Raw genomic sequence first — 57,671 nt, 5'->3', positions numbered from 1 at the left:
TGGTTTATCAATGTTACAGGCAGAAATGACTGGTCATCTACGTTAAGTAAAGCTAATAGATCTTATTTTTATCCATCGATCAGTACGTCCTTGGTTATTTCTGATATGATTGAAAAGACCGGAGGCAACAATCCTTCATGGCTAAATTTTGCTAAAGTCAGAGCATCATATGCTGAAACTGGTAGTAGCTTACCTCCATATAGCTTGTATAACACGTATTCGATAGGTAAAGACCCGAATGGTTATACAACAGCTTCTAAAAACGAAACACTTTACGATCCAAATCTAGTAAGCGAATTGTTAAAGTCATTTGAAGTAGGTTTTGATGTGAAATTATTCAATCGCTTATCATTAGATTTTGCATATTACAAAACTAATGCAACAAATCAATTGATTCGACTTTCAATGAACCCACTTTCTGGATACAAAAATTACATGGCTAATGCTGGTAATATTCAGAATAAAGGTATTGAAACTATGGTTGGGATTAATGTATTGAAAAATCCAGAAACGTTGATGTGGGATATTAATGTAAATTATTCAAAAAATCTTAATGAACTAATTGCATTAACAGATGAACTAAGACTTTATCCTTTAGGTGGATTTGACAATTTACAGGTTAATAGTACTGTTGGACAACGCTATGGAACTATATACGGAACTAAATACACAAGAGTAGAAGATGAAAATAGTCCTTATTATGGTCAAAAAATAATTAATGGAAACGGCCTTCCAACCGCAAGCGATGATAAATTCCTTTTAGGAGACCAAAGTGCCAGAGCGCTTATAGGCATAAACAACTCATTTGCTTATAAAAACATTGGTTTATCCTTTCTAATAGACGGACGTTTTGGAGGAAAATTCTTCTCAGGAACTAATTTAGCATTACAACGCGCTGGACTTGCAGCTGAAACAGTTGTTAACGGAGAGCGAGCACCATTCGTTGTAGAAGGAGTAGTAAGTGACGGAAGTGGTGGTTATACTGTAAATACGAAAGAAGTTACACACCAACAATATTGGAATCAAGTAACTAATACATCTGGAAATTTGGGTATCACAGAAGAAAACTTATATGATGCGACTAACATTCGTTTGAGAAATGTTCAATTAAGCTATCGCATTCCAGCTAGATTATTAAATACGTCTGTTGTAAAGAGTGCGAAATTCTCACTATCTGCAAACAATGTATGGATGATTAAAAGCCATGCAAATGGTGTAGATCCAGAATCTGTATATGCTATTAGCACTAATGCTGTGGGATTTGAGTATTTATCATTCCCAACATCACGCTCGTACTTTTTAAATATTTCTCTGGGCTTCTAAAATTTATTATAATGAAAACGAAATTCACAAAACTGACATTAGCAATTGCTTTAGCAGTGACATCATTTTCGAGCTGTTCGAAATTTGATGAAATAAACACCAACCCTACCCAAGCGAATGAAAATCAGGTTCAGGTAGAATATTTTATAAATAATTCAATCATCGGTGCACAACAAGATCCGCATATAGCAGAGAGAGCATTTGTATTATACTGGAAATCAGCAGGAAGACAACACCTTTCTGGTGGTCTTGCCACAGGAGGCTACAATGATGGCTGGACAAATGACTATTGGAATTATATATCAGGATGGTTAAATAATGCAAATACAGCAATTCAAATTGCTGATATGAAAGCTGAAAATGGAACCGCCCAACCTTATAATGGTAACCTAATTCAAGTAGCTAGAATTTGGAGAGTATACTTGATGAGTGAATTGTCTGACAATTTTGGCGCTATTCCTACTGAGGCATTTGCTGGTAAAAATCCAGAGTTTAAGTCGACTAAAGATGTATATTACTTTTTATTGGAGGAGTTAAAAGATGCTTCAAGTAAAATCGATGCTTCTATTGCACGTCCTGACAAACTCCAAAACCACGATCCTGCATACAAATATGATTGGGATAAATGGGTCAGTTATGCAAATTCTATGCGATTGAGATTAGCTATGCGTATAGCTGAAGTTGACCCAAATAAAGCGAAAACTGAATTTGAAAGTGCAGTAGCGACTAATAAATTAATCACAGCAACTGATCAAAATTTCAAAGTTGCAGAAAAACCAGGATGGGACGCATTAACAGGCGTCATGAGTAGAGAATGGAATGGGCAAGTTTTATCAACTACTTTAAATAACCTATATGTAGGTTTAGGAGGAGTAAAATCTGAAGAGCAATTAGAATCTAATTTGCATAGCGCCATCAAGCCAGAAAATTACATTGGCAAAAAAATGCTAGGGCATTATTCAACTAAAACTAATGATCCTACCGCTGGATATTTCTTTGATGGACTTCCTAATACAATTGACCCAAGAGCCTATAAAACATTTTTTATACCTGGGGATTTTAACAGTAATACATTCTCCAACTATCCATCATATGCGAGTGATGCTACAATTACAAAAGTTAGATTTCCTAAGGTGACTGGTTTTAATACAGATACATTAGATATAGATGTTAAAAACACTTGGAGTACAGCTGTTGCTGGTGATTTTGGCCCAATGGGTTCGGTCAATCCTATTCGCTCGTTGCAAATTGGTAAAATACCAGGTCTATCTAAGGCATATAGAACTAGTAATTCACACCGCATTTTCTTCGCAAATTGGGAAACTTACTTTTTACTTGCAGAGGCATCATTAAAAGGATGGAATACAGGCACGACCGCACAAGCTGCTTACGAAAATGGTATAAAAGCAAATTTCGAATACCATGGTGTGAGTGAATTTGTTACAGCGTATCTAAATTCTGAATCTTATAATAGAGTGGGAACATCAGTAAAATTCACACACACCACAGAGCCTGGAAACTCACGTACTATGAGTTATATAGATGGATATACTGGTACATCTGGAACAACAACTATACAATACCCAGTTAATACTATATATAAAAATGGTACTGTTCGTAATGATGCATTGACTAAAATTATTACGCAAAAATATATTGCCAATATGCCTTGGTTGCCACTTGAAGCATGGTCAGATCACCGTAGATTAGGTCTACCATTCTTTGAGAATCCTGCTGTCGAAAACCCATTACCTAATCTTCCAGCGTTAACAAGCAGTAACTTTATGACAAACCAGATTAAATTTTTCCCTCAACGTTTGAAATACCCTTCAAACCTAGAGAGTGCAGACAAAGCTGGTTATGATCAAGCTGTTAGTTTACTTGGAGGACCAGATGCGGTCTTAACGCCATTATGGTGGGCTAAACAAAACTAAAATTTACCTTTAAGAAAATGCGTTCTCATAAGGAACGCATTTTTTAGTATTATCTATTTTTTAGATTTTATATATTAACAATAATAAAAAATATATAATAACCATTTATGAAGAGACTCATTTATATTGCTACAACAATACTTCTATTTCTAAACACATTAACAAATGTAATTGCCCAATCTCCTAACCGTACTTCTTGGTTTGAAGAAGCGCGCTTTGGCATGTTTATACATTGGGGATTATATTCTGCTGCAGAAGGAATTTGGAAAGGTGAAAATTTAAGATATCTCAATAATTATGCGGAATGGATTCGCTACCGCAATCGTATATCAAAAGACGAATATGGCGAACTAGCTAAAAGATTTGTTTGGGACAAAATAAATCCTGAAGAATGGGTCATCCAAGCCAAAAAAGCTGGCATGAAGTACATCATTATGACTTCAAAACATCACGACGGTGTCGCTATTTGGGATACGAAAATTGGAAATTATTCCTTATCAAAGTTGGCTGGTGTAAATCGTGATGTCATCAAAGAGTTAGCTGACGCTTGTCGTAAACACAATATGAAGCTGGGGTTCTATTATTCTCATTGGATAGATTGGGAACATCCATACGCTTGGGATCACAATCTCGAACTGACTAAAAGTGTTTCTCAAGAACAATTTAACACCTATTGGCAGGAGAAAGCAATCCCACAATTGCGTGAATTGTTGACTAGTTATGGAGACATTGCGGTCATGTGGTTCGACATGTGGATTCCGTATGAGCAAACCATTTTCAAAAAAGAACAATTGCAACAAGCTGTGAATTTGATTCGAGAATTACAACCAAATTGTTTGATTAACTCTAGATTAGGCTTACCAACAGATGCGGAATTCGTAGACTTTCAAACGTTAGGCGACAATGTTTTCGCAAGCGAATATATCGATCATCCATGGGAAACTCCAGGCACGATTGCACATTCGTGGGGATACAGTTCATATGAGAAAGAATGGAAATCCACGAGTCAAATTTTTGAATCACTTATTTCCAATGTAAGTCTCAATGGTGGACTAACGTTGAACATTGGCCCGCGTGCTGACGGGCAGATACCACACGAAAGTCAGACTAGGCTAAATGATATCGGTAAATGGTTATCTAACTATGGAGAGGCTCTTTATGGCGCAAAAGGAACTCCTCTACGTGCCAAAAATTTTGATTGGGGGTATTTAACATTAAAAAAAGACAACAACAAATCTTCGATTTATGCGCATATTTTTAATTGGCCTTTGGATAAGAAGCTGCGATTAACGGGCATCAAATCTAATCCATCATCCATCTATTCGATGAATGGAGGTGAGTTGCAAAAATTAAACTTCGTCAAAAAAGGCTTGATACTACATATTGACTTACCTATTGATCCTACTGACAATTTTGTGTCTTTATTAAAACTTGAATTCAATCAAAATGTTGATTTTGACACAGATATAGTAGCGGAATCTTCCTTTGGCGGATTTGCCCTAAGCAGTAAAAATGTGTTTAATAAAAAGGATCATGAAATCTTACCTTACAATGGTAAAAAACCAAGTCATATTATATCTAAAGGTCAAGATCTAACTTGGCACATAGATATACCAGAAAGTGGTGAGTATTTTATCGATGTTTCGGCTCATAATTCCACTAAAACTACAATTCCGATTAAAATTATGATTGGAGACAAATCAATTGAAGGCTTAATAAAGCCAAATGGATTAATGGTTGTTGAACCAAACGAAAATAATTACACAGAAGAATTTGTGGATACTAGAATCGGCTCTCTTAAAATCACAAAACCAACTAAAATTAAAGTAGTTTTCCAGTCAGCAGCTGATCAAGCTTTATGGCTTAATAGAATTTGGATTAACAAATACTAAAAACATAAATAAAATGCGTTCTTATGTCGATCGCATTTTATTTATACTTGAAGCTGATTATCTATTTTAACACAAGTTTAAGTAAGATATATTCAACATCAATTACAATATATTAATTTCTAATTATTATATTTGCGATAAAAAACAACCAATTAAAATGAATTTAAACACAAATATCCTGAAAAATTTATTTTTCTTGGGTTCTACCTCTATTGGGGATCTAAGTACAGCTGTGGGAAAGAGTATTCCTATTACAACCAAAGGTATCAAAGATTTACTTAAAAAAGGATTCATACAAAACTTAGGGCTTACCGAATCAACAGGAGGCCGCAAAGCTTATCTTTATAAAGCAGATGAGACAAAGCTTGGAAATATTATAGCCATTTCTATCGAGCGTAAGCGTACACATATTGACATTTTCAATATTGATAAAAAGAAATTGATTAATACAATCAAACTTCCTATTAATATGGAGAATGAGGATGAATTAGTTACTTCACTAGTAAAAGAAGTACAGAAAATTAAAGATGAATTCACAAAGTCTGCCATATTAGGAATTGGGATCATTTGTCCTGGATTCGTAGATGCAGAAAAGCAAATCAACACATCACATGTGCCAGATTCCCCTATTTACAATGTAGCTAAAATAATAGAAGAAGAAAGCGGAATACCCACATATATTGAAAATGACTCAACTGCAATAGCTTTAATAGAAAAACATTTTGGTAAAGCTAAGAACGCATCTCATACTTTAGTAATCAATTTCACATGGGGTGTCGGATTAGGTATTCTTATTGACAACAAAATATTTAAAGGATATAAGGGATTTGCGGGTGAATTTAGTCATATTCCTTTGGCAGACAGCAATAGATTATGCCGATGTGGCAAAAAAGGTTGTTTGGAAGTCGAAGCGTCTTTACAATCCGCAATTGATTATATTAAAGAACGGTTGGCTGAAGGAGAAGAATCTATTCTTCAAGATGAATCACAAATTACATTTGATCAATTGGTACATGCCTACAATATTGGGGACCAATTAACAATTGAAGCACTCCGAAAAATTGGTCATATGCTAGGAAAAGGTATTGCGACCTTGATCCATATTCTTAATCCAGAACGAATTATACTAGCTGGTAAAGGCACTGTTTTCGGAGAAATTATATTGTCTGAAGTGCAATCTTCAATTCATCTGTATTGCATCCCGAGACTGTCTGACCAAACAACAATTGAAATATCGGAATTAGAGAATGTTTTGACATTAGCGGCAGCAAGCACAGTAATTCAGCAGATTCCTAAAATTAATCTTAATTAAGAAATAATAATCAACTCAGCAATCAATCAGTTGCAAAGTAAACTATTTACTACAGAACCTTATATAAATACATACTTAAATACTTATTATTCAAAGATAAAACTCCTATATTGCTTGCATAAATTATCGATAACTAAATAGAATCCCGATATTTTAATCTAAATATGTCGTTTTTGTATGAATAATGATTTTCTGAACAGTCATCGCACTGAGGGATTTTTGTGTTGCAATAGTAATGGAGCAGTATTTCATATTACTGACCAAGCACGAAAATTACTAGAATTAGATGATCTCAAATCGGACATTATTATACAGGATTTTATATTTTTGGACTCAAATACGCTTTTACCTATTCCTTTCGAAGAAACTGTAAAAGATGGTGCTAATTATATTATTGAAATACCTTCTGCAAAACATCAAAAATACATTTCTGCAACTTTCATTCAAGATGATAATGACAACTTAATAATATCACTCTATGACAATTCCATTCTAATTCGAAAACTAATTGAATTAAAAAAACAAGAATACAATCAACGCCTATTGGTGTCTTCCATCAACGATATTATATTCGAAGTAAACAAAGATGGAATATTTTTGAATTATTGGACCAATAAACCTAATCTTCTCATTCATCCACCAAGTTCATTTATTGGCAGACCTCTTACTGACATTCTTCCTCAAGAGATATCTTATAAAATTCTATCTCTTATTCGCTCCAGTATCAGAGAGAAGAAACAAAAAACATTCGAATATGCCTTACAATACCCCAAAGATGTTTTGAGATGGTATTCCCTAATTGTAAAAAATATTCCAGATCAAAGTGAAATTGTCGCACTAGTAATTACTGATATTACCAAGCAAAAAGAATATCAAGATAAATTGATTTTTTCGGAGCAAAGATTTTACCAAGCATTTCACTTTTCGGGAGTAGGCACAACCTTGACCTCTTTAGAAGGGTACCTTTTAGAAGGAAACAAAACTGTATCACAAATTTTAGGATACAGCAAGGAGGAGTTACAACAGATTCGATCCATAGATATAACACATTCAGAAGATAAGAATTATGATTTAACCGTCCGAAAAGAATTAATCGAAGGAAAGAAAAACTACCATACTTTTCTTAAAAGATATCTTCATAAAGACAATTATTATGTCTGGTGTTCAATTACAATATCATTAGTGCGCGACACCTCTGACCAACCGCAATATTTTATTGTTCAGCTGGTAGATATGACAGAGTTTATAAGAAATAATGAAGAATTAAAACTCAAAAAGAAGAAATTGGAAACAATCAAGGCACATTTGGAGTCTAAAATTGTTCAAAACGAAGAAGCTAATTATATTATCGCACACAACCTTTTGAGTCCAATTGCTAACATTAAAATGTTGGTGGACAATATAAAAGCATCCGAAGAAAATGGAATGAAGGATGCATTTTTAGATTTATTGAGCTCTAGTTGTAAAGAACTGGAAGAAACACTTGATGACTTAAAAGATATTGCATCTAAAATAAATAATTCGATTCAAAATGAAGAAAAAGAGACCTGCAACTTTAATGATATACTAAACAATATAATAGAGCTGAAGCAACCACTCATTACGAAAAAAAATGCGCGTATTAGAAGTAATTTTCAAGCAGTTGATATCAGAACACATAGATTAGCTCTGTTTACAATTATGGAAGAATTAATAGATAACGCTTTACAATTCTCAGAGCCTAGCCGTATACTAGATATTCAGTTGGATACTCATTATGATGAAGACAGTATTATTCTTACAGTCAAAGACAATGGTTTAGGCATGGATCTGAACAAAGTCAAGTCACAACTGTTTATGTTTAAGAAAATATTCCATCGTGGATTCAATACCAAAGGCTTAGGCTTGAATATTACAAAATATCAAGTAGACTCACTAGGTGGAAAAATAGACGTTGAAAGTATGCTTGGAGAAGGAACTACTTTTTACGTAAAATTCCCCAATACATAGTTTATGGCTACAAAATCAAAAAATGTTGTTCTCATTGACGATAATGCAATTTTCAGAATGGTGTTTGGAGCAATGTTAACACATAATGAAAATTTAGATCTTACAGTATGCAGCTATGAAAATGCACTCGACGCATTAGACGGTCTAAAATCAGATTATGATCAACAATTAGAATTGCCTGATTATCTTTTTGTAGATATTAACATGCCTTATATGACAGGATGGGAATTAATGGAGAAAATAAAAGAAAAAGAATACGCCTTTCTTCAAAATTGCAAAATATTTATTATCAGCTCTTCTCCGCTCGAATCTGATGTGCAAAGAATCCAGCAGTACCCATACATTAATGATTACATATTAAAACCTGTTAGTAAAGAAAAACTACTGCATTTATTAACCACTTTTTAATTTAGCATTAATCATTCTTGATTTTCGAGTTTTGATTTTAAGGCCAAAATCTCCATCCCAACAGCAGTGTCTCCCCCATCTGTAATAGCCGAAGAGTGAAAATATGTAGCTTTAGTTTGATTCAATATCCTTACAATATTAGTTGATCGTAAACCTCCACCAGGCATGATTTCAATTCTACTATTAGCCAATTGAACCAATTTAGTAAGATTATCTAATCCCAAATCCACATTACTTTCGCATCCAGAAGTAAGAATAGTTTTGAATCCACACGAGATCACTTCTTCAAGAGCTATCTGAAAATCAGCAACATCATCAAAAGCACGATGAAAAGTACATGGAAGTGGTGCCGCCAATTCAACTAATTCTTTATTTTGTGCTACATTAACGGAATTATCTGGGTTAAGAATTCCAAAAACTAAGCCATCCACGCCTAAGTTTTTTACGCGCAGTATAACGTGCTTCATTGACTCAAATTCCTCATTTGAATAAACAAAATTTCCACCGCGAGGTCGAATCATAACATTCAACTTTATGGTTAGTTTTTCGCGTAATTGGATAATATCATCATCCGATGGTGTTGTGCCTCCAACTTCCATTCCTGCACACAATTCTACACGATCTGCACCAAATTCCTGCGCAATAAGTGCTGAATTTATATTAAAACTTGCAATTTCTAGTTTAGCCATTATTTTTCAAATACGATTTTCCCTTAATCAATTCATTTCCCCTTGCATCATATTTAGCATAATTGAAACCACCGTGAATACAAAATGCACCATATTCTCCATGTTTATTGAGTGCAATAAAACCAACTTGAATATTGTCTAAGGATTTACTTCTATTTTGTGTGAATTTAATAATTCGTTTTACCGCTTCTTCACAAGCCTTTTGTGGCGCATGACCTTGACGCATAAGTTCAACAACCAAATGACTACCCACGGTACGAATAACTTCTTCACCATGACCAGTTGCTGTAGCTGCTCCAATTTCGTTATCGACATACAATCCTGCACCGATTATTGGCGAATCTCCTACTCGGCCATGCATCTTATACGCCATTCCGCTCGTAGTACATGCACCAGAAAGATTTCCATGTGCATCCAGCGCAATCATTCCAATCGTATCGTGGTTTTCAATATTAACAACAGGCTCATATTTGGCTGTTTTCAACCATTCTTTCCACTCCTTTTCTGATTCTACAGTCAGTAAATTCTCTTCTTTAAAACCATGTGATCTTGCAAATTGAAGCGCACCCTCTCCTACTAACATGACATGAGGAGTCTTTTCCATCACAGCTCTAGCCACCGAAATGGGGTGTATAATTTGTTGTAAAGCTGCTACAGAACCAATATTCGCATGCTCGTCCATGATACAAGCATCTAGCGTAACTTTACCATCTCGATCTGGACGTCCACCATAGCCGACACTTCGCTCCGAGGGATCAGCTTCCGTCAAACGCACACCTTGCTCGACAGCATCTAATGCACGACCTCCTTTCGATAAAATTTTCCAAGCTTCTTCATTGGCTTTCAAGCCAAAATCCCATGTTGATAACACGATGGGCTTATTCGATTTAGCTTTATGAACAAAAGATTCTGCCTTTAATAAAGATGAAGAAAGTCCTAATCCAATACTAGAAAGCCCAAGTTTTTGTATAAAATGTCTTCTTGATTTCATTACTTATATAAGCTCGAGAGATGTAAAATTACTTGTCTAAATATATCATTTTATAAGGTAAAAAGAATAGTAAAAATCCAAAGAATAACAAATAGTCCAATTTTAATTAGCATTTTTAGTTTAAATTTTTAATTCTTTATGAAAAGACTCTTATTCATATTCGTTGCATTTATTTTTACTACATGTTATGCACAAAATGACAGCACTAAAATACTTAACCTAATATCATATCTGGAGAGAGGAGAAACGTTATATTATTCCGTGACTAAAACAAGAATTGATTCGAGTAGTACCAAAGAACCCAAAACTACAGAAGCTGCCTTTAACTTCAAGATTACGGTAAAAGATTCTACAGATTCTAATTATGTCATCAGCTATTATCGAACTGCAGATGTATTTTCCAATCCAAAGTTGATTGAATTGCCAGAAGAAATGCAAAAAAAACTCATTGATCTTTCAACAATCAAATTCGATTATGAAACTGATGAAATGGGTACATTTAAAGGTATTTTAAATGAGCATATTTTAGCTGAAAAAATAGCCTCAGATTTTAAAGAACTGAAAGATATTTTTACAACTGAAAATTCTAATGAACAATTGAAGAATTTTATGGAAGAATTTGTTGGCTCTGTCGATCCCAACTCACTCATTGCCTTGTATGCACAAGATATACAAGCTTTACATTATGCACTTGGGGCTTCATTTAATCCTCAAGATACTATTCCTTTTGAAGAAGAAGTTATTGCACCTATATTTAATATTCCGCTAACCTTGAAAGGTATTTTATATTGTGAAGAATATGATGAGGAAAACGATTATTTTTCCCTAGTTGAAGAAAAAACAATGGAAGGCAACTTCGTAGATAAAATGCTTGAGTTCTTAAAAAAACATGAAAATAAAGAAAACCCTATCAAAGAAAATGAATTAAAAGATTTAAAAATGGATATTTATTTCCATAATACCTATCAATATAATTCTCATTATGGAGTTGCCACTTATATAGAACTTTATAAAGAAATTACAGTTGATGGAAAAGATGAAAATATGAAGAGAATAGATATTTATGAGATTTCTTTAGTGGAGGAATAAATCAATCAATTTTGAAGTGATGAAATTAGAAATTTAGTTTCCTACTTATTTCAGAAGGACGTGACATAATCGTCATATCGAACGCAGAGAGATATCTCACATTAAACAAAGAATAGCAATTACTTTAAGATTTCTCCTTTCGTCGAAATGACCGCAGGGAGCTTAGCAAAGCTAAATGACACATAAAACTAGAAAAAGCCGCTTTAAGCGGCTTTTTTAGTTTATTAATCTTGTATCATCCGAAGATTTCAACAAGTTTTGCTTTAGTTCATTTTCGGATTGTAGCAATTCTTGTTCTACGACTTTGCGCTTTTCACGACCATCACGTTGTATCTGTAATACCTGTTCGATCGTGCTGATAATATCGTTGTTTGCTTTTTTGATAGTTTCGATATCGACGATACCACGCTCTGTTTCACGTGCTACATTGATAGTCGATTCTTTGAGCATTTCAGAATTCTTACGTAACAATTCATTGGTTGCATCCGTTACCGCTTTCTGTGCCTCCAAAGCACGTTGTGCATGTGCAATACCCAATGTCAACACCATCTGATTTTTCCAAAGCGGCAATGTGTTCACAATACTGGATTGGATTTTTTCCATCAACGAAGAACTGTTACTTTGAATCATTCGAATCTGAGGTGCTGTTTGCAACACAACCATACGTGTCAATTTCAAATCATGCACTTTACGTTCAAAACGCACCACATGTTGCTCCATATCCTTGTACGCCTGAATCTTGTGCTGGTCGCCAGATTCTTCCGCCTCTTTTTTTAATTGTGGCAACGTAACGGAATGTACTTCTTGCAACTTCTCTTCTCCTGCTGCAATATGCAAAGAAAGCTCCTTGAAATAGTTCTGATTTTCTTGGAAAAGCCTATCAAAAATATTAACATCCTTTAGCAAATTTTTGTAGTGACCTTCTAACTTTAATTCAATTTGATGAATATTTTTCTCCACAGAAGCATATTCCGTACGCAAACGCTGAACTTTCTTCTTTAATGAATCAAAAAAAGGAATTAATGGCTTCTTGTTAATATTTTCATCAAAAGATTTAATATCAGAGCGTAAATTTAACAAAATCTCTTCCGCACCTCCCATATCTTTTGTACGAACCTGCTTTAAAATTTCATTCGAAAAATTACTCACTTTTGTCTGACTAGCTACACCATATTGTATGATATCAGTAGTAGATTGGAGATTGATATTATCTTTATATTGTTGGATTATAGCCTTTTCTTCGGGTGTAAAATTCACCTGCATCTCTTGACCCTTTTCCGGAGTATTATCGTCGTAAGTCGTTAAATCTATTGTACTCATACTTTAGTCTTTAAGTAGTTTTTTATTTTTAAGCGTTTGCAAATACACATCCGATTCTGCAGACACATCTAGCAAACGATATTTTATTAAATTAGTCACATCTTGCTCAATAGCCGACGATGCCTGTACCAACACTGATTCCAACTTGTTTTTGGATTCTAACGTAACAGCATTATTGAGTTTAGTTTGTTGCAAATCATAATATTCACGCAGCACATTGACCACTGTCCCATGTCTTACCAGAAATTTCTCAGCCTCCATAATATCGCGCTGCTCTAATAGATGAAACATACGAACAATCTTCTCAATATGTGCTTGCAGCGTTCTATTCTGTATAGCCTTCTGGAAGAACATCAATTTCGTCACAAAAGATTGCGGTGTTTCAACTTCAGCTTGCGCCAGTTCCAAACGACGTTGATGCGCAATAGTATTGACCCAAGTCAATTGTCTCACTTCTGATAATTCTAATCGTTGCAAATAGTCTTTGGATTGACCTAGAAGAAGTCCATTACCAACAATATAAGTTGTTATGTATCCAACTATTGTAGCCAACATACCCGAAGACATCGCACCCGCGAAATAATAAAATGAATAAAATAATCCAAGTTGAATAGCCAGTAATACCCACGCTAAAGCATACCAAGAACGAACTTTGCTCTTAGATGCTTGCGACAACATCACCAAAGGATGTATCGGCGGAACAAAAAATAAAATAGACAAAAATGTCCATTTTAATTGCCCAAATTCCCATCTTTTAGTTTTCTTCGTCGCAAAACCCATTCTTATAATTTATTATTATCACTTCTAATATAATCAATTTTCAAACTTTATCTGTTAATATACTATCACAGTTAGGATAATATCTTCAAATCCTATTCCAAGAATCAATATTTTACATAATAGCTACAATACAGCAAAAATTGTAATGATTTTCATGTCATTACGTCAGAAAACTAAAAAAGCTATCTCGGATGAGACAGCTTTTAAAAGTATTTAGTATACGGTTATTTTATTAGAATGGTAAATCGTCGTCATCAGCACCTGATGACGAAATATCTACTGGAGCTGGCATATCATTGTATGAAGGAGCAGCAGCAGCAGCTGTATTAGCTAATTTAGTTACTCTCCAAGCTACCAAAGAGTTGAAATAAGTCGTTACGCCTTGTGCATTTGTCCAAGGACGACCACGTAAATTGAAAGAAACTTCAACCTCTTCGCCAACAGCCAAATTATCAAAAATATTAACTCTATCTTGCGTCGCTTCAAAACGAATATATTCCACAAATTGTGGGTTTTCAGCGTATGCAACAATCATATCTCTCTTTTTAAAAGACTCAGTAACCTGTTGTACAGCACCTACTTCGTGAACTTTTCCTCTGATTTCCATATCATTAATTGTATTAAACCGTAAAATTACACATTTTTTCCATCCAAGATTAATTAACTTTGCACAAATATGAAAGAAGTTTTCAACACAGCAAGCAAAGTGATAATTACTTGTAACAAAAGATTATCACCATTCCTTCAAGAAGAAATTACAGAATTAGGTTTCGAAATAAAAAGAGCATTCAACACTGGTGTAGAGTTATTTGCTTCTATCAATGATTGTATTCGCTTGAACCTAAATTTGCGTACAGCGAGTCAAGTATTATATGAAATTGGTTCTTTTCGTGCGCATGATCCAAAAGAATTATATGACGCTTTAGTCAAAATCGAATGGGAAAATTACATTCCCTTTGATGGCTATTTCACGGTAACATCCAACGTACACAACGATACGATTACGACTCCTTTGTTCGCAAATGTAAAAGTAAAAGATGCAATTGTAGACAGAATAAAAGATAAAAAAGGTGTTCGTCCAGACTCGGGTCCTGACGCTCACAAAACAGTTATCCACCTGCATTGGATGGAAGACCGTGCTGAAATATTCTTGGATACTTCGGGTGAAACATTAGCAAAACACGGCTACCGCAAGCATCCGGGAAAAGCACCTATGCTAGAAGCCTTAGCGACATCAACTATTATGGCTACGAAATGGGATGGCAAATCACCATTTATAAACCCGATGTGTGGTTCGGGGACATTAGCCATCGAAGCTGCGCTTATTGCTCAAAAAAGAATGCCGGGATTGCAACGTATGAACTATGCCTTCATGCATATCATTGGTTATAATGAAGAAGTCTTTTTCGAAGAAAGAAGATTAATAAAAGAAAAGGCCAATAAACATAATATCCCTCAAATCATTGCTTCTGACCTTTCGGAGCAAGCTGTTGAAATTGCAAAAATGAATGCCCAAACAGCTGGTGTAGAGCATTTGATTCAATTTGAAGTTGGAGATTTTGCGGAGACAACCGTCCCCAAAGAACCTGGAGTCATCATGTTCAATCCTGAATATGGAGAGCGATTGGGTACACATACGAAATTGGAATTGACTTATAAGCGTATTGGTGATTTTATGAAGCAAGAGTGCAAAGGTTACCGTGGCTATGTATTTACAGGCAATCCAGACCTTGCCAAAAAAATTGGTTTAAAAGCTTCTAGGAGATTTGAGTTTTTTAATGGTAAATTAGACTGTAGATTATTACAATACGAACTTTACGACGGAACAAAAGAAAAATAACATGCAACAAACAATTGATCTTACCGTAGCATTTGTACAAGACAGACTCAAATTTGCCGAGGCAGGACATGATTGGTGGCACATTCAACGAGTGTGGAACAACACAAAATTGATTCTTCAAACTGAACAAGCCGATCATTTGGTTTGTGAATTGGCAGCATTATTACACGATATTGCAGATAGCAAATTTCATGATGGTGACGAAAGTATAGGTCCTCGTGTAGCTGGAGAATTTTTAGAATCCATAGGAATTAATGCTGACACCATAGATCATGTAAGACGAATTATTCATAATATGTCCTTCAAAGCATCATTAGGCGAGGTTAATTTCCATTCTAAAGAGTTAGAAATCGTACAAGATGCTGATCGATTGGATGCTATCGGGGCGATTGGAATCGCACGCGCTTTTAATTATGGGGGCTATAAAAATAGAGAGATGTATAATCCTAAAATTAAGCCAAAACTAAATATGACAAAAGAGGAATACAAAAACACTACCGCTCCGACTATAAACCACTTTTATGAAAAGTTGTTGTTATTGAAAGATAAGATGAATACGCCTACTGCCAAATCTCTAGCTGAGCAAAGACATCAGTATATGGAAGGTTTTTTGCAACAATTTTATGCAGAATGGGAAGGAAAGCGTTAATAATTACAGTTTATTAACATAAGATATTTAAATTAGGCAGTAATTATGAAAAACATTACTGCCTTTTTATTTACCTCACTTTTTCCAATACTTGTATTTTGTCAATCAGGTAGGGAGAAAGATTCTCTAGCCTTTGTTCAACAACAATGGAAAACGCAAAAAATTGCCAAAGGAATTGTTTGGAAAAGCGCATCTTCATCCACAATCTTCAACAGCAATCAAATTATTAATATCCTTGAAATCGACCTGAAGAAAAACCAAAAGAATTTAGGATTAAAAGCACTTTCAGACAGTCGAGAATTAACGTCCAAATTAGCGCAAGAAGCAAATGCTATTGTTGCCATAAATGGTGGTTTCTTTGACATGAAAAATGGTGGGGCTGTGGATTTTATAAAAGTTGAGAACCAAATCGTAAATCACACAATTGCTAAAAGCGCACGCGCTAATGCATATTTTGCCTTTGATAAAAAGTCTACAACTATTAGTTCCGATTCATCTTCGATTGCCAATTTGCCTAATATTATGCTAGCAGGACCTATGTTGTTAGCGGAGAGTAGCAGATCAGAACTCGCCAAAAATGCATTCAATGATAATCGTCATCCACGTACAGCTATTGGAACTAAGAACAATAAACTTATTTTAATTACGGTAGATGGTCGCAGAAGTGAGTCGCAAGGCATGAACCTGCATGAACTCACTCATATTCTCAAATGGTATGGTTGTGAAAATGCTATGAACCTAGACGGTGGTGGTAGCACTGCAATGTATATAAAAAGTGAACCAGAAAACGGCATTGTAAATTACCCCTCGGACAACAGTAAATTTGACCATCAAGGAGAAAGAAAAGTATCAAACATTATATATTTAACTAAATAACCCAACACCTTATTAATCATGAAAAAAATTGCATTACTCGTATTAATATTATCCGCATTGACTAGTTATACATATGCACAATCCACTAAAATAGTTGCTCATCGTGGGGTCTGGAAAAACACCAAAGTTCCTCAAAACTCAATAGCAGCATTAAAACATGCCATCGATCAAAAAGTATGGGGAACAGAATTTGATGTTGTTTTAACAAAGGATGATGTATTAGTGGTTAATCATGACAATGATTACCAAGGAACCGATGTTGCTACTAATGATTACGCAACATTAAGTCAAAAAAAACTAGCCAATGGAGAGAAATTACCAACTGCTGAAGAATATATGCGAGAAGGTTTGAAACAGAAAAAAACCCAAATGGTATTTGAGATTAAACCGAGTGCACTTGGAAAAGAACGTTCTGTTCGCGCAGCAGAGTTAGCTTACAATTTGGTAAAGAAACAGAAAGGTCTTAAACAAACAGTTTTTATTTCATTTAGTTATGATGCTTGTCTACATCTTAAAAAATTAGATAAAAAAGTACGTGTTCAATATCTTGGCAGTAACAAAAGTCCGATTGACCTATATAATGACGGGTTTAGTGAAATGGACTTTAACTATAATGTCTTTAAAAACAACCCAACATACATTCCTCAAGCAAAAGAACGTAAAATGAAAATCAATGTGTGGACAGTGAACAACGAAGCAGACATGAAATACTTTATTGATCAAAAGGTTGATTACATTACGACTGATGAACCAGAATTGTTGCAAAAACTTTTAAAGAAATAACCATGAAATCAATTATAACCTTAATTTTATTATTAACTACTTTCACATTATCCATTGCACAATCTTTTCATGCCGCTACATTCAACATTCGTCAGCGTAATCAAGTAGACACAGGTAATCTTTGGGTAGATCGAAAAGAGAAAGTCTGCAACTTAATCAAATACCACGACTTTGATGTCTTTGGCGTGCAAGAAGCATTTAAAGATCAAATGGATGATATGCAAAAATTGCTTCCAAAATATGCTTCTATTGGTGTAGGTCGTGATGATGGCAAAGAGAAAGGCGAATATTCAGCCATTTGGTACAAAAAAGAAAGATTTAAAATAATTAAAAGTGGAACTTTCTGGCTATCAGAAACAAATATCGAAACACCAAATAAAGGTTGGGATGCTGCATTACCACGCATTTGCACATGGGCAGTCTTAGAAGACAAAACTAATCAAAAGCAATTTATTCTTATGAATACACATTTTGATCATAGAGGAAAAATAGCTAGAAAAGAAAGTGCTAAATTGATGCTTGTTAAGGCTAAAGAACTAGCTTCTAATCTGCCTCTAGTTCTAATGGGAGATTTGAATGTTAATGAAAAAGACGAAGCATATTTCACTTTAGCAAATTCTCCATATATTCAGGATACGCACGAGTTAGCTTCGATTGTTTACGAGCCCAATTCCACATTTAATGGCTGGGGAAAAAACATCCAAGCAAAAGGAAGAATCGACCACATATTTGTTTCCAAACCATTTACAGTATTAAAATATGGTATATTGACCGATACTTATGAGGGTAAATATCCATCTGATCATTTTCCAGTAGCGGTTCATATGGAGTGGTAATAAGTTTTTGTATTTTTGCGTTTCAATACTTTCAAATATGAAATCAATAAAATATGTTGCTTTTGGTATTGCCGTTCTTCCTTTTTTGACAGGATGTGAGGCAATGAATCAAATAGCAAGCACTTTACCACAAAGTACACCAGGCTCAACGACTTCAACGAATGCTAATTCGGGTACGATTACCCAAGCAGAAGCTGCAACAGGAATCAAGCAAGCGTTGAATAATGGCTTACAAAATAGCATCAAAACATTGTCCGCAACTAATGGATTTTATGGTGATGCATTAGTAAAAGTAATGATGCCTCAAGAAGCACAAAAAATTGAACAAGTGTTACGTTCAGCAGGAATGGGCAAGCTAGTTGATAATTTTGTCATGAGCTTGAATAGAGCAGCAGAATCAGCTGTCAAAGAAGCTGCTCCTGTTTTTGTGAATTCACTTTCGCAAATGACCGTAACGGATGCTTTCAATATTTTATTGGGTTCACAACAAGATGCAGCAACAAGCTTTTTCAAAAGAACGACATCAGCTACATTGACTCAAAAGTTTAGCCCAATTGTAGAAACTGCATTAGGTAAAAACAATGTGAGTACATATTGGACGCAGTTAACTTCGGCGTATAATGCGCTTCCATTATCAAACAATAAAGTGCAAACTGATTTGAATGCATATGTTACTCAAAAAGCAATAGATGGGCTATTTGTAAAAATAGCAGGTGAGGAATTAAAAATTCGACAAAATATTGGGGGTTCTAGAAACTCAAGTGTTTTACAATCCGTATTTGGATGGGTTGACAAACAAAAATAAGATACTAGAGGGAAGTAAAAACTTCCCTCTTTTGTTTTATCATCTTGACAATAAACATACCCTAAAAAGTCCTTTCTTTAGTACATTTGTAATTCAAAAACGCAAAAATGGATAATTCATTTATAAATAATCTATCTAATCTTTCTGTTGCAGAACGCTTTATGCGTTATGTTCAGATTGATACACAATCCGATGCCGAATCGGTTACATTCCCTTCGACAGCTAAACAATTAAATTTGAGCAAACTGTTGGTTGAAGAATTGAAAGAAATTGGAGCTAAAGATGTAGAATTAGATGAAAACGGTTATGTCTACGCGACAATTCCTTCGAACACGACTAAGGAGGTCCCAACAATTTGTTTTTGTTCGCATGTAGATACATCACCTGATTGTTCGGGCACAGATGTAAAACCTATTGTGCACAGCAATTACCAAGGGCAAGATTTAGTTTTACCAGATGACAATTCTGTTGTTATTCGCTTTTCTGAACATAAAGATTTAGCTGAACAAATCGGTAATGATATTATCACGTCTTCGGGTACAACTTTATTGGGGGCTGATGATAAGGCTGGAGTAGCGGAGATTATGGAAGCAGCCAAATTATTAATTGCTCATCCAGAAATCAAGCACGGTGATATCAAAATCTTATTCACACCAGACGAGGAAATTGGTCGTGGTGTTGATTTTGTGAATTTAGAAAAAGTCGGCGCTCAATTTGCCTATACAATGGATGGCGAGAAAGCCGGAACTATTGAAGACGAAACGTTCTCAGCGGATATAGCGACCTTAACTATTCATGGCGTATCTGTACATCCAGGATTTGCAAAAGGCAAAATGCAATCGGCTATCAAGATTGCTTCAAAAATCATTGATTCTCTACCTACAGACCGTTTATCTCCTGAAAGTACTTCAGGAAAACAAGGTTTTGTTCACCCTACAAATATTTCAGGTACAGTAGAAAAAGCGACAATTGGTTTTATTGTACGCGACCACGATACAGCTAATTTGGCTAAACATGCACAAGAATTAGAAAGTATCGCTAAAGAAATCGTTGCTCAATATCCAGGTACAACATACACGCTAGAAACCAAAGAACAATACCGCAACATGAAAGAAGTACTAGACCAATATCCACAAATCATGGAAATTGGGCTAGAAGCTATCGAACGTGCAGGTATGAAAGCAGAACGTCGTAGCATTCGTGGTGGCACTGATGGTTCAAGATTGTCTTTTATGGGACTACCTTGTCCAAATGTATTTGCTGGAGGTCACGCATTCCATGGTAAAATGGAATGGGTAAGTAAACAAGATATGGAAAAAGCGGTAAAAACGATTCTTCATATCGCTGCACTTTGGGAAGAAAAAGCTTAACTCAATTAATAAAATATTATGTCAAACGAAGTTTTAAATGCAATTAAATACCGTAGAACGGTTAATCAAAATAGTTTTACGGAACAAGATATTTCGAAAGAAGATTTGTTAACTATCTTGGAAGCGGCAAATGCTGCTCCTACGCACAAACGCACACAACCTTGGCGTTTTGTGATTTTCCAAAAAGACGGTTTACAACGTTTAGGTTCTGAATTAGCACGTATTTACAAAAACATTACGCCTGCCGAGAAATACACAGAACTTACAGAACAAAACATGGCAAAAAAAGCTACGCAATCTAATGTAGCTATCGCAATTATTGTTAATTATACGGGCGACTTACCCGAATGGGAAGAATTAGCAGCAACAGCATGCGCTGTTCAAAACATTTGGTTGGCAGCACATTCACTAAACATTGGTGGATATTGGGCAACACCTGGAATGATTAATCATTTGGGTGAACTTTTACAATTAGAAGAAAACCAAAAATGTATTGGACTATTCTATTTAGGACACCACAAAGCGGAGCCTCGCGAACCAGTTCGCTCTCCAATAGAAGATAAAATCCGTTGGGAAGAATAAAACAAAAAAGGCTGTCAAATTTGGAGGACACTGAAAAAGTCCCTATATAAACAGGGATAAAAAGGAGTGGAAAATGATATTTTCTGCTCCTTTTTTCGTATCTTAAATTAGATTTTAACGGACCTCAGGATGCTTTCTACCCAACAAAAAATTCAGTTCAGTTCCTATTCAGGTTTGTACGACATCATTGTTCCAAAAGACAATTTACTTCGAAAAATCAATGATCTTATCGATTTCAGTTTTATCTATGAGGAGCTATGACTAAGTATTGCCATACTAATGGCCGCAACGCTGAAAGTCCAATCAAGATGTTCAAATACCTTCTTTTAAAAACGATCTACACCGTGTCGGATGTAGATGTCGTTGAGCGTTCCAGATATGATATGTCCTTTAAATACTTTCTTGAAATGGCTCCTGAGGAGGATGTGATCAATTCAAGTTCGCTTACTAAATTCCGTAAACTACGCTTAAAAGATATGGATCTATTGAACCTGTTAATCAATAAGACCGTATCGATTGCCCTTGAAAAGGGTATTATTAAGTCAAAGTCTATCATCGTAGATACGACCCATACTCATTCCAGATCTAACCCATATACAGCATTGGAAGTACTCAAGGAACGTTCCAAACTATTAAGAAAGGTGATATATCAGATCGATGAGCAATACAGGGAGAATCTGCCAGACCAGAATGAATCGGGCGACCTGGATCAAGAGCTTACCTATTGCAGGGAATTACAGAGAGTCCTTGACCAGGATCAATCTATCAGTGAAATACCGGCTGTTAAAGAGAAGTTGAACCTGTTAAAGGAAACTATTGACGACACAAAAGAATACTATCTGCTCTCTAAAGATGATGAAGCAAGGCTTGGATATAAATCTGTAGACAGTAGTTTCTTTGGTTATAAAACGCATCTTGCGATGAGCGAAGAACGCATTATCACAGCAGCAGTCGTTACTACAGGCGAAAAAGGTGATGGTCCGGAACTGCCGAGGTTATTGGCGATCAGCCAGCAGAATGGAATGGAAGTGGATACGATAATAGGTGATGCTGCATATTCTGGAAAAGACAACCTCCAACTGGCAAAAGAGCAGAACATTGATATCATTGCTAAATTGAATCCAGCAGTTAGCCAAGGATGTAGGAAACAGGGGGAACACTTCCACTACAATAAGGACGCAGGGATGTTTGTCTGTCCTGCAGGCCATCTAGCAATCAAAAAAGCTCGGGGAGGAAAAAAGAACGGAGTGAGTAATCAAGTTGACAGCTATTTCTTTGATGTAGAGAAATGTAAGGTTTGCCCTCTCAGGGAAGGATGTTACAAGGAAGGGGCTAGAACTAACTCCTATTCAATCTCCATAAAATCTGATCTTCACAAAGATCAGATGGCTTTTCAAGAATCAGATTATTATCGAAGAAAGTCTAAGGAAAGATATATAATAGAGGCAAACAACAGTGAGCTCAAGAATGTTCATGGTTATGGAAGAGCAGATTCCTATGGCATTGAAAATATGGAAATGCAGGGTGCAATGGCCATCTTCACTGTAAACTTGAAAAGAATCCTGAAATTGATCTAAAAAAGAGGATTATTAACTCAAAAACAGTCGAATTGGGATGCTAAGAAACCAAATAGCAAGTCCTAATCGGCTAAACCTTCAATAAGGCCATTAAAAAACAAATTTCCAGAAATCCATAAAACAAAAATGACCAAGTAAGGTAAAACCTCTACTCAGTCAATTTTTAAGACTCATAAAAAATGAGACTTTTTCAGTGCCCTCCAAATTTGACAGCCATTTTTGTTTTACTATAAATCTTCAATATAATGCAAAAGTGTAATTGGTCGATCTGATTGTATAACATGCGCTCCCTTTTTAATTAACCAACCCCAAGTTTCATCAGGTTGATTTTGCTCTACAGCTCTATCATCATCTCTCCCAGCACACAAAGAAGCCCAAAGAGAATTGTACCACAATAAATATCCTTTGTCACGGACTTGTTTTAAGTAGTCGAAAGCTTCTTCATTTTCTTGTTGAAAAACAGCTTGAAACATCGTGCTTTTACGTGAGAAATATGACTCAACTAGTTCTTTATAACCATCCTTATTAATATTGATAATTGGCATTAGTTTAATATCAACAGGGAATTTACCAAACTTTTGTTCTAAATCTTGCAAAGAATTACCTGCATCAATACTGATATATACTTCGTCTTGCATCTGCAATTTTTGAATCAACTGTACAACCAATTGTAAGTGCTGAAAACCTTTGTCAATATTCAAAAATATTCGTCCCTTACTGCTTCTCATAAATTCCTCTAAACTAGGTATCGTATGCGCAGTCACACGTCCCAATCCATTTCGCAAACGAAAAGTTTTAAGTTCTGCACATGTATAATCGCTAACTTTCCCTTTCATATTTGTTGTTCTATCGATCGTCTTATCATGCATAAGGTACAATACGGAGTCCTTAGACAGTTGCACATCCAATTCATAAATATGCGCTCCTATTGCTATAGCATTTTCTAAGCTTTGAATACTGTTTTCAGGAGCATTGCGCCAATCTCCGCGGTGTGCAGCTACTAAGGCTTGATCAGCAGACTTTGGGTTATTAAGGATTTGTTTAGTTTTCTGATAAACAGACGTTTGTGCTTCTGCGAGCTGTAGAGAACATAATAGAGTTAAGAAAATGAATATTATTTTAAAATTTCTCATGGGTAGTTAATTCGAAGGTTTAGAATATCTAAATATAGTGTAAAATTGAACAAAGTTTGCACCTCTACAAAAAAGTAGAAGCACAAACTTTTAAAAAAATATAATTGGTTTGGATTTGATTAATATTGATATCCTGGATTTTGATACATTTTTATTGGATCCAATTTGTATTCGTCAAAAGGTATTGGGAAATATCTGTCTTTGGTCGAAATATTCGACAACTTCGCATTTCCATAATTAGCCTGGTCCTTTTTCTTGAAATAACTGACCAATTCTTCAGCATTATAAACTCTTATCAAATCAAACCAACGATGGTTTTCAAATGCCAATTCTACGCGTCTTTCGTGCAAAATAGCATCTTTCAAAGTTGGATATTTGGTAGCGTATGCAGCATTATTTCTGGAATTTTGATATGATGGAAGACCTGCTCGTTCACGTACCTCATTAAGCAGAACAATCGCCTCACCATCTTTTCCTAAATTCATCTTTGCTTCTGCTAACATTAACATCACATCTGCATATCGAATCAATATCCAATCATTTCCGCCCCATCCTGCTGTTCCCGCTGCATCACTATTATCTCTAAATTTTGTGATAAACCAATCATTTACTCTAGCATCAGAAGCAAACTTCACTGAAAAATCTTTACGAATATCGCCTACTTCATATTCAAAGACCAAGTCCTTACTTGCTCGAGTGCCTGCGCCCGTAGATGGGAATTGAGAATTAATTGACTCTCCTCTTGCCTGATTATTTCTTGCTATACTCGAATGGTAGTTTTGATCACCTTGCAAGTATTGGATTTGAAATACCAATTCGTCACAATCCATTTTCTTATTCACATCGAAAACATCACTGTAAGGGATTTCAGTAAGTTTACCAAACTTTCTCATACCATATGCTGCACTCAAATGTTCTTCTGCCTTTCTAAAATTATCTGACTTAGCAGTTTCTAGCGTACTTCCCATTGTCAAATAAACCTGTCCAAGAACAGCATGTATGGCAGCTTTTGATGTTCTTCCAACAGCATAATCCTTTTGCTGATTAGGTAAATTACTATCCAAAGCTTCTGTTAAATCTTTAATGATCTGTGCATATACATCTGCTTCTTTAGCACGAAAAGCCAACTGATCGGCTTGCGATTTAGAAGTGACCTCTTCTGTCGATAAAGGAATATCTCCAAACTTGCGCACTAAATGAAAATATAATAGTGCACGAACAAACTTAGATTCTGCCAAATAGCGCTTTTTTAAATCATCAGCCGCAAAATTCATATTATCAATTCGGCTAATTACAGTATTCGCACGTGCGATACCATCGTACATCGATGACCAATGGGTACGTAAATAACTATTACTTGGTAAAATTGAAAAATCATTGAATTGAAATGGTTCTCCAGCATTAGACTGATTATCATCGCGGCCAGAGTTATCCGAACGTTCTTCGCTATATAAAGCACTTCCTTCGCCAATTGTATTACCTGATCTTAATACTTGATACAGCCCATTCACCGCCAATAAGGCATCATTTTCTGTTTGAAAGTAGCTTTCTACAGAGACTGCATTGGGATCTAATTGATTCAAAAAATCATCTTTACAAGAGCTCAGAACTAATACTAAAAATGGTAATATATATCTTTTTTTCATGTTGTTATTGTAGTGATTAAATTCCTGTTTAGGATAAATTAAAAAGTAACTTTGACACCAAAATTGAATGATCTCACCAATGGATAAAGACCGTAATCCACACCTGGTGTTAAGTTCCCACGTTGATTATAATCTGGCTCTGGATTATATCCTTTGTATTTAGAGAATGTCAACGGATTATCAACGGTAGCATATACACGTAGTCCTGCAAGTTTCCACTTTTCTACCAAATTATTCGGAATAGTATAACCTAACATAATATTTGTCATTCTCAAGAATGAGCCATCTTGCAAATAGAAGGTAGACAAACGGGTACTATTACTCTGCGTACCACCACGTGCTGCACGATATACTTTTCCATTTCCAGGCTTTATTGCCGAACGGTAACGTTGCGCTACATCAGCATATTGGTTACCACTTCCTTCCATGTTGTATAAGTAATAATCGTAGCCGTCCAAGACCATGTTTCCTTGTGAACCATTGAATGAAGTGCGCAAATCAAAATTCTTATATCTCAAATCCACAGCAAAACCATACGTAAAATTTGGGTGTGGATTTCCAATAACGCGCTTGTCGTCATCGTTTACTATACCATTACCATCGACATCTTCGAAATATAAATCACCAGGTTGTAATGCCGTCGTAGAAGCGGAAGATGGCGCTACTTTATCGAAATTCTCTTCCGTAGCAATACCTAATACTTTAAAGCCATAGAACATTCCAATTGGACTTCCTTCTTGTGTGATGTGCGTATGATAAGAACGTTCTGCGCCATTGGTAATAATGGTTGAACCTCCACCTAAATCAAGAACCTTATTTCTGTTTACATTGATGTTACCACTAAAACCTAAATCAAAATCCGCTGAACGTATTATACGTGTATCCAACTGAATATCAAAGCCTTTATTCTGTACTTTGCTATTAGGCAAGTTTGTTAAAATCGTAGTGGCCCCTGAAACAGCTGAAATAGGTTGGTCAAAAAGTAAATCCGTCGATCTACTTAAATACACGTTTGTAAGCAAGTTGATTCGGCCGTTCAAGAGACCTAAATCCAAGCCTGCATTATATTGTGAAGTAGTTTCCCAACCAATGTTTGCATCTTTCAAATCTAACGGGTAGTATGCAGTTTCTACGCGATCTCCTATGATCACCCCTGTCGGGCTACTGAAGTTGGTAATATTTGCATAATCTCCAATATTATTATTTCCACTTCTTCCCCAGCTAGCTCTTAATTTCATGGTAGAACCTTGACCTAACCAATTATTGTAAAACTCTTCATTCGAAATAGTCCATCCTGCTGATAACGATGGGAAAACACCCCACTTATTATTCACACCAAATCTCGAGGAAGCATCTGTACGGATGGATGCTGACAAGAAATATTTCGAATCAAAACTGTAATTAACACGTGAAAAATAAGACTGCAATGTTGTAGTACGTTTAAAAGCATCTTGTAGGACAAAATTTGAGGGGTCTGCACCTTTATCTGTAATTTGACCAATAGCATCATTTTGAAAGCCTCTAGCACGCACTGCTATATAATCTGTATCTGTACGCTGCGCAGAATAACCTGCTAAGGCACCAATTGTATGTTTTTCGTTGAAGGTTTTATTAAAGTTCAAAATTGCCTCAACCAATTTATCAATCTCACTTCTAGTATTAGCATCAGCATAAGCTGCTGTTTTTGCATTATCCGAAAATGGCTTATTATTACCATTAGAAATACTCGTTGGTCTGAAATAGTCATATTTCTGATCATTCGTCGAAATACCTCCGTTTACTTTTAAGGATAACCCATCCAAAATTTTAAAATCAGCATATGCATTGTATAAACCTCGCTTACCTAATCTTGTATTTTTAATTTTAGATACATAAGCTAATGGATTTTCTGGATTCTGAATACCATATTGTGCTGCAGATAATTCTCCCATCCCGAACTGAGCATACGTACCGTCCTCATTATAAACTGGTAATGTAGGTAGATAAATTAGCGCAGACATAGATGGGCTTCTATCGAAGCGTCCTGTTGTTACTTCGTCATTATCATTGTATGTAAAGGATACATTTGCCCCCACTGTAAGACGATCACTAATTTTTGAGTCCACATTAGTTCTGAAATTAAACGTTTGTTGACCTGTATTTAACATGATACCCTTTTGGTTCTGATACGAACCACTTAGAAAGTACTTTGTCTTATCTGTACCACCAAAAGCAGAAAGATTATGACGTTGGAAAGGAGCATTTCGATACAAAGCATCTTGCCAATCAGTATCGTATTGTGCTTTTTTTGCTGTCCCAGTAGCAAAATCATAATATTCTTCTGGTATAGTAATAGAACCTGCGTTACCCACTCGAGCCACACGATCTGCATTACTATCCAAGCGCATATTATCATTCCAACTACCGCCACGACCTATAACCAAATCACGATATGTATTATTTCTACCATCAATTAGTAGGTCAATATATTCCTCCGAATTTAAAAGGTCTAATTTTTTTGATAATTGTCCAAATCCTGCCAAAGCTTCATATTCAACATTGCTTTTTCCAGACTTACCTCGTTTAGTATTAATTAATACTACACCACTAGCTCCTCTCGATCCATAAATCGCCGCAGAAGCTGCGTCCTTTAACACATCTATACTTTCTATATCATTGGGATTGATATTCAAATTATTACCTGCAGGATAGCCATCTATAACATATAATGGATCAGTTCCTGCATTGATTGATCCCATTCCACGAACACGGATTTTTGTACCGTCATAGGGAGCTCCTGAAGTTTGCATAATTTGCACACCCGCTACTTTTCCTACCATAGCTTGTCCCAATTTTGGAGAGCTCAGATTAAGTTCGTCTGCTTTGACACTAGAGATAGCACCCGTAACATCCGATTTACGAATCTGTTGGTAACCGATGGAAACCAAAACTTCTTCAATTTGTTGTCCCTCTTCTTCAAGTACTATCGTCAAGTTATCATTCTGAGACACAGAATGAACTACCTCACTATACCCCACAAACTTGATAACTAGTACATCATTTATTTTACCTTCAATATTGAAGGTACCATTTGCATCAGTTTGAGTCTGCGCTTTGGTCAATGAGTTTTTTATCGTCGCCCCTACAATAGCATTACCCTGTTGGTCAACCACTTTACCTGAAATCTTTTGTTGTGTCGAAATAGAATTTAAAGATGGTAAAACGAAAGATTTAGGTGTCGCTTCTAAAGATAAACTTGATACTGATAATGACATTAAAAGCCAGAAAAGCTTTTTTGACTTGTTTTGCATAGTTATATGATACAGTTGTTTGACCGCAAAACTAGCTCTCGCATGTTATCTTAAAATGTTTATTATGTTAAAAAAATAAGAATTATAACCTTGAAGTAACTGAAAACACCCTGTTAAGTGAAATTTATATTAAGCTTATATTAAACAACAAATTGACTTCAATAAATCATAAGAAATACTTTACTTATATTTACTTTTAAACCGTCAAAACCATCTATTTATGAAAAAAATATTCTGTGTAATCTTACTCTTAAGTTTATTATTCAATAAAAAAAATCTATATGCACAAACAATAGTCAATAAAGTAAATGTTTTTTTAGGAAGTTCAGGAGACCACGGTCAATTATCACCTGGAGCTTCTTCTCCATTTTATCAAATGAATATCCTGCCGCACACCTCTCCTCAACTGCACGCTGGATATGAGCATTTAGCAAAGAAAGTAATAGGATTTACACACAACCGATTCGAAGGAGTAGGCTGCAAAGGAAGTGGTGGGTTAATAATGGTTAAACCCTACTTAGGAGAAACTTATAATAATGAATTATTGACCAAAGCTTCAGAAAAAGCTGGACCAGGGTTTTATGAAATAGATTTTAATGAAAAAATCAAAGCTAATTTTGCTGTGCATCAGAATTTTGGTATTCATGAATATAGTTTTCCTAAAGGGGCAAAAGGATTTCTTATTGATTTCGGATATGCGCTAAATAATGCTATAGTAAATAACAAAATGGTTATTCAAAAAAATCATATCATAGGTACGGTGCGTGCGAAAACTACTTGTGATGTTGGGGTCTATACTATACATTATGCGATAGAAATTAATGATGCGCAACTCAATTTAACAGACGAAAACAAAGTAAATATTCGTGTACCAGACGCTAAAGAGAAGCAAAATATCAAAATTTCTTTTTCAGCTGTCAGCGAAGAGCATGCAGTTGCCACACTAAAATCGAATGCTCAAAAAGATTATAATACAATAAAAAAAATATCCCAAACTAATTGGGAAAAAGAGCTTTCCTCGATTCAACTTGGAGGAAACAACGAAGATCGTAAAAATCTATTTTATTCTCTACTATATCGCACCATGCAATCGCCATATAATATTTCGGAGCAGAATAATGAATTTAAAGCAACAGATGGCAAAATTTATCATGCTACCACACCTCGATACCACGGTTGGGCGATTTGGGATAATTACAAAACTCAACTTCCTCTATTGGCTTTACTTAACGAAAATCGTTATCAAGATATTATATACTCAATAGCAAATCTATACAAATACGGTAAATATGATTTTGCTGGACCTCATGAGCCCGCCAATTCTGTCCGTACAGAACATGCTGCTGTAGTATTATTGGACGCACAGAACAAAAATTTTAACGTGCCATTAAATGAAATAAAAGAAAAATTGATTCAGGACACTACAACATTTGATTTTTCTAAACCTGACAAATTTTTAGAATCAACTTATGATATGTGGGCTATGAGTAAATTGATTCCTTCCCAAAAAGAGTTATTTCTAAATAGAGCAAAATCGTACAAAGCACATTGGCTCAAAGAATTTAATGACCTAAGTAAAAATGATGTGGACCGTATGTCTGCACGTAAAATGTACCAAGGTACAATTAGACAATACCGTTGGAATGTTCCATTTGATATTAAAGGACTTACGAATTTAATGGAAGGAAAAGACAATCTTACCAATCAACTTGATGATTTCTTTGATAACCACTACTTCAATAGAGCCAATGAACCTGACATTCAATCACCAACACTTTATTATGCTTCAAACAAACCATGGCGCTACCAATCTTTAGTACATGAACTTGCATTAGATACAGTTATCCAATATTATTTTAATGACAACAGCCGGGGAATTGATCCGTTCATTGATCGAATCTATAAGAATGAACCAAAAGCTTTTATTCGTACTATGGATGACGATGCTGGAGCAATGTCTGGATGGTTTGTCTTATCAGCAATAGGACTTCATCAACCACTTATAGGAGAACCTATTTATTATATCAATGTACCTTTCTTCCCAGAAATAACGATTAATAAAGGCAAGAATAAGTTACGTATTCAGGTTAAAAATTTTGGGGATAACAATCGATTTATAAAATCTATCAAATTAAATAATAAGCCCTTAGATAGACTTTGGGTGACACACAAAGAAATATCTCAAAATGCAATATTAGAGATTGAAGCTACAGATCAGCCTAATATATACGGAACTGGAAATATGTATGTTTCTTCTTTGGATGAATAAATCTATTTAATTGAAATAGTCATTTCGCATTCAACGAAATGACTATTTTGATTTAAAATCTATAGCCTATCCCAACAAACATATCAGTAGGTCCTACAGGATCAAAAGCTGAGTCAATTTTTGGTTTATATGCTGCAAAGATAGATAATGGTTGTGCTGAGAAATTATAAGTAAACCCAACTGTACCTGCCAGATACCATTCTTTGGGATCATAATCAATGCCAATAGAAGGCGGCGTGTTATATTTATAAAGCCCCATACCACCTCCAAGATTAAATTCAAGTTTATTTCCGACAAGCGGAAAATCATAAACATAATCTGCTCCGAAATAAGAGATTTTATTACTAACAGCAAAGAAAGCAGATAAATTCTGACGTTCTGTTAATGAATACTGATATTGAATTCCTAAAGTAATAGGTCTAGTTTCTTCAGTTACAATTTCCGCATCTAAGTCAGAAACCAGCGATAATCTATGTTTTTGTTCTTGAGCGAATGTTATCAATGAGCTAATAACCGCCAATAGTGATAATGTATGTTTTTTATTCATAATTTAAGTTAATAAACTATGAGTATATAGAAAATTAAATAAAAGAAAAATAAACTGCCACAAAAAGCAAGTAATCACAAATTAAATATCTTCATAAGATCCAATTTTACTGATATCTAATATAATATCAGCCTCACTACCATCCCATTTAATTTTATTTCTGATAATATCCTGTAACTCTTCGAATTTAACACTATCCTTACCATTTATAGATATATCATAAGCTTTGTGATGCTCATCAACTTTGAATGTTATATACAAGCTACCTTCAAAGTCTTCACTATTTGAGTAGTTTGACTTAAGCTTGTCTATCAATATTTCCCAACCGCCTATTGGTAATACATTATTTTTATTATTGTTTGGAGTTATATTGTATTCATAAGTTGATTCACTAACAACTACCTCTGTAAATTCAGTAGCCATTTTATTTTGTGGCAAATATTTTATCAACAACAACGTGCACACTACCATAAACATCACGCCTGCAGCCATTCCGACAGCCAACCGTTGCCAGCTGTAGAATCTCTTATTTCTAGAAGTCGATTGTTCTTGAACACGTGTAGCTAAGCGTTGTTGCAAAAGACTTAACTGCTTTGCATCTACTCCATTTTGCAACCGATAACCATCAATTGCATCTTGCAAAAATGGGTCATCCAATGCTTCTCGCTCTAATGCATGCATTTCGTCACGGCTCATCAAACCATGCACATAATTATGAATTCGCGATAATTGGTAATTATTTTCCATTTTTCTTATTTTCCATACACATTTTCAGATTACGCTTTCCATTTTGAATGGCACTTTTAACTTTATTCAAGTCCAATCCCATCTCATCGGCGATATCTTTATAACATTTTTGTTCCAAATAAAATAAACGAACACATTGCTCTTGTTCTGCATTCAGTGATTGCAGACAACCTTCTAGTTTCTCAAAATCCCTCTCCTCCCACTTGACCTCATCCACATCACTCAATTTTTGCTCACTCTCGTAAAGATTCTCTTCAATATCTACTTGTGGTCTACGTTTATCTCTACGCAATTGCATTAAACAATAATTCTTGGTATAAACGTGCAACCAACTTTTGAAATTATCTACCTCATGAGTTTTAAGTTTAGTGATAAGTTCTTCGAAAATTTGCATCACCGCATCTTGGCTTTGCTCTGCATCTTGAAAATATTTGAAGCAAACACCATACAACAAAGACATATAGGGAGCATACAATTTGCCCAATACATCCAGACTGCCCGTCGATTTATATTGTAAAAGAAGCTCCTTTTCGTTCATCTACTTTATTTGCTATGATGATGCTTTAAGATACGATTTTCCATAAAATTATCGGAACAAAATCATGGCTATCACCAAAGTCACGATAATATTAAAGGTTTGCGCAATTAGAAATGCGTATAAAGGTTTTTTATTACTGTGCTGAAAAAGGTCTTTGAAATTAGTTTCCAATCCAATCGAAGTAAAGGCTAACACGAACCAAAGACTCTGTAGACTTTTCAAACTCTCTTTCACATTCCCTACAGTCTCTTCTGAAATCACAAAAGAGAATAACAAAGAAGCTAAAATAAACCCAATCACAAATTTTGGGAAGCGTTCCCAAATAATTTTCAAAGTCGGTTTTTCTCGCTTTGTTTCTTCACCTACGGATTTAGAATACGTCCAATATATACTAATTGCAAAAGCTGCAATTCCCAATAATACATTTTGAGAGAATTTCACTATAGTACTAATTTCTAAAGCTCTCTCACCTACTAATGAGCCTGAAGCGACTACAGCACCCGTAGTATCGATAGATCCTCCAAGCCAAGCTCCTGTTACTTCTTGTGATAAGCCCATCCATTCTGACAAATAAGGCATAAAAATCATCATGGGAATAGCCGTAATAAGTACCAACGAAATCACATAAGAAAGCTTCTTACTATCACCTTTAATAGCTCCAGATGTAGCAATAGCAGCCGAAACACCACAAATGGATACTGCGCTTGCTAACATTAAGGACATTTCTTTATCGATTTTCAGTTTTTTACATAACCAAAATGCAAAATACCAAACCGAAATAACCACAACCAAAGCTTGAATTAATCCTAAAGCTCCTGCTTTCAAAATATCACCAAAAATCACTGTCGTTCCCAATAGCACTAACCCTATCTTGACGTACAGCTCTGTGCTTAATGCATTTTTAAACCATTCTGGCAATTTGAAAGTATTACTAATCAATAATCCTATTCCTAATGCAAAAATCACAGCTTCCAAGTTGTACTCCTTTACCGTGGCATTTCCAGCTATAATTAAAGCTAAGATTGTTAATATAAAAATAGAAGGAAATACAATCAACAAGGATTTGATTGATTTATTCAATAATATCGCACCAAAAATTGCGGTGACACAAACTGTAAAAAACTGACTTGCGACTTTAGTTAAATTGGCAATGGAAAATACATTATCTGTTAACACAGCATATGAAGACCAACTAAAGCTTGGTTTGGGTACAATCAATCCCAATACCGCCAATAGCACCAGTCCTAATCCCAAAATGACGACAACCCAATCTTCGGTAAATGCAATTCTCTTTGTAGACATAAGTTTATTATTTTTCTTTAGTTAGATGTTCAAAAGCTTTCTGTGTCGTAGGATACTTATAAATAAAACCTTCTTGAGAGAGTCTTTTAGCTTCTACTGCATTAGTCAGAAGCAGCATATCGCTTTCTACTCCCTTGAAATATGCACCTATTTTAGCTAAAAAAGCAGGTAATGGAAATCCTATCGGCATGCTAACAGCTTGACGTAAAGTTTGCATAAATAGTTCATTAGATTCAGGTTTTGGCACGCAAGCGTGATAAAGATTAGAAACCTTCTCTTGATTTATAATCCATAAGACAATAGCTATCAAATCCGATTCGTGAATCCACGAAATATTCTGTTGTCCATTTCCAACTTTCCCACCTAACCCAAATTTCGCTAAAGGATATAATTCCTTGAACATACCAAATTCCTTAGAAAGTACAGGGCTTAGTCGAAGAATGACCTTCTGTGTTTTTGGAGTTATAGAATTTTCAAATGTCTCTTCCCATTTTTTAGTAAGATTTGCTAAAAAAGTTTGAGCATAATCTTTAGAATCTTCATCGTGAAAACCATCAAGACCTTCAAAAACTGAAATTCCAGAAAAATTAATCCAAAGTCGAGGTGGATGCATCAAATCAACAATAGCTGCACCAAGAACTTTAGTAGGTAAGATTCTGGATGCCAAAAGTTCCTTTTTATTCTCCTCCGTAAAACGACATTGAATAGATTTTCCACTCAAATTTATAATTGTATCAACATCCTCTAGTTCATCAACCCAAGCGCCTTTCGTTTCACCATCCCACGGTACATACTTGATGTTAGAATTTTTCGATTGCTGTACCCTTCTACTTAATATCAACACTTGATAACCTAACTTGACAAACTCGTTTGTCAATAGTTTACCAATATTACCTGTTCCTCCAGCTAATACAATTTTCTTTTGCGCCATTACTTATAAGTTTACTGAGATATCAAAATGGTCTTTCAAAGCGATCTTTGCAGCGTGAAAACCACACATACCGTGCACACCACCTCCTGGAGGTGTAGCTGAAGAACAAATGTATATTGTTTTATTGGAAGTACGATGGGGATTCAGAGAAATTGTTGGACGGGTATATAATTGTGATATATCCATGATTCCACCATTAATATCACCTCCTATATAATTGGGATTGTACTCTTCCATCTGTAATGGGTTGTAGGTATGCCTTGTCAGAATTGTATCCTTAAAACCTGGTGCAAATCGTTCAATCTGATTTTCGATAATTTCTGTGTAGTCAAAAGACGAACCATTTGGAACGTGACAATAGGCCCAACCTGTATGTTTGCCCTCAGGAGCACGCGTTTTATCAAACTGGCTTTGTTGCGTAAAAAGCACAAATGGCCTATCCGTTAATTTTCCTTTATGTCCATCTTCTTCAGATAAAGCTATATCATTGAATGTACCGCCAATATGTACTGTTGCCGCTTGACGAGCACGCAAATCCGTAAAGGGAGTTTCTTCTGAAAGTGCCCAATCTATTTTGAAGACACCCATACCTTGCTTATAGCGAGACAATTGTTTTGCATAAGCAGGACTCAAATCCAACCCTTCAATTTCGAGTAGTTGCTTAGGGGTCAGATCCAACAAAAGAATCTTGTGTTCGGGTAAGTCAAATTTATTCTTCAACCAAAATCCAGTTTGAACTTTTCCTCCTAAGGATAAATAATAGGCTTCTAAAGCATTTGCAATAGACTGCGAGCCACCTTTCGGAATCGCCCATCCGTAACGATGCCCTACACCCATTAGAACCATACCGATTGCTGATGTCGTAAAATTATCCAAAGGCTGAATGCCATGTGCTGCCATTCCAGCCCACAATCCTTTAGCCTTTTCAGACTGGAAATGATTAGCCAACCAAGAAGCGGGCTGTATAGCGTTCAATCCAAAAGCAGCCAGATTAAAAGGATATTTAGGAAACCCCAAAGGTCCCATGGTATCTTTAGCCAACTTTTCCCAATTTTTAACAACAGGTTCAATTAATCTTCTGTAATATGCACCATCCTTTCCCAATTCGGCTATAGTCATTTCTAAATCACGATGCAGAACAGCTCCCTCTTCCCCTAACAGCGGATGAGCGGCTTCATATTTGGCATATTCAAAAGACAAACCAAAATCTTCCAAAGGAACAGATTTCATAAATGGCGACGCCATCGCCATCGGATGAATAGCCGAACAGACATCATGCTTAAATCCAGGAAGTGTCAATTCTTTGGTACGCATTCCACCACCAATGCTATCCGCACCTTCTACGATTAATGTCGAAAGCCCTTGCAGTTGCAAAGTAATTGCTGCAGCAAAGCCATTAGGACCTGAACCAACTATAATTGCATCATATTTTTCCAATTCTATATACGCTTAAAATCTTATTCTAAGATACTAGTTATATAAGTGAAATGTATCATAATCATGAATTTTAAACACAAAAAAAGCTGTATCACAAGTACATGATACAGCTTTCAACCATATAAAGTTATACTAATAAAAGAGACTTATCAAGCTATAGGTAGAAGTAAGTATCACTAATGTTCCTACCAAAATCATGAGTGCCTTAGCATTAATCTTTGAAGCAACGTAAGCACCTATCGGAGCTGCTAACACACCTCCTATGACTAATCCAAGTACTATATCCAAATGTTGTACACCCAACACAAAAATAAATACAACGGTAGCAAAATAGGTCACAAAAAACTCAGCTGTATTTACCGAACCAATTGTCTTACGTGGATTATGCCCTTGACTCAACAAATTTGAGGTCACAATAGGTCCCCAACCACCTCCACCTATAGCATCCAATAGACCTCCAAAAAATGCTAATACAGGAGCGTATTTTGTTTTTGGTTTCGCTTCGCTTTTTTTACGCACTGCTTTGAAAATCAAGTATCCTCCAAGAAACACCAAGTAAGCGGAAATATAAGGCTTCACATTACCACCATCAAACAAGTCAGCTAATAAATATGCTCCCAAACTGGCTCCAATTACACCTGTAAAAACAATACTGAAAAATAGCTTTTTATCTAAATTATTAAAACGTATGTGTGATAAACCAGATACACCAGTCGTAAAAATCTCAGATGTATGTACACTTGCAGAAGCCAACTTTGGAGATATGCCCAGACTAAGCAATAAAGTTGTGCAGCTAACACCATAAGCCATCCCCAGAGCACCATCAATCAATTGCGCAAAAAATCCTGCAACAATAAATAGAAAGAATGTGCTATCAAAGTGAATCGTATTATTCTCGATTGCTTGGGTAATTAAATAGCCAAAATAGACTACTATAAAAAGTTTTAGTAATAATATCAATCCGACGATGGGAGTCAACTTTTTCTTGTTCTTCATCTGTAATTCTGCAACTTGTACTTTATCACTCATAGTTTTATCTCTTGTAATAGTTTTATCTCCAATTGTATCGCAACGTCACACCATAGGTACGTTGGTCGCCCACCATTCCAGCATATTGTCCGAAGTTGCCAGGCGCTGCTAATAATTGTTCGTAATAATCTTTATTCGTTAAATTTCTACTCCATACTATCACAGATAAACCATTGGCACCTCTGAATCCCACACGTGCATTAACTAATGCGTAGGCATCAATGTTCAAATATTGAGATGGAGAAGGGCTAGACGAAAATTTAGAACGGTAGAAAGCGTCGGCTCCTAAGAAATATGTTCCTTGCAAGGCTAAGAAATTTCCTTTAGTCGTCAATTCAGGTGCAATAGTCCACGAAAATTTCGAAATACCTGGCAATTCTCCACCTGACACATCTTTAAATGCTTGCGCACCACCAACTTCTTCTAATGGCACAGGCGCATTCGTGAATGAATCATATTTACCATCTGTGTACGCAAAAGCAGCATTAATTCTTAAATAGCTACTTGCTTTGATACTTCCATCCAATTCTAGACCTTTCACACTAACCTTTTCAGCATTCGCCAAATAACCGCGATTCACACCTGGGTCTGGTGTTTGCACTTGCGTTTGGTAATCTTTTATGCTAGTTTGGAAAATAGTTAAGTTCAAGAAAGCATTGCGAATAGGATTGGTTTTAACACCTAATTCGTAATGATTTACCGATTCTGGTTGTACTTCCGCCAATTCTGCCGCTACTTTTCCATCAATTACAGGCAAACCACCTACGTTGATACCGATTGGTTTGTAGCTTTTAGAATAAGTTACGAAAGCATTGTAATTCGGCGTAAATTTATATTGCAAAGACAATTGTCCCGAGAAATTTCCTGCATCAGCATCGACGTCAAATTGCTGGTCAGAATAGATACTGTTGACAGCAGCCAATTGCTCTGCGGTATATGTAATATCATTATCGATATATTTTTTGCGGTCGTAGTTGGCTACTTTTTTATCATAATTATAACGAATACCTGGTAGGATGTGCAATTTTTCTGTCACCGCATAATCTAATTGACCAAATATCGCCAAACTGGTACTTTTGATACCATAGTTAGTACGAATACCCACTCTATCTATCAAGCCTGGAGCCCATTGGGTAGCTGCAGCATTATTTTGTTGAAAACGCCATAGAGCATCGCCAGCCTCCTCGGTATGCACTGGATCGGTACTTAAATCTTGCCACAAGCCAAATACTCCAACCACACCACTCAATTTCTCATTGATATCTCCTGAATATCTAAATTCCTGAGACCATTGATCATGTTTAGAAGTTCCCGACGAAATGGTATAAGCAGGTACACCTAAATAATCTCTATCATTCAATGGCACCCATTTCCAATAGCGCCATGCCGAAGTTGAAGTCAACGTTCCTTTTCCTATTTTATAATCAAAATTCAGTGAAACACCACCCAATTCATTGTCTGCTTTAGAACGTGTATCCAAATCTACTTTACGCTCAAAAGCACTTTTGTAAGGAATTTCGTAGTTCAAATCTTTAATAATACTATTGAACTGTCTGAATTCTGAACGTTGATTCTGCACAACACCAGCCACAGCCCACCCGTATCCATCAGGTTTTTGAATCGTTCTATCTCCCGTCAACGTAACCTTTAAATTTTCCGAAGGCGTATACAATAATTGACCACGTAAACCTAAATTGTTGATATCATTGATTTGACGGTCTGTACTCACATTATACAGCAAACCATCACGCTGCGTACCCGAGAATGAGACTCTAGCTGCTAATTTGTCTTTTACTAAAGGTCCAGTGATAGAAGCTTTCCCTTGCACATAACCAAAATTTCCATAGCTAACTTCAAAATTGGCTCCCGGAATGAATGATGGAAGACGAGAAGTAATGTTAAAAGCTCCTGATGTTGTATTCTTCCCAAACAAAGTACCCTGTGGACCTCGCAAAACCTCTATTTGTTCAATATCAATAAAATCTAAAGCAGTAGCGGCTGGACGTGCCAAATAAACACCATCCAAATAAAAACCTACACCTGGGTCGATACCATCATTGGTCAATCCATATGTAGAACCCAATCCACGAATGTTTAATGTGGTATTACGTGCATTCGAAGCATATAATTGTACGGTAGGAACGACCTCCTTAATACGGTTTACATTGAATGCACCTGCATCCTCAATAGTGCTGGCACGAACCAATGATACAGGAATAGGGATATCTTGAATTTGTTCTGCCCGACGACGAGAAGTCACAAATACTTGTTCTAGAGAATTTACACCTTGTTTTAATTCTATAACGGCTGGTGATATTTCAATTATCAATTTTTGTGTTTCATATCCCAAATAAGATACCACAACTGTAAATGGTAATTTTTGACCGGTTACAAACTGAAATTTACCATCACGGTCAGTTTTAACTTGGTGAGTTACAGCATCCAATTGCACAGTTACACCTGATATAGGCTCCTTACTATCAGCATCGATGACAGTACCGATTAAGGAAGCATTAATGATAGGTTTAGGATTTTTCTCTTGCGCTTTTACTACTGTTGTAGTGCCTAGCAACAAAGATAATCCAACTGAAATGCTATAAATAATTTTATAATTCATAAATTTAAATCGTTTAGTAGTGAATATTACAAGTGACAACGCCAATTGAAAACTTGTTCATTATTAACAAAATCAAGGGGAAGCCTCACACTTCCCCTATCTATATACATAAGGGGGAATGAAATTAGCTACACATTCGCATCATTTCACAAGAAAGATTTTGTTTTAGATTTGATGACTTATCTTCGAAGTCTCCTTTTTTTAAGTTGTATAATTGATTCATTCTTTTAAATCTTATTTATCGTTGATTATTAGCTAATTGTATGCGTATATATACATCACGATGCAAATATAATAACAAAAAATAAAAAGTCTACTAATTTTATAGATTTAATATACATTTCTAATCAAACCGCTGTATTACAACCACTTAATTTCTTTGAGGTATATAAAACTTTATAAAATATGAAAGATGAAAATTTTATTAGACATAAAAAAGCCCGCTGTGACAGCGGGCTTTACCAATTATAATCAACTTAAATAAAACTATTTTTTATTAAAAACAGTACTTATTTTCTTCAATTAGTTTACGTGCAATGCGTTGACGTGCGTCTTTCACATTGAAAGGTGCTGCCTTCGTAAAGCGACGAATACCAACCAACATCATATTTAACTCATCACCTTCTCCAAATGAATACAATGCCTCCTTCGCTGCCACATTGACTTTGTCAATCGTAGTATACAAATACACAAGAGCCATATCTGTGGCTAATGCTGCAGCTTCTTCGCCTTTGGTATGGTACAATTTTTCAGCACGTAATAAAACGGATTCAGCTACATATACATAACCAATGATATCAGCAATATTCATTAAGATTTCTTGCTCTTTTGACAAGGACATCATCAATTTTTGAACTGCAGCACCTGCTACTAACAAACCTGCCTTTTTCAAATTTGCAATGATCTTTTTCTCCGCAGCAAATGGTTTATCGTCTTCTTCTCCAAAATCTGGAATAGACATCAATTCTCCTGCTACTACTTGTGCAGGCCCCATCAAATCTAATTCACCTTTCATTGCACGCTTCAACAACATATCCACAACCAACAGACGATTGACCTCGTTTGTTCCTTCAAATATTCTGTTGATGCGCGAGTCACGATAAGCTCTTTCCATTGGAGCTTCCGCAGAGTAGCCCATTCCTCCATAAATTTGCACACCCTCATCCACTACATAATCCAACATTTCTGAACACCAAACCTTGATAATCGCACATTCGATAGCAAATTGTTCTACAGATTTCAATTTTGCCTTCGCTTCATCCATTCCTCCTGCGACCAAAGCGTCATAAGCATCATCTATATTTTGTCCGGCACGATAAGCTGCTGATTCTGTAGCAAACAATCGAGTAGCCATTTCCGCCAACTTGTATCGGATAGCGCCGAATTTTGAAATTGGCAAATTGAATTGCACACGCTCATTTGCATAATTAACCGCTGTAGATATTACAGAACGAGCAGATCCAATGGTTGCTGCACCTAATTTGATACGACCTATATTCAGAATATTTACGGCAATCTTGAATCCATTTTCACGCTCAGAAAGCATATTTTCAACAGGAACAGGACAATCGTTGAAGAAAACCTGACGAGTAGAAGAGCCTTTAATACCTAATTTATGCTCTTCAGGATTCATTGTGATACCTCCGAAATCTTTCTCCACTATGAAAGCTGTAAGGTTTTTGTCATCATCGATTTTTGCAAAAACTATAAAAATATCTGCAAAACCTCCGTTAGTAATCCACATCTTTTGACCGTTAATCAAATAATGTGTTCCTTCAGCATTTAGCTTCGCTGAAGTACGTCCTGAGTTAGCATCCGAACCTGAGTTTGGCTCTGTCAAACAGTATGCAGCTTTCCATTCACCAGTACCTAACTTTGGAATGTACTTCGCTTTTTGCTCCGCATTACCATAGTACAAAATTGGCAACGTACCGATACCTGTATGCGCTGATAAAGCCACCGCGAAGGAGAAACCTCCCCCTACAGCATCTGCTACCAGCATCGAAGTATTGAAGCTCTTACCAAAACCACCGTACTCTTCTGGAATCGAAACGCCCAACATACCTAACTCACCAGATTTGTCCAGCAAACTTTGCATCAAACCTTCTTCCTGTGCATCTATGCGTTCTAATTTGTTCAAAACTTCCGTATCCAAAAAGTCCAAACACGTTTGACGAATCATCTGTGCTTCTTCGTCAAATTCCTCAGGAATAAATATATCTGTATAAGCAGTTTCTTTAATTACAAACTCACCGCCTTTAATTGATTTATTTTCGCTCATAATTTTATAATGATTAAGGAGTAAAGATTAAGGAATAAGGACATATTCTTTAGTCCTTGCTTTTTAATCTTTCCATCTTGGTTCTCTACATTAGTCTAATAACTCAAAAATTCCTGCTGCGCCCTGGCCTGTTCCCACACACATGGTCACCATGCCATATTTACCTCCGCGACGTTTCAACTCATTCAAAACCTGAACCGTCAATTTAGCACCAGTACACCCTAATGGATGACCCAACGCAATCGCGCCACCGTTAACATTAATTTTGGATTCATCCAAACCTAGCTCGCGGATAACAGCTAAAGATTGTGAAGCAAAAGCTTCATTTAATTCGAACAAGTCAATATCCTCTTTTTTCAAACCCGCCATTTCCAAAGCTTTTGGAATCGCTGCAATTGGACCAATTCCCATAATACGAGGAGGTACACCAGCTACGGCATAAGAAATTAATTTTGCGATTGGTTTTAAGCCAAGTTCTTTCACTTTTCGCTCAGACATCACCAACACAAATGCTGCTCCATCCGAAGTTTGCGAAGAGTTACCAGCTGTCACGCATCCATCTGCCACAAATACAGGTCTTAGCTTCGCCAAAGCTTCTAATGAAGAATCGGCGCGAGGACCTTCATCCGTGTCTACGACATACTCACGAGTTGCCATTTTACCATCTTTGATGTAGTTTTCTTTGATTTTAATCGGAACGATTTCATCTTTGAAAACTCCACTTTTAATGGCATTTACAGCTTTTTGGTGTGACTTTAGTGCAAAAGCATCTTGGTCTTCACGTGAAACCTTAAAATCCTGTGCTACAGCTTCGGCTGTTAAGCCCATTCCCCAATACCAATCGGGATGGTCTTTCGCTACTTTGGGATTTGGAACGATTTTCCAACCACCAAACGGCATTCCTGACATCACCTCAGCACCACCTGCGATAATAATATCCGCCATGCCGGTTTTAATTTTTGCTGTTGCTGTCGCAATGGTATCTAATCCCGATGCACAGTAACGATTCACGGTCACACCCGGTACTTTATCCGTATCCAATCCCATTAAGGAAATGAAACGCGCCATATTCATCCCTTGCTCCGCCTCAGGCATCGCATTACCGACAATGACATCATCAATTTCATCTTTATTTAAATTGGGCACTGATGCCACTAAATGCTTTATAACTTCTGCGGCTAAATCGTCTGCACGCATGAACCGAAAACCACCTCTCGGCGCCTTCCCTACTGCGGTACGATATCCTGCTACTATATATGCTTCCATTTGTTTAGATTTGAGATTTGAGACAATTGATATGAGATTATAGATTTTTTATCTACTTCTCTACCTTAGTTCATCATTTCTAAGTTTATTTTGAAATCCAAAAATCATTTTCTGAATTTCAATTAATTTATTACATATTTCAATGGATTTCTCAGAATCCAATAATCCTAACTTACTTGCAATTAATACTTGTGTATGTAACTCATAAGCAGAACCATTGGCTATTCCTAGAAAATGGATAAATTCTTTAATCGAATTCCTTCCAGCTCCCTCGGCTATATTTGAGGCAATAGATACAACAGACCTCTTTATTTGAGACGACAAACCATACTTTTCATCCGATGGAAAATTTGAATCACTGATAAATCAATAGCTCTATTCCAAACTTTCAACTCGAGTAAATTATGCATGTCTAATGTCTCAAATCTAACCTCTCATATCTCACCATTAATTCCTCAAAGGCTTACCCTTAGTCAACATGTGCTGTATACGCTCCAATGTTTTGCGTTCTGCACATAATTCCAAGAAAGCTTTGCGTTCTAAGTCGAGTAAGTATTGCTCCGACACTTCCGTCGGCGCGGAGAGGTCGCCCCCACACATCACCCAGCCCAGTTTCTCGGAGATTTTCTTGTCGTGATCCGAGATGTATTTACCAGCACGCATCGAGTCAGCTCCTACGTAGACGATTCCCAAACCTTGGTTACCCAATACTTTGATATCCGTACGTGGAATTGGTTGTACATAGCCTGCTTCTGCCAATTCAATCGCTTTTGCTTTTGCATCAGCCAATAAGCGTGCACGATTCATCGTAATCGCGAATTTTCCAGCCTGCAAATAACCTAACTCGAATGCTTCCACAGCTGAAGTCGAGACTTTAGCTTGACCAATCGTCAAAAATCTATCCTTTAACGTAGTCTGAACGATTTGCTCTGGCTTGTATTCATCCGAAGCACGTAACGCAAATTCTTTCGAACCTCCACCACCAGGAATCACCCCCACACCAAACTCTACCAATCCCATGTAGGTTTCAGCATGCAACTGCACAAAATCAGCATGCATCGAAAACTCACATCCTCCACCTAATGTTAATTGGAAAGGAGCCGCCACTACAGGAATTGATGAATAACGAAGACGCATTGCTGTATTTTGGAACATGCGTATCGCCATATTCAATTCGTCATAATCCTGCTCCACCGCCATCATGAATATCATACCGATATTCGCACCAGCAGAGAAGTTTTTACCATCATTGGAAATCACCAATCCACGATATTCTTTTTCCGCAATATCAATTGCTTTGTTGATACCTTGAATGACATCACCGCCGATAGTATTCATCTTCGTATGGAATTCACAATTGATAATTCCATCACCTAAATCAATAATGGAAACACCAGAATTTTTCCAAATCGTTTTAGAATCACGAATATGGTCTAATACGATTAAGTCTTCCGTTCCTGGAATAGGTTTATACGATTTGCTTGCTATATCATAATAATGGCGAACACCATTTTCTACTTTGTAAAAACTTTCGACACCTGCGGCTAACATATTATGCACCCACTGTGCTACTTCACCCGTTTGACCCGGAAGACGCTTTTCTTCCGACTGAATTTTAGCTATTGTCTCGCGAACACCTAAAGCGTCCCAAACTTCAAAAGGACCAATTTCCCATCCAAAACCTGCACGCATCGCATCATCGATTCGGAAAAAATCATCTGTAATTTCGGGCACTCGCTTCGAAACATATTCGAATAAAGGATAATGCATCGCACGGAAAAGGGTAGCCGCTTTGTCTGTTCCTTGCTCGTATACTTTCATCCGTTTGCGAATATCTTCCACCAACTTAGTCGCTTCTAATGTCGAAGATTTAACTTTTTGTTGAGAGCCATATGTCAAGGTTTTCAAATTCAAAGACAGAATTTCAGAACTACCGTCTGCAGCTTTCACCTTTTCATAAAAACCCTTTTTCGTCTTTTCGCCTAGCCATTTATTTTCCACCATCTTGGTGATGTATGCAGGCAACTCGAAAACACCTTTGGCTTCATCATTCGGAGCATTTTGGTCAAGCCCATTCGCTACATTGACCAAAGTATCCAATCCTACAACATCTGCAGTACGGAAAGTAGCAGATTTTGGATGTCCCATGGCAGGACCTGTATATTTATCGACTTCTTCGACGCTCAAATCCATTTGATCAACCAAATGCGTCAAAGCCAACATCGAATAAACGCCAATTCTATTACCAATAAATGCCGGAGTATCCTTGCATAATACGACTGTTTTTCCCAACATTTTATCACCAAAATGCATCAGAAAATCAACCACCTCTTGCTTAGTTTCTGATGTAGGAATTATTTCTAACAATTGTAAATAACGTGGTGGGTTGAAAAAGTGCGTACCGCAGAAATGCGCTTTGAAATCATCAGACCTTCCCTCGTTCATAATATGAATCGGAATACCAGATGTATTGGAAGTAATTAATGTACCTGGCTTTCGGTATTTCTCTACCTGCTCAAATACGGATTTCTTAATATCTAATCTTTCGACAACCACTTCTATCACCCAATCCATTTCAGCAATCTTAGGCATATCATCATCAAAATTTCCTGTTTTGATACGTTTGGCGTAAGATTTACTAAATAATGGAGATGGATTAGATTTTATAGCAGTATCTAACGAAGCGTTAACGATTCGATTTCTAACCGCAGCATGTTCTAATGTCATCCCCTTTGCTTCTTCGGCAGGAAGTAATTCTCGAGGAACAATATCCATGAGCAACACTTCCACACCAATATTAGCAAAGTGGCATGCGATACGCGAGCCCATGACCCCCGAACCTAATACAGCTACTTTTTTAATACTTCTCTTCATAAGTTTATAATTTTATGATTATTCCTCCACCATGATTTGTGGTTCGTATTTATTTGCCAAATCATTTATTTTCAATAGCATTTGAGCCAACTGCAGCCTTTCCTTTTCAGAGAATTGCGCCTCCAAGTATTCATTAAAGCCTTTTACTACATCCTTGGCTATTTTTCTCTTTTCTACACCTAGTGGTGTTAAAAATACTTTGACAGAACGTTTGTCTTGTACACTAGCTTCGCGGTATATAAATCCTAGACTTTCCAGATTCACCAACACACGTGACAACGATGTAGTCTTCACTCCTGTTGAATTAGCGATTTGTGAAACTGGTGTTCCGTCTTTATGAATATTGATTAAAATGTACCCAGCCGCCTGAGTAAATCCATATTGTGTAGCTATATTGTTGTACTTATTCGCTACAGTCTGCCATGCGGCTTTTAAAAAATAGTCAATTGTTTTATTCTGGCTCATAGTCGATTGGTAAAATGGCTCTACTACATTTATTATGCAAGCATAACAAATCTATAGATTAGAATTTAATATTTCAAGTATTATGTTGATTTTTTAATAAAAAACTGTCTGAATCTAATTAAAAGCATAATTGGTAAGTAGATATAGGTTCGTTAAAAGCGTATGTGGATAACTTTTAAACGCTGATTATCTAATAATTAGCACGAATATACAATAGGTTATAAACATAATCAATATCGAATATTCGAATAATGATTTAACTTTGCATAAACAAAAAGCAAAATTATGGCATTAGTAAATATTCCTCGTCTAGATTTACATGATTATACACAGGGTTCTACCGAGCAACGCACACAGTTTGTACAAGATATCGGTAAAGCATTTAACGAAACTGGTTTTGTTACGATTGCAAACCACGGTTTAAGTCCTGAATTAATTGATGAGTTATATACCATAGTAAAAGCATTTTTTGATTTGCCTCAAGAAATCAAAGATAAATACGAATATCCTGAATTAGCAGGTCAGCGTGGGTACACAAGCAAGGGAAGAGAAAAAGCTAAAGATGCTAAGGTGCCAGATTTAAAAGAATTTTGGCAAAGAGGTCAAACAATTGTTGGTGAAGAATATTCGAAAGCTGATTTTCCAGATAATCCTGAAGTAGCAGAATTACCAAGATTTAATGAAATAACTGCCGAAATATATAAGAAACTAGAAGATGCTGGCCGTAACTTATTAAATGCAATTGCTTCATATTTAGATTTAGAAGAAGACTATTTTGAACAATATGTTATCAATGGAAATTCAATTTTAAGAGCGATTCATTATTTTCCTATTGAAAATCCAGAAGCAATTCCTGATGATGCAGTAAGAGCAGGAGCGCATGAAGATATCAACTTAATCACCTTATTAATCGGAGCAAGTGCAGATGGTTTGGAAGTATTGACCAAAGATGGCGAATGGTTCCCAATCAAAGCTAAAGGTGAAGATATCGTGGTAAACGTTGGTGATATGCTTCAACGCTTAACAAATAACAAACTGAAATCAACAACACACCGTGTAGTAAATCCTCCTCGTGAGTTGATGAAAACTTCTCGTTATTCGGTCCCATTCTTCTTACATCCAAAAGCAAGTATGAGTTTGGCTTGTTTGGATTCATGTATTTCGGAAGAATATCCAAAAGCATACGAAGATTATACAGCGGGTCAATATTTGGATGAAAGACTAAGAGAAATAGGTTTAAAAATGTAATAAAATGGCAATCAAAAAGATTGCCATTTTTATTTTATCGAATCGCGTAAGGCTTTTGGTAGAGCTTTGATTACTAAATCAAAGCTATGGTCTATCAAGGCTGTAAGTTGGTGCGTATTTAATTCTCTTCCAACAACAACCGTATTCCAATGCTTTTTATTCATATGATATCCCGGAAAAACCGTTTGCTCATACTTTTCTCGCAATTCTACAGCATATTCAGGATCACACTTCACATTGAATCTCAAATCTTCAATCTGGTCCAAACCTATCAGCAAAAATACTTTTCCACCTATTTTGAACACAAGGGTATCTGGTCCGAACGGAGTCTCTTCAACTACAGAATCAGATTTTGCTAAACAATAATCGCGAATGTCTTCTATATGCATTATACAAGTAATAAATCAAAAGCTCATTAAACAAGTGATTTCATAAATCATTAAGATAAACTACACAGCAAACAACTTTATCAAATCATTCTGTATTTCAACTCCTTTATCTTCATTATACCATTTTTGAATGGATTCTTTCATGGTATTAAACTCAACACCTTCCTCTTTCCAAAACAGAAACAAATCTTGCAATTTCTGAGGTCGTGGCCCCCAAACAGCTACATCCTCATTATTTGCATTCCGAAATATTACTTTTGGAATTGATTTACCACCATTAGTCAAATAATTATTGATTAGAAATGGTTCGTCATCGCGCAGTTGAACATCAATAGTTATCAATGGATTGTTCTCTGCAATATTTATCAGTTGCGGCACCGAATGCGCTGCATCTCCACACCACGGTTCTGTAATAATTATCCAAGTTTGCGGCTCTTTTATAGATGAAATTAATGTTTTCAACTCATCTGTTGGCTCAAATTTGTTCAGCCAACGATTTGTTCTTGACCAATTCAACTTCGCATATTGATAATAATTTTCATCTTTGTAAATCGGGTACTGCTCGGGATTTAAAATGATTTGCTCAAAATAATTTAAGTATTCTTCAAAAGTCATAAAACTGTTTATTTAACCTAAACAAATGTACTTTATTATAAAATAATTTTTGTCATAAATTTGTTGGTTCTCGATTAAACCTTTCACCAAAAGTCATATCTAACACGATTATCCAACAACCAATATTAATGAAAAACATATTATTCATTGTTTTAGGAATATTAATTTCAAAAATAACTTTAGCGCAATCTAATCTAAATGGACGAGTACTAGACAAAGCAGATAATACGCCATTAACAAATGCCACAATCATCTTATTAGATCAAGATTCAATTTTGAAATACCATACGAGAGCGAATGAAAATGGAAATTTTGAATTTAAAAAGATAAATCCAAATGATTACATTTTAATAATTTCCTATCCAAAATTTGAACTGCATTCTAAAGCTGTTCAACTTACAAAAAACACCACATTAGAGGATATACTTTTAAGTTCACAAGCCAATCTTATTGAAGAGGTGGTAGTAACAGGAAGAATTCCTATTCGCATAAAAGGTGACACTATCGAATATGACGCGGGCAGCTTCGAAACGGAGAAAAATGCCAAATTAGAAGATTTATTACGACGTCTTCCTGGTCTTACTGTCTCTGGAGATGGAGCAATTACCGCACACGGTAAATCCGTATCAAAGGTATTGATTGATGGTGAAGAGTTTTTTGGTTACGATCCTAAAATAGCAATTCGAAATGTGCGTGCTGACGCAGTTGACAAAGTGCAAGTTTACGAACGTAAATCAGAACAAGCAGAACTAACCGGTATCGATGATGGACAGCGTTTTCAAACTGTCAATGTTGTTCTCAAAGAAGAAGCGCGGGTTGGGATTTTTGGTAATGTTGAAGGTAATATTGGTACAGAAGAGTTGTATACTGCAAATCTTTTTGCAGCGAAATTCAACCGTACTGAGCGAATTGGAATAACGGCGAATACCAATAATATGGGGGCAAATTCTGGAGGTCGTGAAGGCAGTTTAAGGATGAATAGTCAAATAACAGGTGAGCCAAAAAATACGTCCATTGGAGCCAACTATGAAAATCAACTTTTCAATAAAAAATTGAACGTAAATGCTAACTACAACTTCAATGATGCTAGCAACCGCAATGAGCGAGAAAGTTATAACAAGGAAATTGTATCTGCAGATCAAATCCAAGAGACAAATAGCAGCTCAAAAAATGAAAATGCCAATCAAGGCCATAATATTCGTTCACAATTCAGATGGAGAATAGATTCGACATCAAATATGGAAGTTCATATTAATGCCCGCAAAACACAAAGTAACGGAAATAGCAGTTCGGAAAGCTTCATGTTAAAAAATGAAACTGATTCTGTACGAGATTTCAGGAACTCAAATATAAATTTCGGTGACGATTTATCGAACGAGATTAGACTAAATTACCGTAAACGTTTAAATAGTAATGGTCGATCAATCAATATTAATTTTAATAATGATATGAATCAATCAAATCAGGAAAGTGCAGTATTCCAAAGGACATATCTTCATGAAACAGATAAAATAACCATTGTTGATCAAACACGTATTAATGATAATGACCGCAATAACTTTTCTACACAGCTGCAATTTTCAGACAGAATATCCCAACAAATGCACTACTCTATTGGATACAATGTTGGCCTCAATAATAATAAGAACAAAGTTGATGCATTCAATAATAATGAAGGCGAAAGAACTATTGATAAGCAATATTCTCAAAATCTTATTAATAAAACGAGTAACCAAAGTATAGTTGCAAATCTAAATTATAACACAGAGCAGTTTAATTTTTCTGTATCAAATCGTACAAATTATAGAGATCAAGCACTAAATGACTCTTATCGCGATATCGATCTTAATCGATCATTTTGGGACAATGATCTAAATATTAATGGTAATTATAAAATATCAAATCGTAAAAACATCAGTGCAACATACCAAAATAGCTTTGATGTTCCATCTTTTTCGCAATTACAACCTTTTCAACCACAAACATCTCCTATTTTCGTACAAGAAGGAAATCCTAATCTAAAAAGGGCGGTAAATAATTCATTACGTTTCAACTATAATACTATGAGTCTGCTTAAAGGGACCAGCTGGAATATGAACTCTGCTATTAGTTTCAAAAACAACCCTATCGTAAATAAGCGTACTGTGACCGATACCTTAACAACAAGCACTTATGTCAATGTGATGGGAAAATCTAGTTGGAATGCAAATCTAAATAGTAATTATAGTCGTCCATTATTTGACCGCAAGGTTCAGTTCAACGTATTTTCAGGAGCGAATTACAGCAATGGTTTTACGTATACCCGATATTCTAAAGATGGTTCCAGAAATGATCAAGGTCAATATGAACTAAATAACACACAAAATGCCTCAATCCATAGTGGATTTAGTTTTAACGAACAAGATTCACAGGGTCTGGATTATGATTTTAATTGGAGAGTGAATGCTACTAATCAACGCAATAGTTTACAGCAAGACTTGAATTACACGAATTTCAGTACCGGTGGTTCTGCATATTTGCGATACTTTCTACCTAAACAATTTAATATTACTACCCATATTAATTATAGTATTGAGGGACCTACAAAATTATACAGACAAAGCATCCAACAATTTTATACAAATATGGAGTTTAGCAAAAAGCTTTTAAAAAGTCAGAACTTGATAGCAAGTGTTAAGGCATTCGATATTTTTAAGACTTTTAATACAACTAATAGAAATGTTTCTGAAACAGAATTTTCTGAGTCTACACAATTGATGTTGACACGTTATATTTTATTCGGATTGAAATGGGATTTTCATAAAAATTTAGGAAAGAAAAACAATGGATAAGCTAATTCTTACAATTATATTATTACTGGCTTACGTAAATAGTGACGCACAGTATGCTTACTTTGGCACAAGAGGCAAAATCGCTTTCGATAAGATTACATTTACAAAAGCTCGAGTTCGCAATATGACACAAAATGCCGATCCTAATATGATGATGCGATTTGGGGGTGGTGGTTTCAATCTTGACAATATGCCCGAGTCCAGCACACAAAAATTGATTCTTCATTTTGACGAAAACAGTACATTATTAACTTTAGATCCAAATGCAGAGGCTGACAATCCATCTAGTGGAAATCAAATTAGGGTAACAGGTCGTGGTGGAAACATGGGATCAAGAGGGGGTAATTTCGGTGGAAACCAAGGCCGAGGTAATAATTCGAATATGCCTAGAGGTAGAGTAAATAACGGCTCTAAAGTCTTCTTTCAAGATCTGAAAAAACAAACTAGCGTAGTACAACTGGAAATAGATGAAAAATACAGCATTACAGATAGTTTGAATGATATTACTTGGCGTTTTACCGATGAATATCGTGATATAGCCGGATTTGAATGTAGAAGAGTTAATGGTGCAACATCGGATTCATTATACCTTGTGGCATTTTATACTGATCAGATTCCAGTCTCTGCAGGACCAGCATTGAGTTGTGGGCTCCCAGGAATGATTTTAGGTCTTGCTATTCCCGAAATGCATATCCAGTATTGGGCAACAAAAGTCGATTACACTAATGATTCAACTCCAAATGATTGGAAGGACAAAAAAGCAAATTCTTTATCATTTGATGAATTTGTAAAGAATTTTGGCAGAATATTCCAACGTGGACGTGACAGTAATACGGGAAGAAGACAGATTCAAGAGCAATTAATTTACTAATCGAAGACATTTTGTCACACGAATGTGGCAGAAATAAGACATTTTTGGTTAATATTCAAGTTTTACTAGTCAAAATAGTTGTTGGCACAAGGGTTGATATATACTTATCAAATTTAAAAATTAGTAAAAAACAATATTCATAATATGTCTAAAATTATAGGAATCGACTTAGGAACTACGAACTCATGTGTTGCTGTTATGGAGGGTAACGAGCCAGTAGTAATTGCTAACAACGAAGGTAAACGTACTACTCCTTCTATCGTAGCATTTGTAGATGGTGGTGAGCGTAAAGTAGGTGACCCTGCAAAACGTCAAGCAATCACAAACCCACACAAAACGATTTATTCTATTAAACGTTTCATGGGTACTTCTTATGACGAAGCTGCTAAAGAAATCTCTCACGTACCTTACAAAATTGTAAAAGGTGACAACAATACTCCTCGTGTGGAGATTGATGACCGTAAATATACTCCACAAGAAATCTCTGCTATGACTCTTCAAAAAATGAAGAAAACTGCTGAAGATTACTTGGGTCAAGAAGTATCACGTGCTGTAATTACAGTTCCTGCATACTTCAATGATGCTCAACGTCAAGCGACTAAAGAAGCAGGCGAAATCGCAGGTCTTAAAGTAGAACGTATCATCAACGAGCCTACTGCTGCTGCCTTAGCTTATGGTCTTGACAAAGCAAACAAAGACATGAAAATCGTCGTGTTCGACTGTGGTGGTGGTACACATGACGTTTCTGTTCTTGAATTAGGTGATGGTGTATTCGAAGTAAAATCAACTGATGGTGATACGCACTTAGGTGGTGATGACTTTGACAATGCAGTTATCAACTGGTTGAACGATGAGTTCAAAGCAGAAAACAATGGTTTCGACTTGAAAAAAGACGCTATGGCGTTACAACGTTTGAAAGAAGCTGCTGAGAAAGCTAAAATCGAACTTTCAAGCACTACTTCAACAGAAATCAATTTACCATATATTACTGCTGATGCTACTGGTCCTAAGCACTTAGTACGTACATTATCTCGTGCTAAATTTGAGACTTTGGTTGCTGACTTAGTAAAACGTACTATTGAACCTTGTCGTACAGCATTGAAAAATGCTGGCTACAGTACTTCAGATATCGACGAAATCATTTTAGTAGGTGGCTCTACTCGTATCCCTGCTATTGTTGACGCGGTAAAAGAATTTTTCGGCAAAGAGCCTTCGAAAGGTGTAAACCCTGATGAGGTTGTAGCTTTAGGAGCTGCTATCCAAGGTGGTGTATTGACAGGTGAGGTAAAAGATGTTTTGTTATTAGACGTTACTCCTCTTTCTTTAGGTATCGAAACAATGGGTGGTGTATTCACAAAATTAATCGAAGCGAATACAACTATTCCTACTAAAAAATCAGAAGTATTCTCTACAGCATCTGACAACCAACCATCGGTAGAAATTCACGTATTGCAAGGTGAACGCCCTATGGCTGCTCAAAACCGTACTTTAGGACGTTTCCAATTAGCGGATATCCCACCTGCACCTCGTGGTATTCCTCAAATCGAAGTTATCTTTGACATCGATGCGAATGGTATTATCAAGGTTTCAGCGAAAGATAAAGCAACTGGTAAAGAGCAAAATATCCGTATCGAAGCTTCTTCAGGTTTATCGGACGAAGAAATCCAAAAAATGAAACAAGAAGCAGAAGCTAACGCTGAAGCGGATAAAAAAATAAAAGAAGAAGCGGATAAAATCAATGCTGCTGATGCTTTAGTATTCTCAACCGAAAAACAATTGAAAGAATACGGAGATAAAATCTCAGCGGATAAAAAAGCACCTATCGAAGCTGGTTTAGAAAAATTAAAAGCTGCACACGCTGCTCGTAATTTCGAAGACATTGATACAGCTTCAGCTGAATTACAAAACGCTTGGAATGCTGCTTCTGAAGAGATGTATGCTGCTTCACAACAAGGTGGCGCACAACCTCAAGGAGACGCAGGTCAATCACAAGCTGGTGGAAACCAAGGTGGTGACGACGTTCAAGATGTAGAATTCGAAGAGGTTAAATAACCCCTCATTACAATACATAAAAATCCCCTCAGAAAATTTTCTAAGGGGATTTTTTTATGATTATCAAATTTAGAAACCCAAATATTACACTTCAAATTTCACCATAAAGGTACTATCGTTCTTCGCTAAAGTAAGCCCCAATGTTTCAAATTGTATCGAGAATTCTCCTTCTATCTTTTTAGCGATTTCTACGATTTTGACATCACCAATTGATTCTTGGATATATAATACCACAGTGATTAGTAATGCACCTGCTATTGCTTTACGTCCTAAACGTCCGAAAAGTGGATAAAAGTTCATATGGTTTGATTTATTAAACGAATATAAATCATAAAACCCTTATAATAAAATTATTAGAGATAAAACTCTTGTTACAAAGTACTAATCATTTTCATCCAATTCGAATAGTTCTTCTATATTCTTTTCCAATATTTTAGAAAGCTTCAATGCTAAAACTGTAGAAGGAACATATTTTGCCGCCTCGAGAGCATTAATTGTTTGTCGACTAACTCCTACTTCATTCGCTAACTGCTCTTGCGAATAACCTTTCAATAATCGATTTATTTTAATGTTATTCTTCATTTGCTAACCTCCTATTCAATTTGAGTAACTTCACTTTAAATATTAAAATAAATGACAACAATAATAAATGAGGACTAACAACAGCAAATGAAAAATATAATGTACCGTAGGTAAACATATTGATCACCAAACTATAAGCCAAAAAAATAATTATACTAGTAGACCATGATTGTAATCTTATTCTATCAATAAATTCATCTTCCACAAAATTTACTTTAGAAAAAGCTATGATAGCCAAGCCAATCATAGAAGGCACTAAAATTAAAATAAGACTATAATTAACTTTTTGAAGTCCAAAAATGAAATCTTCTTCACCTTTAACTTCACTTACATTCATAAGTGTATAAAATTCGCCCCAGAAACCATAAGAATCAAATGGAAGAAATTTATAAATACCATTTAAGTAGATAATAAAAGATACTAAGACAAGTATTATCCCAATCCAACTAAAATAACGTGGCAACAATGGTATTTTTTTCATAATGATTTAGTTTATTTTGAATAATGAAACAAATGTAAAACAAAACATACATTATGACAAGTATTTTTTACAAAATGTAAAAAACACTTTACTATCCGTGCCTATACCACCGTAATATTCCTTTATCAAATACCGTCCAAATACCTGATGGAAGTTTGGCGTTTTTAAGTGCTTGATTCGTCCAAGTGTTGCAAGAATAGAACATACTATAGGAACCCAAAGCTTCATAAAAAGCATCGGAATCGCCATATTGCGCAGTAGTTTCAATATAAATTGGCTTTTTATTTTCTTTTGTTTCTAAACTCTCGAGCACATAATCAATAAGAAGTTGATATTGATCGTGGTCGACATTGACTTTATAGCAAAGTTTGTCTTCCCTTATATGATGATGATAAGTAATATGCAAAGCCGTTTCGCCAATTCCCAATGCAGCAACTAATGCTGTTTTAGCCGTAAGATCTTTCCATTCTGGTGTATTGAGGTAAAAGCCTTTATCGCCCCATCCAATTCCAACCCATTTGTAAGTAGAATCTTGACTTTTTGTATCTGTAGTAGGGAAAATCTGTCGCCAATCGAGCAAATCTGTTTTTACTGGAAATACAATGTCCGTATGTACATCATTTGACAACAGATATATGGTGTAATCTTGTTTTGAATTTTCTACTAGTTTATTTTTAGGACTGGGTATACGTGACAAAATAGCATCAGCAACAAAATACATCGCCACAAAAACGAATAAAAAACCAAATACATATAGCAGTACCATTTTGAAAAATCTCATAATTTAAGCCATAAAAAAAGTGCAAAATTATTTTTGCACTTTATATATTCTTCAAAACAAATTATTTTTAGAAAAGTTTTGCAGGATAAGCACCTTCAGCAATCAAGTTAGAAATACTTTCTTGAACTATAGGCTTATCTTCTGGATAAGTTACCCCAAACCATTTCGATGAAGTCGGAATAACTTTAAAATCAGCCATTCCGTTTTTAACCATATAATCTGGAATAGAAGGAATAAAGAATTCAGCTTTTGGATTTTCAGCATTTGCTTCGACGAAAGCTGGAAACAAATCTAAGCACACCTCAAAAACTTTCGGAGTGAATCCCCAAAAATTCATGGATACACGAGATTTAGGATCCAAATCATATTCAACATCATTTTCGTTGAAAACAATTTTACGATCA

At 35.8% G+C, this 57,671-nt stretch carries 48 protein-coding genes and 1 pseudogene (2 of these 49 cut by a window edge); 21 read left to right on the top strand and 28 right to left on the bottom strand.

Annotation, left to right across the window (positions count from 1 at the left end):
• The 6 genes from GOQ17_RS01255 to GOQ17_RS01230 all read left to right on the top strand — a co-directional run.
• Nucleotides 1-1,323 carry the 3' portion of a SusC/RagA family TonB-linked outer membrane protein gene (locus tag GOQ17_RS01255; protein ID WP_159633617.1) on the top strand. It extends 1,788 nt beyond the left edge of the window, so the window shows 1,323 of its 3,111 coding nt (coding positions 1,789-3,111); its start codon lies off the left edge, out of view; it ends in the stop codon at nt 1,321-1,323.
• An 11-nt stretch (nt 1,324-1,334) separates the two neighbouring features.
• On the top strand, nt 1,335-3,257 hold the full coding sequence (locus tag GOQ17_RS01250) for a SusD/RagB family nutrient-binding outer membrane lipoprotein (RefSeq protein ID WP_159633614.1): 1,923 nt from the start codon (nt 1,335-1,337) through the stop codon (nt 3,255-3,257).
• A gap of 107 nt (nt 3,258-3,364) precedes the next feature.
• A complete protein-coding gene (locus tag GOQ17_RS01245; RefSeq protein ID WP_159633611.1) occupies nt 3,365-5,149 on the top strand; it encodes an alpha-L-fucosidase in 1,785 nt (594 codons plus the stop codon).
• Nucleotides 5,150-5,306: 157 nt separating this feature from the next.
• Nucleotides 5,307-6,461: an ROK family protein gene (locus tag GOQ17_RS01240; protein ID WP_159633608.1), complete on the top strand. Its 1,155-nt coding sequence runs from the start codon at nt 5,307-5,309 to the stop codon at nt 6,459-6,461.
• Between the two features lie 177 nt (nt 6,462-6,638).
• A complete protein-coding gene (locus tag GOQ17_RS01235) occupies nt 6,639-8,450 on the top strand; it encodes a PAS domain-containing sensor histidine kinase (RefSeq protein ID WP_159633605.1) in 1,812 nt (603 codons plus the stop codon).
• 3 nt (nt 8,451-8,453) lie between these two features.
• Nucleotides 8,454-8,858 (top strand): response regulator, encoded by a 405-nt coding sequence (locus GOQ17_RS01230; protein WP_159633602.1) that lies wholly within the window; start codon nt 8,454-8,456, stop codon nt 8,856-8,858.
• An 11-nt stretch (nt 8,859-8,869) separates the two neighbouring features.
• Here the strand turns inward: GOQ17_RS01230 and GOQ17_RS01225 are convergent, their stop codons facing one another.
• Together GOQ17_RS01225 and GOQ17_RS01220 are read right to left on the bottom strand one after the other, a co-directional pair.
• Nucleotides 8,870-9,547 (bottom strand): copper homeostasis protein CutC, encoded by a 678-nt coding sequence (locus GOQ17_RS01225; protein ID WP_159633599.1) that lies wholly within the window; start codon nt 9,545-9,547, stop codon nt 8,870-8,872.
• A complete protein-coding gene (locus tag GOQ17_RS01220) occupies nt 9,540-10,538 on the bottom strand; it encodes an isoaspartyl peptidase/L-asparaginase family protein (protein ID WP_159633597.1) in 999 nt (332 codons plus the stop codon). Before GOQ17_RS01220 ends, GOQ17_RS01225 begins: the two co-directional genes overlap by 8 nt.
• Before the next feature lie 138 nt (nt 10,539-10,676).
• Here GOQ17_RS01220 and GOQ17_RS01215 point away from each other — a divergent pair, with 138 nt between their 5' ends.
• Nucleotides 10,677-11,627, top strand: a complete 951-nt coding sequence (locus GOQ17_RS01215; RefSeq protein WP_159633594.1) for a hypothetical protein — start codon at nt 10,677-10,679, stop codon at nt 11,625-11,627.
• A gap of 216 nt (nt 11,628-11,843) precedes the next feature.
• On the opposite strand, the gene GOQ17_RS01210 is transcribed toward GOQ17_RS01215, so the two are convergent.
• From GOQ17_RS01210 to GOQ17_RS01200, 3 genes are all read right to left on the bottom strand, one after another.
• On the bottom strand, nt 11,844-12,947 hold the full coding sequence (locus GOQ17_RS01210) for a toxic anion resistance protein (RefSeq protein ID WP_159633591.1): 1,104 nt from the start codon (nt 12,945-12,947) through the stop codon (nt 11,844-11,846).
• A 3-nt stretch (nt 12,948-12,950) separates the two neighbouring features.
• Nucleotides 12,951-13,727 (bottom strand): hypothetical protein, encoded by a 777-nt coding sequence (locus tag GOQ17_RS01205; RefSeq protein ID WP_159633588.1) that lies wholly within the window; start codon nt 13,725-13,727, stop codon nt 12,951-12,953.
• A gap of 232 nt (nt 13,728-13,959) precedes the next feature.
• Nucleotides 13,960-14,334: a DUF3127 domain-containing protein gene (locus GOQ17_RS01200; RefSeq protein WP_159633585.1), complete on the bottom strand. Its 375-nt coding sequence runs from the start codon at nt 14,332-14,334 to the stop codon at nt 13,960-13,962.
• Nucleotides 14,335-14,403: 69 nt separating this feature from the next.
• On the opposite strand from GOQ17_RS01200, the gene GOQ17_RS01195 reads away from it, so the two are divergent.
• From GOQ17_RS01195 to GOQ17_RS01155, 9 genes and pseudogenes are all read left to right on the top strand, one after another.
• Nucleotides 14,404-15,567, top strand: coding sequence for a THUMP domain-containing class I SAM-dependent RNA methyltransferase (locus tag GOQ17_RS01195; RefSeq protein WP_159633582.1), 1,164 nt, complete (start codon nt 14,404-14,406; stop codon nt 15,565-15,567).
• Nucleotide 15,568: 1 nt separating this feature from the next.
• Nucleotides 15,569-16,216, top strand: coding sequence for an HD domain-containing protein (locus GOQ17_RS01190; protein WP_159633579.1), 648 nt, complete (start codon nt 15,569-15,571; stop codon nt 16,214-16,216).
• 45 nt (nt 16,217-16,261) lie between these two features.
• Complete coding sequence (locus GOQ17_RS01185) at nt 16,262-17,092, top strand: phosphodiester glycosidase family protein (RefSeq protein WP_159633576.1); 831 nt, start codon at nt 16,262-16,264, stop codon at nt 17,090-17,092.
• An 18-nt stretch (nt 17,093-17,110) separates the two neighbouring features.
• A complete protein-coding gene (locus tag GOQ17_RS01180; RefSeq protein WP_159633573.1) occupies nt 17,111-17,875 on the top strand; it encodes a glycerophosphodiester phosphodiesterase family protein in 765 nt (254 codons plus the stop codon).
• Between the two features lie 2 nt (nt 17,876-17,877).
• Nucleotides 17,878-18,711, top strand: coding sequence for an endonuclease/exonuclease/phosphatase family protein (locus GOQ17_RS01175; protein ID WP_159633570.1), 834 nt, complete (start codon nt 17,878-17,880; stop codon nt 18,709-18,711).
• Nucleotides 18,712-18,748: 37 nt separating this feature from the next.
• Nucleotides 18,749-19,516, top strand: coding sequence for a DUF4197 domain-containing protein (locus GOQ17_RS01170; protein WP_159633567.1), 768 nt, complete (start codon nt 18,749-18,751; stop codon nt 19,514-19,516).
• Nucleotides 19,517-19,623: 107 nt separating this feature from the next.
• Complete coding sequence (gene pepT, locus GOQ17_RS01165) at nt 19,624-20,886, top strand: peptidase T (RefSeq protein WP_159633564.1); 1,263 nt, start codon at nt 19,624-19,626, stop codon at nt 20,884-20,886.
• A gap of 18 nt (nt 20,887-20,904) precedes the next feature.
• The gene (locus GOQ17_RS01160) at nt 20,905-21,468 is read left to right on the top strand and encodes a nitroreductase family protein (RefSeq protein ID WP_159633561.1); all 564 of its coding nucleotides are present in this window, start codon (nt 20,905-20,907) and stop codon (nt 21,466-21,468) included.
• Between the two features lie 129 nt (nt 21,469-21,597).
• Nucleotides 21,598-23,045, top strand: a pseudogene (locus tag GOQ17_RS01155) (IS1182 family transposase).
• A gap of 227 nt (nt 23,046-23,272) precedes the next feature.
• Here GOQ17_RS01155 and GOQ17_RS01150 read toward each other — a convergent pair.
• The 3 genes from GOQ17_RS01150 to GOQ17_RS01140 all read right to left on the bottom strand — a co-directional run bounded on the left by GOQ17_RS01150 (nt 23,273) and on the right by GOQ17_RS01140 (nt 29,078).
• A complete protein-coding gene (locus tag GOQ17_RS01150) occupies nt 23,273-24,178 on the bottom strand; it encodes a glycerophosphodiester phosphodiesterase family protein (protein WP_159633558.1) in 906 nt (301 codons plus the stop codon).
• Nucleotides 24,179-24,297: 119 nt separating this feature from the next.
• Nucleotides 24,298-25,824: a RagB/SusD family nutrient uptake outer membrane protein gene (locus tag GOQ17_RS01145; RefSeq protein WP_159633555.1), complete on the bottom strand. Its 1,527-nt coding sequence runs from the start codon at nt 25,822-25,824 to the stop codon at nt 24,298-24,300.
• Between the two features lie 38 nt (nt 25,825-25,862).
• A complete protein-coding gene (locus tag GOQ17_RS01140; protein ID WP_236537011.1) occupies nt 25,863-29,078 on the bottom strand; it encodes a SusC/RagA family TonB-linked outer membrane protein in 3,216 nt (1,071 codons plus the stop codon).
• Between the two features lie 256 nt (nt 29,079-29,334).
• On the opposite strand from GOQ17_RS01140, the gene GOQ17_RS01135 reads away from it, so the two are divergent.
• Nucleotides 29,335-31,383, top strand: coding sequence for a glycoside hydrolase domain-containing protein (locus tag GOQ17_RS01135; protein ID WP_159633549.1), 2,049 nt, complete (start codon nt 29,335-29,337; stop codon nt 31,381-31,383).
• Between the two features lie 52 nt (nt 31,384-31,435).
• Here the strand turns inward: GOQ17_RS01135 and GOQ17_RS01130 are convergent, their stop codons facing one another.
• From GOQ17_RS01130 to GOQ17_RS01070, 13 genes are all read right to left on the bottom strand, one after another.
• Nucleotides 31,436-31,930, bottom strand: coding sequence for a hypothetical protein (locus GOQ17_RS01130; RefSeq protein ID WP_159633546.1), 495 nt, complete (start codon nt 31,928-31,930; stop codon nt 31,436-31,438).
• A gap of 81 nt (nt 31,931-32,011) precedes the next feature.
• Nucleotides 32,012-32,677 carry a hypothetical protein gene (locus tag GOQ17_RS01125; RefSeq protein ID WP_159633543.1) on the bottom strand — a complete coding sequence of 222 codons (666 nt, stop codon included), beginning with the start codon at nt 32,675-32,677 and terminating at the stop codon, nt 32,012-32,014.
• Nucleotides 32,667-33,215 (bottom strand): RNA polymerase sigma factor, encoded by a 549-nt coding sequence (locus GOQ17_RS01120; protein ID WP_159633540.1) that lies wholly within the window; start codon nt 33,213-33,215, stop codon nt 32,667-32,669. Before GOQ17_RS01120 ends, GOQ17_RS01125 begins: the two co-directional genes overlap by 11 nt.
• A gap of 48 nt (nt 33,216-33,263) precedes the next feature.
• Nucleotides 33,264-34,517 carry a YeiH family protein gene (locus GOQ17_RS01115; RefSeq protein WP_159633537.1) on the bottom strand — a complete coding sequence of 418 codons (1,254 nt, stop codon included), beginning with the start codon at nt 34,515-34,517 and terminating at the stop codon, nt 33,264-33,266.
• A gap of 7 nt (nt 34,518-34,524) precedes the next feature.
• A complete protein-coding gene (locus tag GOQ17_RS01110; RefSeq protein ID WP_159633534.1) occupies nt 34,525-35,448 on the bottom strand; it encodes a TIGR01777 family oxidoreductase in 924 nt (307 codons plus the stop codon).
• Between the two features lie 3 nt (nt 35,449-35,451).
• Nucleotides 35,452-36,885 carry a phytoene desaturase family protein gene (locus tag GOQ17_RS01105; RefSeq protein WP_317163260.1) on the bottom strand — a complete coding sequence of 478 codons (1,434 nt, stop codon included), beginning with the start codon at nt 36,883-36,885 and terminating at the stop codon, nt 35,452-35,454.
• Between the two features lie 132 nt (nt 36,886-37,017).
• On the bottom strand, nt 37,018-37,914 hold the full coding sequence (locus tag GOQ17_RS01100) for a sulfite exporter TauE/SafE family protein (RefSeq protein WP_201288479.1): 897 nt from the start codon (nt 37,912-37,914) through the stop codon (nt 37,018-37,020).
• Between the two features lie 22 nt (nt 37,915-37,936).
• Nucleotides 37,937-40,531: a TonB-dependent receptor gene (locus GOQ17_RS01095; protein WP_159633531.1), complete on the bottom strand. Its 2,595-nt coding sequence runs from the start codon at nt 40,529-40,531 to the stop codon at nt 37,937-37,939.
• 496 nt (nt 40,532-41,027) lie between these two features.
• Nucleotides 41,028-42,812, bottom strand: a complete 1,785-nt coding sequence (locus GOQ17_RS01090) for an acyl-CoA dehydrogenase FadE (protein WP_159633528.1) — start codon at nt 42,810-42,812, stop codon at nt 41,028-41,030.
• Nucleotides 42,813-42,902: 90 nt separating this feature from the next.
• Complete coding sequence (locus tag GOQ17_RS01085) at nt 42,903-44,078, bottom strand: acetyl-CoA C-acyltransferase (protein WP_159633525.1); 1,176 nt, start codon at nt 44,076-44,078, stop codon at nt 42,903-42,905.
• A 60-nt stretch (nt 44,079-44,138) separates the two neighbouring features.
• The gene (locus tag GOQ17_RS01080; RefSeq protein ID WP_236537010.1) at nt 44,139-44,402 is read right to left on the bottom strand and encodes a four helix bundle protein; all 264 of its coding nucleotides are present in this window, start codon (nt 44,400-44,402) and stop codon (nt 44,139-44,141) included.
• Between the two features lie 123 nt (nt 44,403-44,525).
• Nucleotides 44,526-46,952 carry a 3-hydroxyacyl-CoA dehydrogenase/enoyl-CoA hydratase family protein gene (locus GOQ17_RS01075; RefSeq protein WP_159633522.1) on the bottom strand — a complete coding sequence of 809 codons (2,427 nt, stop codon included), beginning with the start codon at nt 46,950-46,952 and terminating at the stop codon, nt 44,526-44,528.
• An 18-nt stretch (nt 46,953-46,970) separates the two neighbouring features.
• Complete coding sequence (locus GOQ17_RS01070; protein WP_159633519.1) at nt 46,971-47,417, bottom strand: MarR family winged helix-turn-helix transcriptional regulator; 447 nt, start codon at nt 47,415-47,417, stop codon at nt 46,971-46,973.
• Between the two features lie 285 nt (nt 47,418-47,702).
• Between GOQ17_RS01070 and GOQ17_RS01065 the strand changes: the two genes are divergently transcribed.
• Nucleotides 47,703-48,665, top strand: coding sequence for an isopenicillin N synthase family dioxygenase (locus GOQ17_RS01065; protein ID WP_159633516.1), 963 nt, complete (start codon nt 47,703-47,705; stop codon nt 48,663-48,665).
• Between the two features lie 29 nt (nt 48,666-48,694).
• Here the strand turns inward: GOQ17_RS01065 and GOQ17_RS01060 are convergent, their stop codons facing one another.
• Nucleotides 48,695-49,054, bottom strand: coding sequence for an MmcQ/YjbR family DNA-binding protein (locus GOQ17_RS01060; RefSeq protein ID WP_159633513.1), 360 nt, complete (start codon nt 49,052-49,054; stop codon nt 48,695-48,697).
• Between the two features lie 60 nt (nt 49,055-49,114).
• On the bottom strand, nt 49,115-49,669 hold the full coding sequence (locus tag GOQ17_RS01055) for a thioredoxin family protein (RefSeq protein WP_159633510.1): 555 nt from the start codon (nt 49,667-49,669) through the stop codon (nt 49,115-49,117).
• A gap of 128 nt (nt 49,670-49,797) precedes the next feature.
• Here GOQ17_RS01055 and GOQ17_RS01050 point away from each other — a divergent pair, with 128 nt between their 5' ends.
• The 3 genes from GOQ17_RS01050 to dnaK all read left to right on the top strand — a co-directional run bounded on the left by GOQ17_RS01050 (nt 49,798) and on the right by dnaK (nt 55,423).
• Nucleotides 49,798-52,500: a TonB-dependent receptor gene (locus tag GOQ17_RS01050; protein WP_159633507.1), complete on the top strand. Its 2,703-nt coding sequence runs from the start codon at nt 49,798-49,800 to the stop codon at nt 52,498-52,500.
• Nucleotides 52,493-53,371, top strand: a complete 879-nt coding sequence (locus tag GOQ17_RS01045) for a GLPGLI family protein (RefSeq protein WP_159633504.1) — start codon at nt 52,493-52,495, stop codon at nt 53,369-53,371. Before GOQ17_RS01050 ends, GOQ17_RS01045 begins: the two co-directional genes overlap by 8 nt.
• A 144-nt stretch (nt 53,372-53,515) precedes the next feature.
• Complete coding sequence (gene dnaK / locus GOQ17_RS01040; protein WP_159633501.1) at nt 53,516-55,423, top strand: molecular chaperone DnaK; 1,908 nt, start codon at nt 53,516-53,518, stop codon at nt 55,421-55,423.
• A gap of 84 nt (nt 55,424-55,507) precedes the next feature.
• On the opposite strand, the gene GOQ17_RS01035 is transcribed toward dnaK, so the two are convergent.
• From GOQ17_RS01035 to GOQ17_RS01015, 5 genes are all read right to left on the bottom strand, one after another.
• Nucleotides 55,508-55,723, bottom strand: coding sequence for a hypothetical protein (locus GOQ17_RS01035; RefSeq protein WP_159633498.1), 216 nt, complete (start codon nt 55,721-55,723; stop codon nt 55,508-55,510).
• 81 nt (nt 55,724-55,804) lie between these two features.
• Entirely contained in the window at nt 55,805-56,005 is a 201-nt protein-coding gene (locus tag GOQ17_RS01030) for a helix-turn-helix transcriptional regulator (RefSeq protein WP_159633496.1), read from the bottom strand.
• Nucleotides 55,995-56,486, bottom strand: coding sequence for a hypothetical protein (locus GOQ17_RS01025; RefSeq protein ID WP_159633493.1), 492 nt, complete (start codon nt 56,484-56,486; stop codon nt 55,995-55,997). Before GOQ17_RS01025 ends, GOQ17_RS01030 begins: the two co-directional genes overlap by 11 nt.
• Before the next feature lie 91 nt (nt 56,487-56,577).
• Nucleotides 56,578-57,267: a TIGR02117 family protein gene (locus GOQ17_RS01020; RefSeq protein WP_159633490.1), complete on the bottom strand. Its 690-nt coding sequence runs from the start codon at nt 57,265-57,267 to the stop codon at nt 56,578-56,580.
• A gap of 67 nt (nt 57,268-57,334) precedes the next feature.
• A protein-coding gene (locus GOQ17_RS01015) for a nucleotidyltransferase family protein (RefSeq protein ID WP_159633487.1) crosses the window boundary here: on the bottom strand, nt 57,335-57,671 show its 3' end. It continues 575 nt past the right edge of the window; 337 of the gene's 912 nt are visible here — the last part of the coding sequence; its start codon lies beyond the right edge, outside the window; it ends in the stop codon at nt 57,335-57,337.

The sequence above is a fragment of the Sphingobacterium composti genome (assembly GCF_009829075.1).
Classification (GTDB): Bacteria; Bacteroidota; Bacteroidia; order Sphingobacteriales; family Sphingobacteriaceae; genus Sphingobacterium; species Sphingobacterium composti.
This window is presented reverse-complemented; position numbering and strand designations above follow the sequence as displayed.

Coding starts and splice junctions, on each gene's coding strand:
- GOQ17_RS01175 (WP_159633570.1), top strand. CDS start 17,878: ATGAAATCAATTATAACCTTAATTTTATTATTAACTACTTTCACATTA.
- GOQ17_RS01125 (WP_159633543.1), bottom strand. CDS start 32,677: ATGGAAAATAATTACCAATTATCGCGAATTCATAATTATGTGCATGGT.
- GOQ17_RS01160 (WP_159633561.1), top strand. CDS start 20,905: ATGTCAAACGAAGTTTTAAATGCAATTAAATACCGTAGAACGGTTAAT.
- GOQ17_RS01030 (WP_159633496.1), bottom strand. CDS start 56,005: ATGAAGAATAACATTAAAATAAATCGATTATTGAAAGGTTATTCGCAA.
- GOQ17_RS01225 (WP_159633599.1), bottom strand. CDS start 9,547: ATGGCTAAACTAGAAATTGCAAGTTTTAATATAAATTCAGCACTTATT.
- GOQ17_RS01020 (WP_159633490.1), bottom strand. CDS start 57,267: ATGAGATTTTTCAAAATGGTACTGCTATATGTATTTGGTTTTTTATTC.
- GOQ17_RS01100 (WP_201288479.1), bottom strand. CDS start 37,914: ATGAGTGATAAAGTACAAGTTGCAGAATTACAGATGAAGAACAAGAAA.
- pepT (WP_159633564.1), top strand. CDS start 19,624: ATGGATAATTCATTTATAAATAATCTATCTAATCTTTCTGTTGCAGAA.
- GOQ17_RS01200 (WP_159633585.1), bottom strand. CDS start 14,334: ATGGAAATCAGAGGAAAAGTTCACGAAGTAGGTGCTGTACAACAGGTT.
- GOQ17_RS01215 (WP_159633594.1), top strand. CDS start 10,677: ATGAAAAGACTCTTATTCATATTCGTTGCATTTATTTTTACTACATGT.
- GOQ17_RS01205 (WP_159633588.1), bottom strand. CDS start 13,727: ATGGGTTTTGCGACGAAGAAAACTAAAAGATGGGAATTTGGGCAATTA.
- GOQ17_RS01050 (WP_159633507.1), top strand. CDS start 49,798: ATGAAAAACATATTATTCATTGTTTTAGGAATATTAATTTCAAAAATA.
- dnaK (WP_159633501.1), top strand. CDS start 53,516: ATGTCTAAAATTATAGGAATCGACTTAGGAACTACGAACTCATGTGTT.
- GOQ17_RS01170 (WP_159633567.1), top strand. CDS start 18,749: ATGAAATCAATAAAATATGTTGCTTTTGGTATTGCCGTTCTTCCTTTT.
- GOQ17_RS01075 (WP_159633522.1), bottom strand. CDS start 46,952: ATGAAGAGAAGTATTAAAAAAGTAGCTGTATTAGGTTCGGGGGTCATG.
- GOQ17_RS01220 (WP_159633597.1), bottom strand. CDS start 10,538: ATGAAATCAAGAAGACATTTTATACAAAAACTTGGGCTTTCTAGTATT.
- GOQ17_RS01210 (WP_159633591.1), bottom strand. CDS start 12,947: ATGAGTACAATAGATTTAACGACTTACGACGATAATACTCCGGAAAAG.
- GOQ17_RS01145 (WP_159633555.1), bottom strand. CDS start 25,824: ATGAAAAAAAGATATATATTACCATTTTTAGTATTAGTTCTGAGCTCT.
- GOQ17_RS01045 (WP_159633504.1), top strand. CDS start 52,493: ATGGATAAGCTAATTCTTACAATTATATTATTACTGGCTTACGTAAAT.
- GOQ17_RS01190 (WP_159633579.1), top strand. CDS start 15,569: ATGCAACAAACAATTGATCTTACCGTAGCATTTGTACAAGACAGACTC.
- GOQ17_RS01245 (WP_159633611.1), top strand. CDS start 3,365: ATGAAGAGACTCATTTATATTGCTACAACAATACTTCTATTTCTAAAC.
- GOQ17_RS01130 (WP_159633546.1), bottom strand. CDS start 31,930: ATGAATAAAAAACATACATTATCACTATTGGCGGTTATTAGCTCATTG.
- GOQ17_RS01070 (WP_159633519.1), bottom strand. CDS start 47,417: ATGAGCCAGAATAAAACAATTGACTATTTTTTAAAAGCCGCATGGCAG.
- GOQ17_RS01095 (WP_159633531.1), bottom strand. CDS start 40,531: ATGAATTATAAAATTATTTATAGCATTTCAGTTGGATTATCTTTGTTG.
- GOQ17_RS01120 (WP_159633540.1), bottom strand. CDS start 33,215: ATGAACGAAAAGGAGCTTCTTTTACAATATAAATCGACGGGCAGTCTG.
- GOQ17_RS01060 (WP_159633513.1), bottom strand. CDS start 49,054: ATGCATATAGAAGACATTCGCGATTATTGTTTAGCAAAATCTGATTCT.
- GOQ17_RS01235 (WP_159633605.1), top strand. CDS start 6,639: ATGAATAATGATTTTCTGAACAGTCATCGCACTGAGGGATTTTTGTGT.
- GOQ17_RS01140 (WP_236537011.1), bottom strand. CDS start 29,078: ATGTCATTATCAGTATCAAGTTTATCTTTAGAAGCGACACCTAAATCT.
- GOQ17_RS01065 (WP_159633516.1), top strand. CDS start 47,703: ATGGCATTAGTAAATATTCCTCGTCTAGATTTACATGATTATACACAG.
- GOQ17_RS01240 (WP_159633608.1), top strand. CDS start 5,307: ATGAATTTAAACACAAATATCCTGAAAAATTTATTTTTCTTGGGTTCT.
- GOQ17_RS01115 (WP_159633537.1), bottom strand. CDS start 34,517: ATGTCTACAAAGAGAATTGCATTTACCGAAGATTGGGTTGTCGTCATT.
- GOQ17_RS01055 (WP_159633510.1), bottom strand. CDS start 49,669: ATGACTTTTGAAGAATACTTAAATTATTTTGAGCAAATCATTTTAAAT.
- GOQ17_RS01230 (WP_159633602.1), top strand. CDS start 8,454: ATGGCTACAAAATCAAAAAATGTTGTTCTCATTGACGATAATGCAATT.
- GOQ17_RS01150 (WP_159633558.1), bottom strand. CDS start 24,178: ATGAGAAATTTTAAAATAATATTCATTTTCTTAACTCTATTATGTTCT.
- GOQ17_RS01250 (WP_159633614.1), top strand. CDS start 1,335: ATGAAAACGAAATTCACAAAACTGACATTAGCAATTGCTTTAGCAGTG.
- GOQ17_RS01195 (WP_159633582.1), top strand. CDS start 14,404: ATGAAAGAAGTTTTCAACACAGCAAGCAAAGTGATAATTACTTGTAAC.
- GOQ17_RS01110 (WP_159633534.1), bottom strand. CDS start 35,448: ATGGCGCAAAAGAAAATTGTATTAGCTGGAGGAACAGGTAATATTGGT.
- GOQ17_RS01135 (WP_159633549.1), top strand. CDS start 29,335: ATGAAAAAAATATTCTGTGTAATCTTACTCTTAAGTTTATTATTCAAT.
- GOQ17_RS01025 (WP_159633493.1), bottom strand. CDS start 56,486: ATGAAAAAAATACCATTGTTGCCACGTTATTTTAGTTGGATTGGGATA.
- GOQ17_RS01035 (WP_159633498.1), bottom strand. CDS start 55,723: ATGAACTTTTATCCACTTTTCGGACGTTTAGGACGTAAAGCAATAGCA.
- GOQ17_RS01090 (WP_159633528.1), bottom strand. CDS start 42,812: ATGAGCGAAAATAAATCAATTAAAGGCGGTGAGTTTGTAATTAAAGAA.
- GOQ17_RS01180 (WP_159633573.1), top strand. CDS start 17,111: ATGAAAAAAATTGCATTACTCGTATTAATATTATCCGCATTGACTAGT.
- GOQ17_RS01185 (WP_159633576.1), top strand. CDS start 16,262: ATGAAAAACATTACTGCCTTTTTATTTACCTCACTTTTTCCAATACTT.
- GOQ17_RS01085 (WP_159633525.1), bottom strand. CDS start 44,078: ATGGAAGCATATATAGTAGCAGGATATCGTACCGCAGTAGGGAAGGCG.